52 protein-coding genes, 5 tRNA genes and 1 other RNA gene (2 of these 58 cut by a window edge) are annotated in these 57468 nt (G+C 64.2%); 8 read left to right on the forward strand and 50 right to left on the reverse strand.

From position 1 onward, the window contains the following. Positions 1-425: the 3' portion of a TIGR04283 family arsenosugar biosynthesis glycosyltransferase gene (locus ISX93_RS03625; RefSeq protein WP_195777350.1), read on the forward strand. Its footprint begins 325 nt before the window's first position; the window shows 425 of its 750 coding nt (coding positions 326-750); the start codon falls outside the window, past its left edge; its stop codon occupies positions 423-425. Between the two features lie 65 nt (positions 426-490). On the opposite strand, the gene ISX93_RS03630 is transcribed toward ISX93_RS03625, so the two are convergent. The 20 genes from ISX93_RS03630 to leuC all read right to left on the reverse strand — a co-directional run bounded on the left by ISX93_RS03630 (position 491) and on the right by leuC (position 21691). Beyond that, on the reverse strand, positions 491-1639 hold the full coding sequence (locus ISX93_RS03630) for an acyl-CoA dehydrogenase family protein (protein WP_195777351.1): 1149 nt from the start codon (positions 1637-1639) through the stop codon (positions 491-493). A gap of 85 nt (positions 1640-1724) precedes the next feature. Continuing rightward, entirely contained in the window at positions 1725-2339 is a 615-nt protein-coding gene (locus tag ISX93_RS03635; protein ID WP_195777352.1) for an NUDIX hydrolase, read from the reverse strand. Between the two features lie 8 nt (positions 2340-2347). After that, on the reverse strand, positions 2348-2947 hold the full coding sequence (gene recR, locus ISX93_RS03640; protein ID WP_195777353.1) for a recombination mediator RecR: 600 nt from the start codon (positions 2945-2947) through the stop codon (positions 2348-2350). Between the two features lie 363 nt (positions 2948-3310). Then, on the reverse strand, positions 3311-3637 hold the full coding sequence (locus ISX93_RS03645; RefSeq protein WP_195777354.1) for a YbaB/EbfC family nucleoid-associated protein: 327 nt from the start codon (positions 3635-3637) through the stop codon (positions 3311-3313). 17 nt (positions 3638-3654) lie between these two features. Then, complete coding sequence (dnaX, locus tag ISX93_RS03650) at positions 3655-5550, reverse strand: DNA polymerase III subunit gamma/tau (RefSeq protein WP_195777355.1); 1896 nt, start codon at positions 5548-5550, stop codon at positions 3655-3657. A gap of 173 nt (positions 5551-5723) precedes the next feature. Beyond that, positions 5724-5800: transfer RNA gene (locus ISX93_RS03655), tRNA-Asp, on the reverse strand. 130 nt (positions 5801-5930) lie between these two features. Next, positions 5931-6176, reverse strand: a complete 246-nt coding sequence (locus ISX93_RS03660; protein WP_195777356.1) for a GlsB/YeaQ/YmgE family stress response membrane protein — start codon at positions 6174-6176, stop codon at positions 5931-5933. 43 nt (positions 6177-6219) lie between these two features. Then, positions 6220-7431, reverse strand: a complete 1212-nt coding sequence (locus ISX93_RS03665) for an O-succinylhomoserine sulfhydrylase (protein WP_195777357.1) — start codon at positions 7429-7431, stop codon at positions 6220-6222. A 12-nt stretch (positions 7432-7443) separates the two neighbouring features. Continuing rightward, positions 7444-8949, reverse strand: a complete 1506-nt coding sequence (purF, locus tag ISX93_RS03670) for an amidophosphoribosyltransferase (RefSeq protein ID WP_195777358.1) — start codon at positions 8947-8949, stop codon at positions 7444-7446. A 24-nt stretch (positions 8950-8973) separates the two neighbouring features. Beyond that, entirely contained in the window at positions 8974-9495 is a 522-nt protein-coding gene (locus ISX93_RS03675) for a CvpA family protein (RefSeq protein WP_195777359.1), read from the reverse strand. 66 nt (positions 9496-9561) lie between these two features. Then, the gene (locus tag ISX93_RS03680; RefSeq protein ID WP_195777360.1) at positions 9562-10134 is read right to left on the reverse strand and encodes an SPOR domain-containing protein; all 573 of its coding nucleotides are present in this window, start codon (positions 10132-10134) and stop codon (positions 9562-9564) included. Further along, positions 10118-11416: a bifunctional tetrahydrofolate synthase/dihydrofolate synthase gene (gene folC, locus ISX93_RS03685; RefSeq protein ID WP_195777361.1), complete on the reverse strand. Its 1299-nt coding sequence runs from the start codon at positions 11414-11416 to the stop codon at positions 10118-10120. Before folC ends, ISX93_RS03680 begins: the two co-directional genes overlap by 17 nt. After that, positions 11413-12288: an acetyl-CoA carboxylase, carboxyltransferase subunit beta gene (gene accD, locus ISX93_RS03690; RefSeq protein ID WP_195777362.1), complete on the reverse strand. Its 876-nt coding sequence runs from the start codon at positions 12286-12288 to the stop codon at positions 11413-11415. The genes folC and accD overlap by 4 nt, the downstream gene beginning before the upstream one ends. Positions 12289-12483: 195 nt before the next feature. Next, positions 12484-13110, reverse strand: a complete 627-nt coding sequence (locus tag ISX93_RS03695) for a phosphoribosylanthranilate isomerase (protein ID WP_195777363.1) — start codon at positions 13108-13110, stop codon at positions 12484-12486. A 52-nt stretch (positions 13111-13162) separates the two neighbouring features. After that, positions 13163-14023, reverse strand: a complete 861-nt coding sequence (truA, locus tag ISX93_RS03700) for a tRNA pseudouridine(38-40) synthase TruA (RefSeq protein WP_195777364.1) — start codon at positions 14021-14023, stop codon at positions 13163-13165. A gap of 3 nt (positions 14024-14026) precedes the next feature. Next, positions 14027-16867, reverse strand: a complete 2841-nt coding sequence (locus tag ISX93_RS03705) for a FimV/HubP family polar landmark protein (RefSeq protein ID WP_195777365.1) — start codon at positions 16865-16867, stop codon at positions 14027-14029. A 394-nt stretch (positions 16868-17261) separates the two neighbouring features. Then, complete coding sequence (gene asd, locus ISX93_RS03710) at positions 17262-18374, reverse strand: aspartate-semialdehyde dehydrogenase (RefSeq protein WP_195777366.1); 1113 nt, start codon at positions 18372-18374, stop codon at positions 17262-17264. Between the two features lie 56 nt (positions 18375-18430). Next, the gene (gene leuB / locus ISX93_RS03715) at positions 18431-19513 is read right to left on the reverse strand and encodes a 3-isopropylmalate dehydrogenase (RefSeq protein WP_195777367.1); all 1083 of its coding nucleotides are present in this window, start codon (positions 19511-19513) and stop codon (positions 18431-18433) included. A gap of 94 nt (positions 19514-19607) precedes the next feature. After that, the gene (leuD, locus tag ISX93_RS03720) at positions 19608-20255 is read right to left on the reverse strand and encodes a 3-isopropylmalate dehydratase small subunit (protein ID WP_195777368.1); all 648 of its coding nucleotides are present in this window, start codon (positions 20253-20255) and stop codon (positions 19608-19610) included. Further along, the gene (gene leuC / locus ISX93_RS03725; protein ID WP_195777369.1) at positions 20255-21691 is read right to left on the reverse strand and encodes a 3-isopropylmalate dehydratase large subunit; all 1437 of its coding nucleotides are present in this window, start codon (positions 21689-21691) and stop codon (positions 20255-20257) included. Before leuC ends, leuD begins: the two co-directional genes overlap by 1 nt. A 184-nt stretch (positions 21692-21875) precedes the next feature. On the opposite strand from leuC, the gene ISX93_RS03730 reads away from it, so the two are divergent. Continuing rightward, complete coding sequence (locus ISX93_RS03730; protein ID WP_195777370.1) at positions 21876-22745, forward strand: LysR family transcriptional regulator; 870 nt, start codon at positions 21876-21878, stop codon at positions 22743-22745. 16 nt (positions 22746-22761) lie between these two features. Here the strand turns inward: ISX93_RS03730 and ISX93_RS03735 are convergent, their stop codons facing one another. The 16 genes from ISX93_RS03735 to ISX93_RS03810 form a co-directional block, all read right to left on the reverse strand. Beyond that, on the reverse strand, positions 22762-23724 hold the full coding sequence (locus ISX93_RS03735; protein WP_195777371.1) for a tRNA dihydrouridine synthase: 963 nt from the start codon (positions 23722-23724) through the stop codon (positions 22762-22764). A gap of 287 nt (positions 23725-24011) precedes the next feature. Further along, a complete protein-coding gene (locus ISX93_RS03740; RefSeq protein ID WP_195777372.1) occupies positions 24012-24464 on the reverse strand; it encodes an acyl-CoA thioesterase in 453 nt (150 codons plus the stop codon). Further along, entirely contained in the window at positions 24461-25111 is a 651-nt protein-coding gene (locus ISX93_RS03745) for a bifunctional 4-hydroxy-2-oxoglutarate aldolase/2-dehydro-3-deoxy-phosphogluconate aldolase (RefSeq protein ID WP_195777373.1), read from the reverse strand. Before ISX93_RS03745 ends, ISX93_RS03740 begins: the two co-directional genes overlap by 4 nt. Before the next feature lies 1 nt (position 25112). Beyond that, positions 25113-26924 carry a phosphogluconate dehydratase gene (gene edd, locus ISX93_RS03750; RefSeq protein ID WP_219840990.1) on the reverse strand — a complete coding sequence of 604 codons (1812 nt, stop codon included), beginning with the start codon at positions 26922-26924 and terminating at the stop codon, positions 25113-25115. A gap of 48 nt (positions 26925-26972) precedes the next feature. Continuing rightward, positions 26973-27647 (reverse strand): 6-phosphogluconolactonase, encoded by a 675-nt coding sequence (locus ISX93_RS03755; protein ID WP_195777375.1) that lies wholly within the window; start codon positions 27645-27647, stop codon positions 26973-26975. 400 nt (positions 27648-28047) lie between these two features. Then, the gene (locus ISX93_RS03760) at positions 28048-28389 is read right to left on the reverse strand and encodes a hypothetical protein (RefSeq protein WP_195777376.1); all 342 of its coding nucleotides are present in this window, start codon (positions 28387-28389) and stop codon (positions 28048-28050) included. Positions 28390-28472: 83 nt separating this feature from the next. Beyond that, positions 28473-29999: an arylsulfatase gene (locus ISX93_RS03765; protein WP_195777377.1), complete on the reverse strand. Its 1527-nt coding sequence runs from the start codon at positions 29997-29999 to the stop codon at positions 28473-28475. Between the two features lie 196 nt (positions 30000-30195). Further along, entirely contained in the window at positions 30196-30384 is a 189-nt protein-coding gene (locus ISX93_RS03770) for an AMP-binding enzyme (RefSeq protein WP_195777378.1), read from the reverse strand. 179 nt (positions 30385-30563) lie between these two features. Beyond that, a complete protein-coding gene (locus ISX93_RS03775) occupies positions 30564-31841 on the reverse strand; it encodes an MFS transporter (RefSeq protein WP_219840985.1) in 1278 nt (425 codons plus the stop codon). A 57-nt stretch (positions 31842-31898) separates the two neighbouring features. After that, positions 31899-33476, reverse strand: coding sequence for a class I adenylate-forming enzyme family protein (locus ISX93_RS03780; RefSeq protein WP_195777379.1), 1578 nt, complete (start codon positions 33474-33476; stop codon positions 31899-31901). Between the two features lie 21 nt (positions 33477-33497). Continuing rightward, the gene (locus ISX93_RS03785; RefSeq protein WP_195777380.1) at positions 33498-34676 is read right to left on the reverse strand and encodes an acyl-CoA dehydrogenase family protein; all 1179 of its coding nucleotides are present in this window, start codon (positions 34674-34676) and stop codon (positions 33498-33500) included. 27 nt (positions 34677-34703) lie between these two features. After that, positions 34704-35906, reverse strand: a complete 1203-nt coding sequence (locus tag ISX93_RS03790) for an iron-containing alcohol dehydrogenase (RefSeq protein ID WP_195777381.1) — start codon at positions 35904-35906, stop codon at positions 34704-34706. A gap of 25 nt (positions 35907-35931) precedes the next feature. After that, a complete protein-coding gene (locus ISX93_RS03795; protein WP_195777382.1) occupies positions 35932-37431 on the reverse strand; it encodes an aldehyde dehydrogenase family protein in 1500 nt (499 codons plus the stop codon). 52 nt (positions 37432-37483) lie between these two features. Then, positions 37484-38260, reverse strand: a complete 777-nt coding sequence (locus ISX93_RS03800) for an SDR family NAD(P)-dependent oxidoreductase (RefSeq protein WP_195777383.1) — start codon at positions 38258-38260, stop codon at positions 37484-37486. Between the two features lie 36 nt (positions 38261-38296). After that, positions 38297-39535 (reverse strand): thiolase family protein, encoded by a 1239-nt coding sequence (locus tag ISX93_RS03805; RefSeq protein WP_195777384.1) that lies wholly within the window; start codon positions 39533-39535, stop codon positions 38297-38299. A 24-nt stretch (positions 39536-39559) separates the two neighbouring features. Next, entirely contained in the window at positions 39560-40342 is a 783-nt protein-coding gene (locus ISX93_RS03810; RefSeq protein WP_195777385.1) for an enoyl-CoA hydratase/isomerase family protein, read from the reverse strand. Positions 40343-40495: 153 nt separating this feature from the next. Here ISX93_RS03810 and ISX93_RS03815 point away from each other — a divergent pair, with 153 nt between their 5' ends. Further along, positions 40496-41545, forward strand: a complete 1050-nt coding sequence (locus tag ISX93_RS03815; RefSeq protein WP_195777386.1) for an AraC family transcriptional regulator — start codon at positions 40496-40498, stop codon at positions 41543-41545. Between the two features lie 87 nt (positions 41546-41632). Here the strand turns inward: ISX93_RS03815 and ISX93_RS03820 are convergent. From ISX93_RS03820 to ISX93_RS03845, 6 genes are all read right to left on the reverse strand, one after another. Then, positions 41633-41708: transfer RNA gene (locus ISX93_RS03820), tRNA-Glu, on the reverse strand. Positions 41709-41755: 47 nt separating this feature from the next. Next, a tRNA-Ala gene (locus ISX93_RS03825) sits at positions 41756-41831 on the reverse strand. Between the two features lie 49 nt (positions 41832-41880). Next, a tRNA-Glu gene (locus ISX93_RS03830) sits at positions 41881-41956 on the reverse strand. A gap of 46 nt (positions 41957-42002) precedes the next feature. Continuing rightward, positions 42003-42078, reverse strand: a tRNA-Ala gene (locus tag ISX93_RS03835). A 105-nt stretch (positions 42079-42183) separates the two neighbouring features. Beyond that, the gene (gene gltX / locus ISX93_RS03840) at positions 42184-43665 is read right to left on the reverse strand and encodes a glutamate--tRNA ligase (protein WP_195777387.1); all 1482 of its coding nucleotides are present in this window, start codon (positions 43663-43665) and stop codon (positions 42184-42186) included. A 54-nt stretch (positions 43666-43719) separates the two neighbouring features. Further along, complete coding sequence (locus tag ISX93_RS03845) at positions 43720-44610, reverse strand: LysR family transcriptional regulator (RefSeq protein ID WP_195777388.1); 891 nt, start codon at positions 44608-44610, stop codon at positions 43720-43722. A 118-nt stretch (positions 44611-44728) separates the two neighbouring features. Here ISX93_RS03845 and ISX93_RS03850 point away from each other — a divergent pair, with 118 nt between their 5' ends. Together ISX93_RS03850 and ISX93_RS03855 are read left to right on the forward strand one after the other, a co-directional pair. Further along, complete coding sequence (locus tag ISX93_RS03850; protein ID WP_195777389.1) at positions 44729-45775, forward strand: HlyD family secretion protein; 1047 nt, start codon at positions 44729-44731, stop codon at positions 45773-45775. After that, positions 45765-47315 carry a DHA2 family efflux MFS transporter permease subunit gene (locus ISX93_RS03855; RefSeq protein ID WP_195777390.1) on the forward strand — a complete coding sequence of 517 codons (1551 nt, stop codon included), beginning with the start codon at positions 45765-45767 and terminating at the stop codon, positions 47313-47315. The genes ISX93_RS03850 and ISX93_RS03855 overlap by 11 nt, the downstream gene beginning before the upstream one ends. 125 nt (positions 47316-47440) lie before the next feature. Here the strand turns inward: ISX93_RS03855 and uvrB are convergent, their stop codons facing one another. The 4 genes from uvrB to ISX93_RS03875 all read right to left on the reverse strand — a co-directional run bounded on the left by uvrB (position 47441) and on the right by ISX93_RS03875 (position 51995). Next, positions 47441-49453, reverse strand: a complete 2013-nt coding sequence (gene uvrB, locus ISX93_RS03860) for an excinuclease ABC subunit UvrB (RefSeq protein WP_195777391.1) — start codon at positions 49451-49453, stop codon at positions 47441-47443. A 50-nt stretch (positions 49454-49503) separates the two neighbouring features. Next, a complete protein-coding gene (locus ISX93_RS03865) occupies positions 49504-49737 on the reverse strand; it encodes a TIGR02450 family Trp-rich protein (protein ID WP_195777392.1) in 234 nt (77 codons plus the stop codon). A 203-nt stretch (positions 49738-49940) separates the two neighbouring features. Beyond that, an RNA gene (gene ffs, locus ISX93_RS03870) (signal recognition particle sRNA small type) lies at positions 49941-50037 on the reverse strand. 287 nt (positions 50038-50324) lie between these two features. Next, entirely contained in the window at positions 50325-51995 is a 1671-nt protein-coding gene (locus tag ISX93_RS03875; RefSeq protein WP_195777393.1) for a DEAD/DEAH box helicase, read from the reverse strand. 362 nt (positions 51996-52357) lie between these two features. Between ISX93_RS03875 and ISX93_RS03880 the strand changes: the two genes are divergently transcribed. After that, positions 52358-53149 (forward strand): crotonase/enoyl-CoA hydratase family protein, encoded by a 792-nt coding sequence (locus tag ISX93_RS03880; RefSeq protein ID WP_195777394.1) that lies wholly within the window; start codon positions 52358-52360, stop codon positions 53147-53149. Positions 53150-53191: 42 nt separating this feature from the next. Here ISX93_RS03880 and ISX93_RS03885 read toward each other — a convergent pair whose 3' ends face one another. Beyond that, positions 53192-54607 carry a DUF2252 domain-containing protein gene (locus ISX93_RS03885; RefSeq protein ID WP_195777395.1) on the reverse strand — a complete coding sequence of 472 codons (1416 nt, stop codon included), beginning with the start codon at positions 54605-54607 and terminating at the stop codon, positions 53192-53194. Between ISX93_RS03885 and ISX93_RS03890 the strand changes: the two genes are divergently transcribed. Next, positions 54600-54755 (forward strand): hypothetical protein, encoded by a 156-nt coding sequence (locus ISX93_RS03890; RefSeq protein ID WP_195777396.1) that lies wholly within the window; start codon positions 54600-54602, stop codon positions 54753-54755. The two genes, ISX93_RS03885 and ISX93_RS03890, sit on opposite strands and share 8 nt — an antisense overlap. A 93-nt stretch (positions 54756-54848) precedes the next feature. Here ISX93_RS03890 and ISX93_RS03895 read toward each other — a convergent pair whose 3' ends face one another. Continuing rightward, positions 54849-55607, reverse strand: a complete 759-nt coding sequence (locus ISX93_RS03895) for a spermidine synthase (protein WP_308705294.1) — start codon at positions 55605-55607, stop codon at positions 54849-54851. Between the two features lie 163 nt (positions 55608-55770). On the opposite strand from ISX93_RS03895, the gene ISX93_RS03900 reads away from it, so the two are divergent. Continuing rightward, entirely contained in the window at positions 55771-56550 is a 780-nt protein-coding gene (locus ISX93_RS03900) for a substrate-binding periplasmic protein (protein WP_195777398.1), read from the forward strand. Positions 56551-56560: 10 nt separating this feature from the next. On the opposite strand, the gene ISX93_RS03905 is transcribed toward ISX93_RS03900, so the two are convergent. Both ISX93_RS03905 and ISX93_RS03910 read right to left on the reverse strand, forming a co-directional pair. Beyond that, positions 56561-57322, reverse strand: coding sequence for a YoaK family protein (locus ISX93_RS03905; protein WP_195777399.1), 762 nt, complete (start codon positions 57320-57322; stop codon positions 56561-56563). A 44-nt stretch (positions 57323-57366) separates the two neighbouring features. Then, positions 57367-57468, reverse strand: partial view of a hypothetical protein gene (locus ISX93_RS03910; RefSeq protein WP_195777400.1) — the 3' end only. The gene runs 129 nt beyond the window's last position; only the last 102 of its 231 coding nucleotides appear in the window; its start codon lies beyond the right edge, outside the window; it ends in the stop codon at positions 57367-57369.

A 57468-nucleotide genomic window follows, 5' to 3' on the forward strand; every position in this document is an offset into this window, starting at 1 on the left:
AGCTCCGCGCGGCACTGGCCGGCGGCGCCGTCGCTGGCTATTTCGACTTTCGCTTTGCCGGACCCGGCTGCTGGCAGGGCCGCCTGCTCGAACGGCTGACCAACTGGCGTACCCGCTTCGGCATCCCCTATGGCGATCAGGGGTTGTTTGCCACGCGCACGGCCTACTTCGGCAGCGGGCAGCACAGTCCGTGGCCGCTGTTCGAGGAGGTGGAGCTGGTGCGCCAGCTGCGCCGGCACGGCCGCCTGGTCCGCCTCGCGCAGGGCCTGCAGGTCGATCCGCGGCGCTGGCAACGCGATGGCTGGTGGCGCCGTTCGCTGCGCAATCGCCTGCTGGCCGCGGCCTTCATGCTCGGCGTGCCGGCCAGCCGGCTGGCGCACTGGTACACCCCGCGCAAGCCTGCTGCGCGGCCTGCCGATCGGTAGTACGGGGGCAACCCGCGTACCGATTGCCCGGCAAACGTGCACCCGCCCTACGCGTCAGCTCGTGCCTACAAGCCCATCTGCTTGCTGATGATCTCGTTCATCACTTCGCGGGTGCCGCCACCGATCGAGAGGATGCGGTTGTCGCGGTACAGCCGCTCGACCAGGCTCTCGCGCATGAAGCCCATGCCGCCGAGGATCTGCGTGGCGTCGTAGGTGATGCGGTCGGACACGTCGGTGGCGAAGTTCTTGGCCATCGAGATTTCCTTGATCACGCTCTTGCCGGCCGCCATCTTCGCCGCCTGCCGGTAGGTGAATTCACGGGACACCTCCAGCTGGGTGGCCATCTCGGCCAGGCGGTGCTTGAGCACCTGGAACTTGCCGATCGGCTTGCCGAACGCTTCACGCTCCCTGGCCCACTTCAGCGACTCTTCCAGCGCCAGCTGGGAGGTCATGTTGGCCATGATCGCCAACGACAGCCGCTCGCTCTGGAAATTGGCCATGATCCCGGCAAAGCCCATGTTCTCCACGCCGATCAGGTTGTCGACCGGCACCTTGCAGTCGTCGAAGAACAGTTCAGCAGTATCCGACGCCCACCAGCCCATCTTCTTCAGCGAACGGCCGACGCTGAAGCCAGGCGTGCCCTTCTCGATCAGCAGCAGGCTGACCCCGCCGAAGCCGTCGCCACCGGTGCGCACCGCCACGGTGTAGAAGTCGGCCCGTACACCGCTGGTGATGAAGGTCTTGCTGCCGGTCACCCGGTAGCAATCACCCTCGCGCACCGCGCGGGTCTTCAGGCTGGCCACGTCGGAACCGCCGGAAGGCTCGGTGACCGCCAGCGCCATGATCTTCTCGCCGGCCAGCACCTGCGGCACCACGCGGTCGCGCAGCGCCGGCCTGGCCCACTTGAGCACCGGCGGCATGCCGATATCCAGCGAACCAAGCCCGGCGACCAGACCACCGGAACCACAGCGCATCAGTTCCTCGCTGGCCGCCACCTTGGCAAACAGGTCGCCTTCATAGCTGCCGCCGTACTGCTCGGGATAGCCGATGCCGAGGATGCCGGCCGCACCGGCCTTCTGGTACAACTCGCGGGGAAACGCTTCGGCCTCCTCCCACTCGCAGATGTGCGGCAGGATTTCACGCTCGACAAAGCGGCGGACCGTGTCGCGGACCAGCTGGTGTTCGGCGTTGAAATATTCCTGGCAGGCGCTCATTGGGCATCTCCGATAATGACTGGAGATACATTACCAAGCGCTTGCTTGGTTAGCAAAGCGGCACTCTGGCCATGCAGCAGGCCATTTATGTCCGTTGCTCACCCAGGCGGGCGACCCGCAGCAGCTCGCGGGTCATCATCAAGGACAGCCCCCACAGGCGCGCCCCGCCCAGATCGATGCAGGGCGCCGGTATGCGCAGACCGGCTACTTTCCAGGTGAGTGTCTGCCGCCTGAGCGGATCGGTCAGCCAGGACAAAGGCACCCAGTGCAGTTCGGCGGCCTCGATCCCAGGCTTAAGCGCCAGCGCCCGCGGCGTGTGATAGACATAGGGCGAAACCACCATGGGCAGCGGTCGGGCATGCTCTCTGGTCAACAGGTCCGATAACCGGCCAATCGGTTCGACCCGCCCAGCGGGGTCAAAGCCGGTCTCTTCGTGCAACTCGCGCAAGGCTGCGGCGCGGGTGCTGGCATCATCGCGCGCCACCCTGCCACCAGGGAAAGAAACATGCCCCGACCAGGGATCACCGTGGCGCTCGGCCCGTTTCATCATCAACACCACCGGCTCATCACGGCTGGCATTGGGGTCGCTATCGGCCAACAGCAACACGACGCCGCAGCGCCTGACCCAGCGCCGACCGGGAATCCGCCGGGGCGAGTGGTCCTGCAGGGCAGCGGCAATCCGGTCAATCGTGTTGGGCATGGCCGGATTCAGCTGCCCATCGGCCGGCGACCCGCCAATGCATGGGCCAGGGTGCCACCGTCGACCAGTTCCAGCTCACCGCCCAGCGGCACGCCGTGGGCAATGCGGGTCATGGCCAGTGGTTTGCCGGCCAGCATCTGCGCGATGTAGTGGGCGGTCGCCTCGCCCTCGACGGTCGGGTTGGTGGCCAGGATGATCTCGCTGAAACTGCCGGCCTCGATGCGCGCAAGCAGCTCCGGAATGCCGATGGCTTCCGGACCCAGGCCATCCAGCGGCGACAGGTGCCCCTTGAGCACGAAGTAGCGGCCGCGGTAGCCGGTCTGCTCGACCGCGAACACGTCCAGCGGACCTTCCACCACGCAGAGGATGCTGTCGTCGCGGCGCGGGTCGGCGCACACCGAACACAGGTCGTCCTCGCTGAGGGTCCGGCAGCGCTGGCAATGCCCCACCCCTTCCATGGCCGCGGTCAGCGCCTGGGCCAGGCGCAGCCCGCCGTTGCGGTCACGCTCCAGCAGTTGCAAGGCCATGCGCTGCGCGGTCTTCTGCCCGACACCGGGAAGCGTGCGCAGGGAATCTATCAGTTGGCGGATCAGCGGGCTGAAGCTCATGGGGAGTTACCTGGATGATTCGTGGAAGCTGCGCTACAGCTGGTTATTCCCTCGCCCCACCGGGGAGAGGGTCAGGCAGAGGGGCACACTGCATCAGTCCCAAAGCCCCTCTCCCCAGCCCTCTCCCGCAAGCGGGAGAGGGGGTGATCCAGGCAACCCGTAACAGGTGAATAGCCATACAACGGCATCGCGAGCAAGCTCGCTCCTACCGGTTCACACCGTCTATCCACACGGTGCGAGTGGTGATCAGATGGCGTGCAGGACAAGGCGCGGACTGGCACGGGCAGCGGAGTTTACTGAGTGTAAATGAGCATGCCCGGGCCAGTCCGCAACGCAGTCATGTGCGCCAGCTGGACGCCACGTTCAGAAGGGCATTTTGAAGCCGGGGGGGAGCTGCATCCCCGCGGTCATCCCGGCCATCTGCGACTGGCTGTTGGCCTCGATCTTGCGCACCGCATCGTTCACCGCGGCAGCGATCAGGTCTTCGAGGATTTCCTTGTCTTCCTGCATCAGGCTGTCGTCTAGGCTGACGCGCTTGACGTCATGCCGGCCGGTCATCACCACGCTGACCAGCCCGGCGCCGGACTGGCCGGTGACTTCGGCGTTCGCCAGTTCTTCCTGCATCTTCTGCATTTTTTCCTGCATCTGCTGGGCCTGTTTCATCAGACCGGCCATGCCACCTTTCATCATTTTGCTGTTCCTCGGCGTTACAGGGGTTCAATCGAATCGGGACGAATCACCGCCCCGAACTGTTCAATCATCTGGCGTATCAGCGGATCGTTCCTGATCGCCTCTTCCGCCTGGCGCTGGCGCTCGATGCGCTTGCGGGTATTGGCCTGCGCCGGGGTTTCCTGCGCGGGCTTGCTGATCTGGATCTGCAGGGCGATGGTACGCCCCAGGTGCTGGTCCAGGGCATCGTTCAGGCGCCGCTGCTGGCTGGCATTGAACAGCGCACTGTGCGCCGGGTCCAGATGCAGCGTCCAGTTGTCGCCGTCCCTGGCCACCAGCGTGCAGTTGGCGGCAATGCTGCCGGTCATGCCGGACAGGCCGATGGCCGGACACAACTGCAGCCACTCGGCCGCCAGCCCGGTCGCCGGCGCGACCTCAGGCAAGCTGTCCTCGACGGTCTCCTGCGCCGCGTTCGGCGGCAGGTCATCCAGGTAGTGCTGCGCCTCGCCGGCGGTCTCGTAGTAACTGTCATCCGCGGTTGGCGGCTCGTCATCGCTTGCATCCGGCTCTACCGGCGTGCCGGCTGGCGCGGCGCTCAGCGGCGGAGCAACCGCGGCGGGCTCGTCCCAGGGCAGATCGATCACGGCTGCCGGCTTGACCGGCGGTGGCGCTACCGGGGCTGGCACGCTGGCCGCCGCCGGCTGGGGCACGGGCGGCGCCGCGGGAACGGACACAGGCGCGGCTACCGGCGCCGTCTGTGCAACACCGACCACTGGGTTGGCAGCGGAATCAGCTGTGGCCTGGCTGATTCCCGGGGTCTTTAGTAATCGACCGGGCGCGCCGTCGGCATCCGCCGGGCGGAACGCCAGCATGCGCAGCAGGACCATCTCGAAGCCGTTGCGCGGTTCCGGCGCCAGCGGCAGGTCGCGCCGACCGATCAGGCCCATCTGGTAATAGAACTGCACATCTTCGGCAGGCAAGGCTTCGGCCAGGGCCAGCACGCGGTCGCGGTCGCCCTGGCCGTTGTCGACCGCCTCCGGCAGGGCCTGGGCAATCGCCACGCGGTGCAGCACGTTGAGGATCTCGGCCAGCACGCCGTTCCAGTCCGGGCCCTGCTCGGCCAGGTGGCGCACGGCCTCGAGCAGGGCCCGCGCATCGCCTTCCAGCAGGGCATTGAGCACGCCATACACCTGGCCGTGATCGAGGGTGCCGAGCATGGCACGCACGTCGGCCGCCAGCACCTTGCCGTCACCGAAGGCGATCGCCTGATCGGTCAGGCTCATCGCATCGCGCATCGAGCCATCCGCGGCGCGGCCGAGCAGCCACAGGGCATCCGCTTCGAACGGGATGTTTTCCACCCCGAGCACATGAGTCAGGTGCTCGACCACCCGCTCCGGCGGCATGTTCTTCAGCGAGAACTGCAGGCAGCGCGAGAGGATGGTCACCGGCAGCTTCTGCGGATCGGTGGTGGCCAGCAGGAATTTGACGTGCGGTGGCGGCTCTTCGAGGGTCTTGAGCAGCGCATTGAACGAGTGCCCGGAAAGCATGTGCACTTCGTCGATCAGGTAGACCTTGTAGCGCCCGCGGCTGGGCATGTACTGCACGTTATCCAGCAGTTCGCGAGTGTCCTCGACCTTGGTGCGGCTGGCAGCATCGACTTCGATCAGGTCGATGAAGCGGCCTTCGTCGATCTCCTTGCACACCGAGCAAACGCCGCAAGGCGTGGAGCTGATGCCGGTCTCGCAGTTCAGGCACTTGGCGAGGATCCGCGCGATGGTGGTCTTGCCGACCCCGCGGGTGCCGGTGAACAGGTAGGCATGGTGCAGGCGCTGATTGTCCAGCGCGTTGATCAGGGCCTTGAGCACATGGGTCTGACCGACCATTTCGCGGAACGAGCGCGGACGCCATTTGCGGGCAAGAACCTGATAACTCATTGATATCCATCGCGGCGGGTGCTGAAGAGGGTCAATGCTAACGGAGCATGGGGCAAATTGCACCCGCGCTGGCCAGGCAACTGTCGCAAGGTCGACGGCGCTTGCCGATCGCGCCAGTTCCGGCCCGGAAAAGCAAAAGCCCCTGAGCTGCGAGGCTCAAGGGCTTTCGTGTATGGCGCAGCGGACGGGACTCGAACCCGCGACCCCCGGCGTGACAGGCCGGTATTCTAACCGACTGAACTACCGCTGCTTGTCGGTGGACTTGCGTCCGATTCACAGCCCTGTCCGGGATAACCCGGCAGTACTTGCGAGGCGCGCAATTTACGCAGACACCCCGCGCAAGTCAACACCCAATCCACCCGGCAACTGGCAGGCGCGGGTCAGCCGCGCTTGAGCAGGCCAACCAGAAACAGCAGCACCAGCGCGCCGATCACCGAGGTGATCAGCGAGCCGATGATCCCGGCGCCGACCTGCAGGCCCAGATAGCCGAACAGATGCCCGCCGATCACGGCGCCGACGATGCCCACCACCAGATTGCCGATCAGGCCAAAGCCGCCACCACGGATCAGCTTGCCGGCAATCCAGCCAGCCAGGGCCCCGATAAGCAGAAACAGTAGAAAGTTCATCTGTACTTCTCCTCGTTAACCTTTGCCCAAGACCCTTGCCGGCTCAGAGCGCCGCCAGCCCGCGGGCAAGATCCGCCTGCAGGTCGGCAAGATCTTCCAGCCCGACGGCAACCCGCACCAGGCTGTCGCTGATCCCGGCCGCGGCACGATCCTCCGGCGACAGGCGGCCGTGGGTGGTGGTGCCCGGATGGGTGATGGTGGTCTTGGCATCCCCCAGGTTGGCGGTGATCGAGATCATCCGGGTCGCGTCGATGAAGCGCCAGGCGCCATCCTTGCCGCCCTTGACCTCGAAGCTCAGCACCGCGCCAAACCCGCTCTGCTGGCGCTTGGCCAGTTCGTGCTGGGGATGGCTGGGCAGGCCGGCGTAATAGATGCGCTCGACGCCCGGCTGCTGCTCCAGCCACTCGGCCAGCGCCTGCGCCGATGCACAATGCGCCAGCATGCGCAGGCGCAGGGTTTCCAGGCCCTTGAGGAACACCCAGGCGTTGAACGGGCTCAGCGTGGGGCCGGCGGTACGCAGGAAGCCGACCACTTCCTTCATCTGCTCGGCGCGCCCGGCGACCACCCCGCCCAGGCAGCGGCCCTGGCCATCGATGTACTTGGTCGCCGAGTGAATCACGATGTCGGCCCCCAGGTTCAGGGGCTTCTGCAGGACCGGCGTACAAAAGCAGTTATCCACCGCCAGCAGGGCGCCCCTGGCATGCGCCAGGTCCGCCAGGGCAGCGATGTCCACCAGTTCGGCCAGCGGATTGGACGGCGATTCGACAAACAGCAGCCGGGTATTCGGCCGGAAGGCCTGTGCCCAGGCATCCAGGTCGATCAGCGGCACATAATCCACCTGCACGCCGAAGCGCTTGAAATACTTCTCGAACAGGGTGACGGTCGCACCGAACACGCTGCGCGACACCAGCACATGGTCGCCGGCACTGCACAGGCTCATGACCGTGGCCAGGATCGCCGCCATCCCGGAGGATGTGGCAACCGCTTGCTCAGCGCCCTCGAGCAGCGCGATGCGCTCCTCGAAGGCACGCACGGTGGGGTTGGTGTAGCGCGAGTAGACGTTCCCCGGCACCTCGCCGGAAAACCGGGCAGCCGCATCCGCCGCCGAGCGGAAAACATAGCTGGAGGTGAAAAACAGCGGCTCGCCATGCTCGCCTTCCGGCGAACGGCGCTGCCCGCCACGCACGGCGAGGGTGTCGAAAGCGGCACCCTCGAGGTCGCTGTCCAGCCGACCGGCTTCCCATTCTGCTGTCATGCCGCAGGTTCCTCAGTTGTTGTGCAGGTCGATGATCGCGCTGACAACCTGGCCACCGGCTTTCGTGGCGTCATTGCGCGCCTGCTCGATACGGTTCAGGTAGCTCTCGCTGACATCTCCGGTGATGTACTCGCCGGTAAACACCGAGCTGTCAAAGTCCTTGACGTTGGCATTGCCCTCGCTCACCGCATCTTCCAGGTCCTTGAGGTCCTGGTAGACCAGCCAGTCGGCGCCGATCAGTTCGGCCACCTCTTCGGTGCTGCGGCCATGGGCGATCAGCTCATGGGCGCTGGGCATGTCGATGCCGTAGACATTCGGGTAGCGTACCGCCGGCGCCGCCGAACAGAAGTAGACATTCTTCGCCCCGGCTTCGCGGGCCATCTGGATGATCTGCTTGCAGGTCGTACCGCGGACGATCGAGTCATCCACCAGCATCACGTTCTTGCCGCGAAACTCCAGCTCGATCGCATTGAGCTTCTGCCGCACGGATTTCTTGCGCGCCGCCTGGCCGGGCATGATGAAGGTGCGGCCGATGTAGCGATTCTTGACGAAGCCCTCGCGGAATTTCACGCCGAGCCGGTTCGCCAGCTCCAGTGCCGACGTACGGCTGGTGTCCGGGATCGGGATGACCACGTCGATGCCATGCTCCGGGCGCTCGCGCATGATCTTCTCGGCCAGTTTCTCGCCCATGCGCAGCCGCGCCTTGTACACCGAAACGCCATCGATGATCGAGTCCGGGCGGGCCAGGTAGACATGCTCGAAGATGCAGGGGGCGTAGTGCGGGTGCTCCGCGCACTGGCGGGTGAACAGCCGGCCGTCTTCGGTAATGTAAACCGCCTCGCCGGGTGCCAGGTCACGGATCAGGGTAAAGCCGAGCACATCCAGCGCCACGCTTTCCGAGGCGATCATGTACTCGACGCCCTCGTCGGTATGCCGTTGGCCAAACACGATCGGGCGGATCGCATTCGGGTCACGGAAACCGACGATGCCATAGCCGGTAATCATCGCGACCACCGCGTAACCGCCGCGGCAACGCCCATGCACCCCGGCAACCGCGGCGAACACATCGTCTTCGGTCGGCTGCAGCTTGTTGCGCACCGCCAGTTCATGGGCGAACACGTTGAGCAGCACTTCCGAATCGGAATTGGTGTTCACATGGCGCAGGTCGGACTCGTAGATTTCCTTGGCCAGCTGCTCGACGTTGGTCAGGTTGCCGTTGTGCGCCAGGGTGATGCCATAGGGCGAGTTGACATAGAACGGCTGCGCTTCCGCGGAACTGGAGCTGCCCGCCGTCGGATAACGTACATGGCCAATCCCCATGTGCCCCACCAGGCGCTGCATGTGGCGCTGCTGGAAGACGTCGCGGACCAGTCCGTTGTCCTTGCGCAGGAACAGCCGGCCGGCATTGCTGGTGACGATACCGGCAGCGTCCTGACCACGATGCTGGAGAACGGTGAGCGCGTCATACAGCGACTGGTTGACGTTGGATTTTCCGACAATTCCGACAATGCCACACATGTGACGCAACCCCTACGTTGTGAATCAAGAATTTGCAGGCAAGTGCAGCGCACTCGCAGGAGACCAGCCGTCGGTCAGATCCAGAATGAAGGTCTTCGACCAGTCGGCCACCATCAGAAAGTGCGGGATCAAAACCGACTGTTGCCACCAGGGATCCTGCTGCACCGGTGCCAGGCTGAGCAGGCCGACCAGCACCACCACCAGCAAGGCGCCGCGCGCCGCACCAAAGGTCATGCCCAGAAAGCGATCCGTGCCGGACAGGCCGGTGACCCGCACCAGTTCACTGAGCAGATAGTTGACCAGCGCCCCCAGCACCAGGGTGGCCAGGAACAGAATGGCGCAGCCGGCGATGACCCGCACCGATGGTATTTCGATGAACTCCACCAGGTGCTCTGCCAGGGCGCCGCCAAACATCCAGGCGATGGTCCCGGCGACGACCCAGGTCAGCAAGGACAGCGCTTCCTTGACGAAGCCGCGGCGCAAGCTGATCAGGCAGGAAACGCAGACAATGGCGACGATGCCCCAATCTACCCAAGTGAATGCCACTGTTTCGTCCGCCGCTGAAAAGGGGGTGCATTCTAACAGAGCGACTCTGCCCGGGTAAGGCGCTGATTACTGCGCTTCGGGCTCGAAACGCACGATAAAGCCATCCAGTTTCTGCTGACGCTTGAGCTGATCGCGCAAACGGTCAGCTTCCGCGCGCTCCACCACCGGCCCGACCAGCACCCGGTTCTTGCCTTCGAAACTGCGCACATAGGCGTTGTAACCCTTGCTGCGCAGCTTCTGCTGCAAGTCCTGGGCGCTGGAAAGGCTGGCCAGACTGGCAAGCTGAACCGACCAGGTAACGGGCAGGCTGTTCCGGTCCAGATGGCTGGCCGGCGCGTTGCCCGGGTCAGCCTGGGCTGGAGCGGCTGCAGTGGCCGGTGCGGCAACCGGTGGTGGCGCGACCAGCGCCTGTGCACTGGCTGCCGGATCTTCCGGCAATGGCTCCGGCTCCGGCACCACAACAGGCTCCTGGGTAACCGGGACCATCGCCGGTGCCGGTGGCATTGGTGGCGCGTCGACAACCACCTGGCGCAGGTCATCCGGGCGCGAAAACAGCATCGGCAGGAAAATGACGGCAAGCGCAACCAGCACCAGGGCGCCAACGATGCGTTGCTTGAGGCTCTTATCCAGTACAGCCATTTCCAGCTCCCCTCTGCGCCAGCCAGGCCAGCGCTTCCGCCACACAATAAAAAGATCCGAACACCAGCACTTCATCACCCTCGGCAGCCTGCCGGCACTGTGCCTCCAGCGCCTCGCCGATCGACCCATGCCGGCTGGCCTGCACACCCGCCTTGAGCAACTCGTCGTGCAGCTCGAGCGCCGACCGCGAGCGCGGTGAAGGCAACGCTGTCACCGCCCATTGGCTGATTTCAGCCTGGATTGCCTGCACCACCCCCGCAAGATCCTTGTCCGCGAGCAGGCCGAAAACCGCCAGGCGCCGGCCTGCAAGCGGTGTCTCGCGTAAACGCCGCGCGAGAAACTCGCAGGCATGCGGATTATGCCCAACATCCAGCAACAGCGAGAGTCTCTTGCCCTGAAATTCGAGGCTGTGCCGCTCCAGCCTGCCGCTCAGGCGGGTGCGCTGCAAGGCAAGCGACAACTGCGCTGGCTGCCAGCCCAGATCGAGAAGACTGAAGGCCTGCAGGGCCAGCGCCGCGTTCTCCAGGGGCAGGTCCAGCAGTGGCAGATCGTGCAGTTCACGCACCTGCCCTGCCCGGTCGAGACCCTGCCAATGCCAACCTGCAGGCGTTAGCGCCAGGTCAAAATCCCGTCCGCGAAGGTAAAAAGGCGCTGCCAGCACGGCAGCCTGCTGCAGCAGCACTGCCGGCGGGTCGAGATCGCCGCAGACGACGGGTATGCCCGGGCGAAAAATTCCGGCCTTTTCGACAGCCACGCTCTCGCGGGTATCGCCGAGCCAATCCGCATGATCCAGAGCGATACTGGTTACGATGGCGAGATCCGCATCGATCAGATTGACCGCATCCAGCCTGCCGCCGAGGCCGACCTCAAGCACGGCAAAATCCAGGGCAGCCTGCTGGAACAGCCAGAACGCCGCCAGGGTGCCCATTTCGAAGTAGGTCAGGGATATTTCCTGCCGCGCCGACTCAACCACCGCAAAGGCGGCACACAACTCGGCATCCGTCGCCTGCTGGCGGTCGATGACCACCCGCTCGTTGTAGCGCAGCAGATGGGGCGAGGCATAGACGCCTACGCGCAATCCCTGGCCGAGCAGCAGCTCGGCGAGAAATGCGCAGGTTGAACCCTTGCCGTTGGTGCCAGTGACCGTGACAACCCGCCCGGCGGGTCGGCGCAAGCCCATGCGCTCGGCCACCTGGCGCACCCGATCAAGGCCCATGTCGATGGCGGTCGGATGCAACTGCTCCAGGTAGGCCAGCCAGTCCGGCAGGCTCCGTTCGGTCATGCGGTCTGGGCGGGACTGGGCAGGTGCTGCATCTGGGCCAGCAGGCGGGCCAGACGCTCACGCAACTCCGCGCGCGGAATGATCATGTCAATCGCCCCATGATCGAGCAGGAACTCGCTGCGCTGGAATCCTTCCGGCAGCTTTTCCCGAACCGTCTGCTCGATTACCCGCGGACCGGCAAACCCGATCAGCGCCTTGGGCTCGGCGACGATCACATCGCCCAGCATCGCCAGACTGGCCGATACACCGCCGTACACCGGATCGGTCAGCACGGAAATGAAAGGCACGCCCTCTTCACGCAGACGTGCCAGCACCGCTGAGGTCTTGGCCATCTGCATCAGGGAAATCAGGGCTTCCTGCATGCGCGCGCCCCCCGAGGCGGCGAAGCAGACCAGCGGGCAGCGCTGTTCCAGCGCAACGTTGGCCGCGCGGACGAAGCGTTCGCCGACGATGGCGCCCATCGAGCCGCCCATGAAGCCGAACTCGAAGGCGCAGGCGACAATCGGCATGCCCTGGAGTTTTCCGCTCAAGGCAATCAGCGCATCTGTCTCGCCGGTATCCTTTTGTGCCGCCAGCAAGCGGTCCTTGTAGCGCTTGCCATCGCGGAACTTCAAGCGATCAACCGGCTCCAGGTCTGCCCCGATTTCCTGGCGGCCGTCCGCATCGAGAAACAGGTCCAGACGGGTGCGCGCATCGATGCGCATGTGGTGGTTGCACTTCGGACATACATCCAGGGTCTTTTCCAGCTCGGGCCGGTACAGCACGGCATCACAGGACGGGCACTTGTGCCAAAGCCCCTCGGGCACGGAGCTTTTCTTGACCTCGGAACGCATGATCGAGGGGATCAACTTATCTCTCAACCAGTTGCTCATGCTCTAACTCTCCAAAACCGCAACACTGGAAACTCCGGGATTACCCCTGGCGAGCCGCCTGAAAATTAATGATTGTCTGCCGGTTGCCCGGCGCTGGCAAACCCGGACACTGCCCGACAAGCCGGCAAGCAGCATCAGCGCCAACTGCCCCGCTGCCTCGCAACAGGCTAGCTGACGGCCACTCTGGCCAGACCGTCACATCGATAACTCTTTGCAGGCCCGAATAAAGGCCTGAATCTTGCCGGCATCCTTGATGCCCTTGCTGATTTCTACCCCGCCACTGACATCCACCGCGTAGGGGCGCACCCGGGTGATCGCAGCCCGCACATTCGCCGAATTCAGCCCTCCGGCCAGAATTACCGGGCAAGGCAGCTTGTCTGGCACCAGTGACCAGTCGAATGACTCGCCGGTTCCGCCGGGGACACCGGCAACGAAGGTATCCAGCAATATGCCTGCAGCACCGGGATAACGGGCGACCTGTGCCCGAATATCGTCTCCGGCCTTCACCCGCAGGGCTTTCAGGTAAGGCCGGCGATAACCCTCGCAGTCGGCAGGGGTTTCATCTCCGTGGAACTGCAGCATGTCGAGCGGCAGTGCAGCGAGGATTTCGTTCAGCTCGCCGCGACTGGCATTGACGAACAGGCCAACCGTGGTAACAAACGGCGGCAATGCCGCAATGATCGCGCGCGCCTGCTCAATACTTACGGCCCGGGGGCTCTTCGCATAGAACACCAGGCCGATGGCATCGGCGCCTGCAGCGGCAGCCGCCAGTGCGTCCTCGACTCGGGTAATTCCACAGATCTTGATACGCACAATGGTCAACTTGGATTATCCGGGCAATGAACCTGATGTTAGCAAAGGCCGCCCTGCTGCGTCAGCTTGCCGCCTCAGGCAAGGCTGAAAGGAAGTGCGGACCGGTGTAGCGCTGAGGCAAGTCGAACTCCGCCGGATAATCGACCTGGACCAGATAGAGCCCGTAAGGATGCGCGGTAACCCCGCCGGTTCGACGTACCCGCGTCTCCAGGACCTCCCTGGCCCATTCGACGGGTCGCTCGCCGGCACCGATGGTCATCAGTACGCCGGCTATGTTGCGCACCATGTGGTGGAGAAACGCATTGGCGCGAATATCCAGGACGATGAACTTGCCATGCTCGATCAGCTGCAGGTGATGCACCGTCTTGATCGGTGACTTGGCCTGGCACTGCCTGGCCCGGAAGGCACTGAAGTCGTGCGTACCAACCAGACAGGACGCGGCTGCGCGCATAAGGGTCACGTCGAGCGGACGATGGTTCCAGGTGACCTCTTCGGCCATGTGCGCAGGACGAATCTGGTCGTTGTAGATCACATAGCGATAACGCCTGGCCATGGCACTGAAGCGCGCATCGAAATGGCCGGGCATCGCGCGCGCCCAGGTCACGCTTATATCGGGCGCCAGGTTCATGTTGGCCCCCATCACCCAGGCGTGCATGGAGCGATCCACCTCGGTTTCGAAGTGCACCACCTGCCCGCAGGCATGCACCAGCGCATCGGTCCGGCCGGCGCAACTGAGCCTGACCGGAGCGCCGCCCGCGACCTTGGACAAAGCCTTTTCCAGACTCTCCTGAATCGACGGAACGCCCGCTCTCTGTCGCTGAAAGCCACGGTAGCGGGAGCCCTTGTACTCAACCCCGAGGGCTATCCTGAAAACGCCAGCGGCAGCCATGTCGGCTGCCGCTGGTGACAATACTTCAGACATTTATCAGGCCAGTTTACCGATCAATTCACGCGCTTCCTGCTGCTGGGATTCGCTACCCTCGGCAATCACCTCGTCGAGAATGTCGCGGGCACCCTCGGCATCACCCATATCGATGTAGGCGCGCGCCAGATCGAGCTTGGTCGCCGCTTCATCGGTGCCAGAAAGGAAATCGAAATCCTCATCATCGTCTGCCGCCAAATCGCCCTGCTCCTGCAACAGTTCCGGCTCGTCCTGCAGCGAAAAATCGTCAAACGAAGCACTCAACTGGTCCAGCTCGTCATTCAGCGCTTCCAGCGTCGGCTCCGGCTCTGCCAGCGCCGACTGGAGGGATTGCTGTTCGCCGGTGGCCGGCAAAGCGAAGTCTTCGGCCAGGTCCAGCGCAGAGTCGAGCCCGAAGCTGTCATCGTCAGCACCTGCGCCGCTATCGAGCTCCGGCAACTCCAGACTGATTTCATTCTCATCGGGCAACGCGTAATCGCTACTGCCGGTCGATGCCTGGGCAGGCTCCAGCTCGAAGTCGAAATCTGAAAAATCATCGACTTGCTTGAGTGCCTGACTCGATTCGGATGCCGCCGGCGCTTCAAGCGTCAGGCCAAAATCAATGTCATCTTTAGCGCTGGCTGCCGGCTCGGCAAAATCGATATCCAGCGCAAAGTCATCCAGATCCTGGTCGGATGCGCTTGCCGGCGCCCGAAACTCTTCGTCGATTTCAGCATCCAGGTCTTCCAGGCTCAAATCGAACGCATCATCCGCATCCTGCGGCGCGGCAGGTGGCGCGTCGGAAATCAGATCTTCCATGGCAAAATCATCGGGCTCGGCAACATGGCCAACACCCGCGGCGAACCCCGCCGCCGCCATCGCCGGATACTTGGCCTTGATCTGCTCGATCTGCGCGCTCACCCCACCAACTTCCTGCAGTTCGGCTTCCTGGCGCTGGAAGCCGTCACGATCACCCAGCTCTGCCAGCACTTCCATCAACTTCAGCTGCAGATCGGCGCGTTGCGGCTCATTGTTGATGGCGCCCTGCAGGAATTCGGCGGCCTGATTGAACTTGCCATAAGCGATATAGCTTTCCGCCTCGGCCAAGGCATCGATTGGCTGAGCATTGACCGGCTCTTTCTGCGGCTCTATTGCCGCATCATCCAGCCCGGCAAAGGTGTCATCAGGCAGCTCAGCCTCACTATCGAAATCCTTGTCGGTGTCGATATCCAGAGGTTTGGCTGCTGCAGACTGACTGTCTTTCAAGGCGTTACGCCGTGAAAGCGCCATCAAACCAAGCAGAATAATCAGCAAACCTGCGCCGGCAGAGCCTACCAGCAGTGGATTGCCCAGGAACTCGTCGACCGGACTGACCGGTTCCGGCGCGACCGCGCTGGCTGTTTCGCTGACAACCTGCACAGGCTGGACTTCTTCGACTGGCGCTACCGCCGCTGCCGGCTTGGCTGCTGCAGGGGCTGGCGCGGCTTGAGCTGCTGGCTCCTCCACCTTGGCGGTCGCCGGGGCATCAGCCACCGGCTGCACGGGGGCAGTGGGCTGTGCAGGAGTACTCTCGGCGACGACCGGCGCCTGTGCTGGCTTGTCCGCGATTGGTGCTGGAGCGAGCGGCTGCTCGGACTTGGTTGCAAGCGCCGCCTCGGCGGCCTGCTTTTCCTGCGCGAGCAGATCGGCCTGCAACTTGGCCAACTGGTCATCCTTGAGCTGGACCAGTTTCTGCAGCTTGTCCATCTGGCTTTGCAGGTCCGCCACACGCTCCTTGAGCTCTTCACCCTGGCGGCGCGAGGTATCCAGGCTTTCCTGGGTAACTGCCAGCTTGTCGCTCAGGACCTTGCTGTCCTCCCCAGCGCCCTTGTCACTGCCTGAAGCTGCCTTGCCAGCCTCGGCGGCAACCAGCCGAAGACTGTCCTTGGTTTCGATCTGCGCCGGCGCCTCACCGGCCACATCGCGCTTGGTTGCATCCAGTTGCCGGGCGGTTACCGGCGTCAGGCTGCGCCCTTCACGCCAGGCACTGTTCTGCTCCGCCACCTCAGCCGTGGCAGCCGAGCCGGAGCGTGCATTGACCTGGGACGCATCCGGCAGACGCAGCACCTGGCCACTTTTCAGACTGTTGATATTGCCGCCGATGAAGGCATTCGGATTGAGGTCCTGAATGGCCAACATGGTCTGATTCAGGGAACCACTCGACTGAACCCGCTGGGCAATCTCCCAAAGCGTGTCGTTCTTGCTGGTCCTGTACTGATCGCCAGAGATTGCTTCAGCGGCCACCGCCGCCGGACGGGACTCGGCACGGGCAGGCGCGGCAACTGGCGAACCCGGCAGGGAACCTGCCTTGAAGGGGCCGTCTGCAGGAGCACTCTGGCTGCGCGGCGCAGCAACCGGGACAGGGCTCGGCGCAGGCACTGCAACAGGAAGACGGGGTGCCGCGGCAATCGCGGTCTCCGGCGAATACAGGGGCGGATCCAGCAGCAGGGTGTACTCACGCAGAACCCGACCACTCGGCCAGACCACCTCTACCAGAAAGTTCAAATAAGGTTCGCGCACCGGCTTGCCCGAAGTGACACGGATCGCTCCCTTGCCATTCGCCAGGATGACGGGGGTGAACTTCAGGTCGGTGAGGAAAAACTCGCGCTCGACCCCGGCCTTGCTGAAGTCTTCGGGAGAAGCCAGACGGGGAATGATCTCGGCCTTGTCCAGATCGCGGATTTCGAGCAACTCGATGTTCGCATCAAGCGGCTGATTGAGCGATGACTGTAGAGATATCTCTCCGAGTCCCAGCGCATGCGCCATACCGGAAGTAAGCGACGTTGCAGCCGCGATTGCCAGTACCAGTTTGCGAACCCGAATCATAGTGATATCCCTTGTCTTATCTTTTTTTTCTCGACCAGCGAGAGGGTATTTTGCCACTAATTGCCCACAACTCGAGGCGCTTTCCGACCAGTCAGCGATTCAAGCAGGAGCGACAAGCTAGAAAGATTCTTCAAATTTACGGTAAGTATCTTTCACAGATAGTGTTTTATCAACTTTTGACCCATCTGCAAAGCAGTCCACAGGAATGCCATGCAGCGATAATCAGAAGCAATCCACAAATTGACGCCAGTGAACCGTTGAGCAGGATCACCAATGCGCACCGACCTAGCGAAGCAGGATTGCAGATAAAACCGGGAAATGCGGCGCTTAAGCCCAAGCAGGCTTGCTCCGGGCCAACCACCCTTGCCGATGGCTAACCCGGATGCGTCAAGAATCAGCGTTCCAGCAGAATCCGCAGCATGCGCCGCAGCGGCTCGGCAGCACCCCAGAGCAACTGATCGCCGACGGTGAAGGCGCCCAGGTACTGCGAGCCCATGTTCAGCTTGCGCAAACGCCCAACCGGCACGCTCAGGGTACCGGTCACCGCGGTCGGGCCCAGCTCGCGAATGCTTGCTTCACGCTGGTTGGGCACCAGCTTGACCCACGGGTTGTGCTGGCTGATCAGCTGCTCGATGTCAGCCATCGGCACATCCTTGTTCAGCTTGATGGTCAGTGCCTGGCTGTGGCAACGCATGGCACCGATGCGCACACACAGGCCATCGACCGGAATCGGATTCTTGTTGCGCCCGAGGATCTTGTTGGTCTCGGCCTGGCCTTTCCACTCTTCACGGCTCTGCCCGTTTGGCAGTTCCTTGTCGATGTAGGGGATCAGGCTGCCGGCCAGCGGCACACCAAAATTGTCCACCGGGAAGCCTTCGCCGCGCATCGCCTCGGCGACTTTGCGATCGATATCGAGAATAGCGCTGGCCGGATTGGCCAGATCGTCAGCCACAGCACCATGAATAGCGCCCATCTGCTTGATCAGCTCGCGCATATTCTGCGCACCCGCCCCGGATGCGGCCTGGTAGGTCATGGCGCTCATCCATTCGACCAGGCCGGCCTCGTACAGACCGCCCAGCGCCATCAGCATCAGGCTGACCGTGCAGTTGCCACCGATGTAGTTCTTGATCCCGCTATCCAGCGACTGGTCGATGACCCTGCGATTCACCGGGTCCAGCACGATCACCGCATTATCGGCCATGCGCAGCGCCGAAGCAGCGTCGATCCAGTAGCCGTCCCAGCCGGCTTCCAGCAGCTTGGGGAAAACCTCGTTGGTGTAATCACCACCCTGACAGGTAAGGATCACATCCAGGCCTTTCAGCTCATCGATGCTGTAGGCGTCTTTCAGCGGGGCAATGTCCTTGCCAACATCCGGCCCCTGCCCGCCCACATTCGAGGTGGTGAAGAACACCGGTTCGATCAGGTCGAAATCCCGCTCTTCCAGCATCCGCTGCATGAGCACCGAACCCACCATACCGCGCCAACCGATCAGACCTACGCGCTTCATAGCACTACACCTTCAAAGAGAGAGTCATTCCGCCACCTGCGCGGCGGAGCGAAAGATTACAGACTGCGCAGTGCCTCGACTACCGCATCACCCATGGCTGCCGTACCGACTTTAGTCTTGCCTGCCGACCAGATATCACCGGTGCGCAGCCCCTGATCCAGCACCAGGCTGACGGCACGCTCGATGGCATCTGCCGCTACCACCTGGCTGAAGCTGTAGCGCAGCAGCATCGACACCGAGAGGATGGTCGCCAGCGGGTTGGCAATCCCTTTGCCGGCGATATCCGGCGCCGAGCCGTGGCAGGGCTCGTACATGCCCTTGTTGTTGGCATCCAGCGAAGCCGACGGCAGCATGCCGATGGAGCCGGTAAGCATCGAGGCTTCGTCGGAGAGGATGTCACCGAACAGATTGTCGGTGACCATCACGTCGAACTGCTTGGGTGCCCGCACCAGCTGCATGGCGGCGTTGTCGACGTACATATGGCTCAGCTCGACATCCGGGTAATCCCTGGCCACTTCCTCGACCACGGCGCGCCACAACTGGCTGGACGCCAGCACGTTGGCCTTGTCCACCGAGCACAGCTTCTTGCCGCGCACACGCGCCATATCAAAACCGACACGGGCAATCCGGCGGATTTCGCTTTCACTGTACGGCAGGGTGTCGTAGGCCATGCGCTCGCCGTTCTCCAGCAGCTTGCTCTCGCGCGGCTGGCCGAAGTAGATGCCACCGGTCAACTCACGCACGATCAGGATATCCAGACCGGATACCACTTCCGGCTTCAGCGACGAAGCGTCGGCCAGCTGCGGATAGAGAATCGCCGGGCGCAGGTTGGCGAACAGCCCCAGTTGCGAGCGGATTTTCAGCAGGCCGCGCTCCGGGCGCAGGGCCGGCTCGATGGCATCCCACTTCGGGCCACCCACGGCGCCGAGCAGAATGGCATCGGCGGCGCGCGCGCGCGCCAGGGTTTCATCCGCCAGCGGTACGCCGTACTTGTCGTAGGCGGCGCCGCCCAACTCGTCGAAGCTCAGCTCGAAGCCCAGGCTGTACTTGGCGTTGGCCAGCTGCAGCACCTTGACCGCTTCGGCCATGATTTCCGGGCCGATACCGTCACCAGGGAGAACCAGAATCTGCTTGCTCATCGCATTCCTCTATTCCGTAGGATGGATAACGGCCAACGGCCTTATCCACCGAAATTCATGGTGGAAAACGCTTTTCGGCTTCCCACCCTACACATCACTTGATCGCGCCGAACAACCAGGGGTTGCTCTGCTGGTGCTTGCTTTCGAAGGCCTTGATCGCGTCACTGTCCTGCAGGGTCAGGCCGATGTCGTCCAGACCATTGAGCAGGCAGTGCTTGCGGAAGGCGTCCACCTCGAAGTGGTAGACCTTGCCGTCCGGACGGGTCACGGTCTGCGCCGCCAGATCGACGCTGAGCTGGTAGCCCTCGCAGGCCTCGGCCTGCTGGAACAACTCGTCGACTTCCGCCTCGGTCAGGATGATCGGCAACATGCCGTTCTTGAAGCTGTTGTTGAAGAAGATGTCGGCGTAGCTCGGCGCGATCACCGCACGGAAGCCGTACTCTTCCAGCGCCCAGGGCGCATGTTCACGGCTGGAGCCACAACCGAAGTTCTCCCGCGCCAGCAACACGCTGGCGCCCTGATAACGCGGGAAGTTCAGCACGAAGTCCTTGTTGAGCGGACGCTGCGAGCAATCCTGGCCCGGCTGACCGACATCCAGATAGCGCCACTCGTCAAACAGGTTCTGGCCAAAGCCGGTACGCTTGATCGACTTCAGAAACTGCTTGGGAATGATCTGATCGGTGTCGACGTTGGCACGATCGAGCGGAGCCACCAAGCCTGTATGTTGGGTAAACGCTTTCATCATTCAGCTCCTTGCTTGCTCAACTCGCGCACATCGATAAAGCGCCCGGTCACCGCAGCGGCCGCAGCCATCGCCGGGCTGACCAGGTGGGTACGCCCGCCGGCACCCTGACGCCCTTCGAAGTTGCGGTTGGACGTCGACGCACAATGTTCGCCACTGCCCAGCTTGTCCGGGTTCATCGCCAGGCACATCGAGCAGCCCGGCTCACGCCATTCAAAACCGGCCTCGATAAAGATCTGGTCCAGCCCTTCGGCCTCGGCCTGCGCCTTGACCAGACCGGAACCCGGCACCACCAGCGCCTGCTTGATGGTGCTGGCGACCTTGCGGCCCTTGGCCACGTCGGCAGCGGCACGCAAATCTTCGATGCGCGAGTTGGTGCAGGAGCCGATAAACACCCGGTCCAGCTGGATCGAGGTGATTGCCTGGTTGGCCGAGAGGCCCATGTACTTCAAGGCGCGCACGATCGAGTCGCGCTTGACCGGGTCGGCTTCGGCGGCCGGGTCCGGCACTTGCGCATCCACCGGCAAGACCATCTCCGGCGAGGTGCCCCAGGTCACCTGCGGCTTGATCTGTGCGGCATCCAGCTCGACCACGGTATCGAAGTGCGCATCGGCGTCGGACACCAGATCGGCCCAGACCGCGACCGCCTTGTCCCAGTCCTCGCCCTTCGGCGCAAAGGTGCGACCCTTGACGTAGGCGATGGTCTTGTCGTCAACAGCCACCACACCGACCCGTGCTCCGGCTTCGATGGCCATGTTGCAGATGGTCATGCGGCCTTCCATCGACAGGTCGCGAATCGCGCTGCCGGCAAATTCCAGCGCATGGCCGTTACCACCGGCGGTACCGATCTTGCCGATGATCGCCAGCACGATGTCCTTGGCCGTCACGCCGAACGGCAACCGGCCTTCGACGCGCACCTGCATGTTCTTCATCTTCTTGGCCACCAGGCACTGGGTAGCCAGCACATGCTCGACCTCCGACGTACCGATGCCATGCGCCAGCGCACCAAAGGCGCCGTGGGTCGAGGTGTGCGAGTCGCCACAGACCACGGTCATGCCCGGCAAGGTGGCGCCCTGCTCCGGGCCAACCACGTGGACGATGCCCTGGCGGCTGTCGTTCATCTTGAATTCGAGGATGCCGAAGTCGTCGCAGTTCTCGTCGAGAGTCTGCACCTGCAGGCGCGAGACTTCATCGGCAATCGACTCCAGGCCGCCCTGACGCTCGGCCCTGGTGGTCGGCACGTTGTGGTCCGGGGTGGCGATGTTGGCGTCGACGCGCCATGGCTGGCGACCGGCCAGACGCAGCCCTTCAAAGGCCTGCGGCGAGGTCACTTCGTGGAGGATGTGCCGGTCGATATAGATCAGCGACGAACCATCATCGCGACGCTTTACCTCGTGCGCATCCCAGAGCTTGTCGTACAGCGTTTTGCCGGCCATGGGTCAATCCTCATCTTCGGGCTTGGTCAGTTGGGAGCAATGCGGATTTTTGCCCCTCTTTTCACCAGACAAATCCTAGGGATAACTAACAAATAACTCCAATTCATTCTTTTTATGCTTTGGATAACAATATGGAATGTAAGTTAAACTCCAGCCTCCGTTCCGCCAACCGGGAGCAGCCGCCGTGGACCTCGCCAACCTGAATGCCTTCATCGCCATTGCCGAAACCGGCAGCTTTTCGCATGCCGGCGAACGCCTGCACCTGACCCAGCCGGCCATCAGCAAGCGTATCGCCGGCCTGGAGCAGCAGCTCAAGGTGCGCCTGTTCGACCGCCTGGGCCGCGAGATCGGTCTTACCGAAGCCGGTCGCGCCCTGCTGCCGCGGGCCTACCAGATTCTCGGAGTACTTGATGATACGCGCCGCGCGCTGACCAACCTGAGTGGCGAGATCAGCGGTCGCCTGACCCTGGCCACCAGCCACCACATCGGCCTGCACCGCCTGCCGCCGCTGTTGCGCGCCTTTACCCGCGCCCATCCGCAAGTGGCCCTGGACATCCAGTTTCTCGACTCGGAAGTGGCCTACGAGGAAGTTCTGCATGGCCGCGCGGAGCTGGCGGTGATCACCCTGGCCCCGGACACCCGCGAGCCGGTGCGCGCCGTAGCGGTGTGGGACGATCCGCTGGATTTCGTCGCCGCCCCCGAACACCCGCTGGCGCGCAGTGGCGCCATCAGTCTGGCCGACGTGGCCCGCCACCCGGCCGTGTTTCCCGGCGGCAACACCTTCACCCATCACATCGTGCGCCGGCTGTTCGAGCGCGAAGGCCTGACACCCAACATCGGCATGAGCACCAACTACCTGGAAACCATCAAGATGATGGTGTCCATCGGCATCGCCTGGAGCGTGCTGCCGCGCACCATGCTCGACGACCAGGTGGCTCGCCTGCCGCTGCCGGGAATCCAGCTGGAGCGCCAGCTGGGCTACATCCTGCACAGCGAGCGCACCCTGTCGAACGCCGCCCGGGCCTTCATGACCCTGCTGGACAACCAGCGCTGAGCAACCGGCAGCGTCCTCAGCCCGCGGCAGGGGGACGCGCGCCGGCCAGCAACGCATCCAGCCGAATGCAATCGGTCTCAGGGCGTACCGTGGAGAACAGTTGCAGCGCCTGCGGGTAGCTGCGGCCAAGCATCTTCAACCACTGCTTCAGGCGCCCCGGGGCATAGCGTGGCGCCAGCCGGTTGCGTGACTGCCGCCAGAAGTCCTCGAGCAACAGAAACACTTCGGGCCATTGCAGCGCCGGGACGGCCAGACCGGCACGCTCGGCGGCGATCTGCCGGGCCAGATCCGGCCGGGCCAGCAGGCCGCGGCCGAGCATGATGTCGTTGACGCCACTGACCGTGCGACAACGGCGCCAGTCCTCCAGCGTCCACATCTCGCCATTGGCGATGACCGGCACCCTGACCACCTCGGCGACCCGGGCGATCCAGTCCCAGTGCGCCGGCGGCCGATAGCCATCGAGCTTGGTCCGCGCATGCACGACAATCTGCGCCGCACCGCCGTCCTGCAGCGCCCGCGCGCAGTCCAGCGCCACATCGGCACTCTCGTAGCCCAGGCGCATCTTGGCGGTGACCGGAATCTGCGCCGGCACCGCACGCCGCACCGCAGCGACGATGGCCTGCAGCAACTCGGGTTCACGCAGCAGGATCGCGCCACCACGGGACTTGTTCACCGTGCGCGCCGGGCAGCCAAAGTTCAGGTCGATCACCGGCGCACCGAGTGCGCAGGCCAGCGCCGCGTTCTCGGCCAGGCACTGCGGATCGGAGCCGAGCAGTTGCACGTGCACCGGGGTGCCGGCGCGGGTACGGGCGCCCACGGCCAGTTCGGGAGCCAGCTTGCTGAAACTGGCGGTGGGCAGCAGGCGGTCATTGACCCGAATGAACTCGGTCACGCACCAGTCGATCCCGCCGACGCGCGTCAGCACATCGCGGAGGATCTCGTCGACCACGCCTTCCATCGGTGCCAGGGCGATTTGCACGGGATTGTTCTCGAGAATCAAAGACAGGCAGTTGCCGGGCGCGGGAGTTTACCCGAATGGGGCTGGACTGCGGATTGCTAATCCGCGGCAGACTTGATGACCAGCACCGGGCGGGTGAGCGCGGCGCGCCGAGCCCCCGCTTTCGCCCTTGCCGGGAGACCTGCTTGCCTGACTCGCTGCGCTCGCCCCTCTGACTGCGTCCGGTCGCCAACTGCACCGCTTGTGTAGGGCGGGTGCAACCCGCCGTTGCCGCGCGGGTTGCACCCGCCCTAGCAAATCGAGCGAACCTACAACTCCCGTGGATAATGCTCGATCACCGCCCGGCCATAGCCCTCGACAAACGCGGCCGGCATGCGTCGCGGCTTGCCGCTGGACATCTCGATGCAGGCAAAGGTAGTCAGCGCGCGCAACAGGGTGGCGCCATCCGCCGGTCTGATTACCTGAAAGCGCCGGGTCATCTTGAAGCGCTGATCCGAGTCGATGATCCAGGTGGCCACTTGCAGTTGCTGGCCCAGATAGGCGCTGGCCAGATAATCCACCTCATGCCGCACCACCGCCATGGCCCGGTCCAGGCGCTGATAGTCGGCCACGTCCAGCCCCAGGCTCTGCGAGTGGCTCCAGGCACAGCGCTCCAGCCAGCTGATATACACCGCATTGTTGGCATGCCCGAGGGCATCGATCTCGTCGGCCTGTACCTGCAGGTCGATCACATAGGGGGGGTGAGCAAGATCCCAGTTCATGCGTGATGCTCCAGGCTGGCCGCCAGTTCGCGGGCTTCAAGCGCCAATTGGGTGATCTGATCCCAGGCGCGGGCACGGATCAGATTGGCCGGGGCAATCCAGGTACCACCGACGCAGATGACATTGGGCAGGCGCAGGAAGTTCAGCAGGTTGTCCGTGGTCACCCCGCCGGTGGGGCAAAAGCGGATACCGGTGAACGGCCCCTTGAGGGTTTTCAGCAGCTTGATGCTGGCATTGCCATTGGCCGGGAACAGCTTCAGCGAACGGTAGCCATACTCCAGGCCCAGCAACACTTCCGAAGGGGTCATCACCCCGGGCAGATAGGGCAGGCCCGCACCTTCGGCGGCCGCCGCCAGACGCTCGGTAAGCCCGGGGCTCACGGCAAACTGCGCACCGGCATCGCGCGCCTCGGAAAACTGTTCCGTATGGATCAGCGTGCCGGCGCCGACCAGCAGCTGCGGAAAGGCCTGGCGAATCGCCGCCAGCGCCTCCAGGGCCCGATCGGTGCGCAATGTCACTTCCAGCACCGTGACCCCGCCAGCCTGCAGCGCACCGGCCAGATCGACCGCCAGCGCGACATCCTCCAGCACCAGCACCGGCAGCACCGGGCGCGCACGCTGCAGCACCGCTTCGATTGTCAGACTCATTTCAATCCTCCCATTCCAGGATCGTGGCGCCTTGATCAGCCGGGCCAACCAGTCGCCGTTGTTGCGCAAACAAGTGCAGACCGTAACCTGCGGGTGTATTTTTCGGCACACTGGCAGGCTGACGTTTAGCCCACTCGGACACATCCTGCTCGACGCTCAGGATGCCCTGCACGGCATCCAGCTCAATCCAGTCTCCGTCCTGCAGCCACGCCAGCGGCCCACCCAGCGCGGCTTCGGGGGTCAGGTGCAAGGCTGCCGGCACCTGCCCGGAGGCCCCCGACAGGCGCCCGTCCGTGACCAGCGCCACGCGCTGGCCGGCCTGTTGCAGATTGGCCAGTAGCGGCATCAGTTTGTGCAGCTCGGGCATGCCATTGGCACGCGGCCCCTGGAAGCGCACCACCAGAATCAAATCGCCCTGCAGCTCATTCGCCGCATAGGCTTGCTGCACCGTCGCTTCATCGTCAAACACGCGTGCCTGAGCGCGTACCCGCAAGGCCGATGCCGGCATCGCCGATGTTTTGATAATCGCCCGGCCCAGATTGCCCTGCAGCAAGCGCAAACCACCCTCACTACTGAAGGGCTCGGCCAGGTTGCGCAGGATTTCTGGTGCAGCACTCTGTACCGGCAGCTCGCGCCAACTCAGACGGCCCTGATCGAGCCAGGCCTCTTGTGTGTACGCCGCCAAGCCGCCTGCGGCGGCATTCGGCACATCCGCATGCAGCAGGCCGCCACCGAGCAGCTCGCGCAACAGCCAGGCCGGGCCACCGGCCGCCTGGAACTGGTTAACGTCGGCCGCGCCATTGGGATAGACCCGTGCCAGCAGCGGCACCACCCGGGACAGCTCGGCAAAATCTTCCCACTGCAATTCGTAGCCGGCAGCACGGGCAATCGCCGGCAGGTGCAGCGTGTGGTTGGTCGAGCCGCCACTGGCCAGCAAGGCCACCACGGCGTTCACCAGGGCCCGCGCATCCACCTGCCGGCCCACTGGCAGGTAGCGTTCGCCTTTCAAACTGTTGCGGGCTACCAGCCGCGCCGCCTCGGCAGTCAGCGCGTCACGCAGCGGCGTATGCGGATGCACGAAGGCGCTGCCCGGCACATGCAGGCCCATGGCTTCCATGAGCAGCTGATTGGTGTTGGCGGTCCCGTAGAAGGTGCAGGTACCGGCCTCGTGGTAGGCCGCCTGCTCGGCCGCCAGCAACTCCTGGCGAGTCGCCGCGCCGCTGACGAAGCGCTGGCGCACGGCGGCCTTGTCCTTGTTCGCCAGCCCCGAGCGCATCGGCCCGGCCGGCACGAACACGGCCGGCAGGTGGCCGAAATGCAGGGCACCGATCAGCAGGCCGGGGACGATCTTGTCGCACACGCCCAGGTACAGGCCGCCATCGAAGATGGCATGGGTCAGGCCGATGGCAGTGGCCTGGGCAATCAGGTCGCGCGAGAACAGCGACAGCTGCATGCCCGGCGCGCCCTGGGTGATGCCATCGCACATGGCCGGCACGCCGGCGGCAAACTGCGCGGTGGCACCCACGCGTGCCAGGGCAACTTTCAGTTGTTCAGGATAATCATGCAGGGGCTGATGCGCCGAGAGCAGGTCGTTGTAGCTGGAGATGATGGCAATGTGCGGCGCACCGCCCTGCTTCATGATCAGCCGGGCATCCTCTGGTTGCGCCGCCAGGGCATGGGCCAGATTGGAACAACCCAGGTGCTGCCGCGCGGGGCGCTCCGCAGCTTCCTGCAGCCGGGCCAGATAGGCTTGCCGGCGCTTCTGCGAGCGCTGTTCCAGGCGCGCAGTGACTTCCTCGACAACGATATGCAGCATGCAGCATGCCCCCAGCGTCAGAATCCTCGCCGCCAGTGTACCGGCTCAGGGCGCCCAATAAATGTTTGCGCGCACAGCTGACTGCCGGAGCAGCGCATGCAACGGCCACTCGCGACTGGTCACGGTATCGGCCAGCACCGCCTCGATCAACTCGCGCTTGCGCTCACCAAACGCCAACAGCCCCAGCCAGCGCGTGCTCAGCAGCATGGCCAGATTGAGTGACAGGCGAGTCTGCGGCGCCTGTGGTGCCAGCCCGACCAGCGCTGCCGGTGGCTGCGCCGCATCCAGCGCCTGCGCCAGCCCGGGCATGCGCGGAAACAGCGAGGCAAAATGTCCGTCCTCACCCATGCCCAGCAGCACCGCGCTGAAGGGCAACCAGTCGTGCAGCGCGGCGCCCCACGCAGCCGCAGCCTGCGCCGGTTCGGCATGCAGGCGCGGATCAAGGCAAAGGGCGGTGGGCAGGCCTTGCTGCAACAGGTTCCAGTTGCTCTGCGGATGCCCGGCCGGCACCCAGCGCTCATCGGTCGGCGTGACCCGCACCCGCGACCAATCCAGGGCAGCTCCTCCCAGACCGGGCAGCAGCGCTCGTGGACTGCTGCCGCCCGGCAGCAGCAGGCTGGCTTGACCCAAGGCGGTCAGATCGGCACTCAGCCGGGCAACCAGTATCGACGCAAGAGCATCCAGGGCTTGGGTACGACTCGCAAACTCGAAGAAATTCATGGGTGCGATGCTTTGACTGCTACGGGGACCACATCATGCCCCGGATGGGTGCCGCGCTCTATGCCCTTGGCCGCCCTGTTCAGCGGATTGAGCCGGGGCAGGCCATCTGTTCAGGGGCTTGTGGGCGAAATCGGAACCAGCGCAGGAAATGCCGGCCCACCCAGGGAAACAACGCATGGGGCGCTTGGCGACCCGGCCGCATTCGCCACTTGGTAAAGAGCATCGGCACACAAGCGCGATAGCTGACAGGAGGTATCCATGAACTTACGAAAAACCACACTCTCGATGGTTCTGGCCCTGAGCAGCATGCTCTGCGCGACTGCGCTGCTTGCACAGCAGCTCCCGCAATGGTGCGGAGTACCTGACCCGTACCGGCGGCTCAGGCCGCGTCCAGCATGGCTCAGAGCAAGAACTTGCCAATCATGAAGGCTGCGATGGCCGGCGGAATGGCCAGGCCGGTCCAGGCGATGCAGCGGGTCCAGTGAATCCGCTGCTCATCGCTGGCCGAATCCCTGGCCCGCCTGAACACGAAGCTGTAGCACCAGTAGTTGATCAGGATGGCGCCGCCGCCCAGCGCGATCTTCAGCCACAGCAGCGCGCTGACGTGCTCGACCCTGCTCAGCATCCACAAACCGCTGAGCAGAATCACGCTGACCGCCGGCAGCTCGAACAGCGGGTCACTCCAGGCGTGGATTTTCGCCGCCATCTCGCGCCGCGAGGGGTTGTTGGCGTAGAGCTCCATCACCGTTTCCATCGCCAGCAAGCCGAATCAGAAGGTGGCGGCGAACAGGTGCCAATCCAGGATGCTCATGGGGTGCAACCCCCTTACTGCTTCATGTTGCTGTAGATGATGCTGGTCAACTGCTCGACACCGAAGCGCGCCGGCTTCTGCCGTGGCGGGAACGCCTTGAAGCTTTGCAGCCACTGGGCCACGTAGGCCTGGGTCGGCACCAGCAGGAACAGGTGCTCGGCCTGCCAGCGGTCGTAACCAAAGCTTTCCCGCGCGGCACGCTCGAAAGGGTCGGCGTGCAGGTCGAAGATGTAGGGCAGGCGCAGCACCTTGTAGGGCTCGCGCCAGACGTCCATGCCTTCCGCCGTCTGCTCCATGAAGAGAAACTTGTACTTGCCCTGGCGGATCGCCGACAGGTCGCCGTCGTCGGTCCAGTAGATGAACTCGTTGCGCGGCCACTCGCCTTTGCCGGCCAGCGCCGGCAGCAGGTTGTAGCCGTCCAGATGCACCTTGAAGGTCGAGCCTGCAGCGCTGTGGCCTTGCAGCAACTTCTGCTTGATGTCGGGCTCACCGGCCGCGGCCAGTAGCGTCGGCAGCATGTCCTCGTGGGCTGCAATCTGGTTGTTCACGGTACCCGGCTTGATCATCCCCGGCCAGCGGATCAGGGTGGGCACACGGAAGCCGCCTTCCCAGTTGCCGCCCTTCTCGCCGCGGAACGGGGTGGTGCCGCCATCCGGCCAGCTCATCACCTCGGCGCCGTTGTCGGTGGAAAACATCACGATGGTGTTGTCGGCGATGCCCAGCTCGTCCAGCTTGTCGAGCACCTGGCCAACGTAGTCGTCGGCTTCGGCCATGCCGTCGGCGTAGATGCCCTCGCCGGTGCGCCCCTGGGATTCCTTCTTCAGGCGGGTCCAGATGTGCATGCGGCTGGTGTTCAGCCAGACGAAGAACGGCTGGTCGGCCTGGTGCGCGCGCTCCATGAAATTCAGCGCCGCCGTGGTGAACTCTTCATCCACGGTCTCCATGCGCTTCTTGGTCAGCGCGCCGGTGTCCTCGACGCGACCGTCGGCGTAGCTGTGGATCACCCCGCGCGGACCGAAGCGCTTGCGGAACTCGGGATTCTTCGGGTAGTCCTCGTGCTCCGGCTCGTCCTCGGCGTTGAGGTGGTAGAGGTTGCCGAAGAACTCGTCAAAACCGTGCTGGGTCGGCAGGAACTCGTCGCGGTCGCCCAGGTGATTCTTGCCGAACTGGCCCGAGGTGTATCCCAGTGGCTTGAGCAGTTCGGCGATGGTCGGGTCTTGCTTGCTCAGGCCCAGGGGTGCGCCCGGCAAGCCCACGCGGGTCAGCCCGGTACGGATCGGCGCCTGCCCGGTGATGAACGCGGAACGCCCGGCGGTACAGCTCTGCTGGCCGTACCAGTCGGTGAACAGCGCGCCCTCCTTGGCGAGGCGGTCGATGTTGGGGGTCTGGTAACCCATCATGCCGTGGTTGTAGGCGCTGACATTGGACCAGCCGATGTCGTCGCCCCAGATCACCAGGATGTTGGGGCGCTCGCTCGCGGCCTGGGCCGTCAGTGCGAGCAGCGCCAGTGCGCCGAGCAGTAGCCGCCATGTTTTGACCATTAGATGTACTCCTCTGTGTTGTCGTAGCGGTCGGCCAGCACGGGCCGCCTGGTTCAACGTTGCTCGGTAAAAGGCTACCGGCGCCATGCCAGTACCGCTGGTCTTTTCCGCTGCTTTTCTGGTCCCTTGCGCTGAGTTGGCTGCGTGCAGAACCGATAAAGCCGAGCGCTGACACAAACCGCGAGGGGTGGACAGATCAACTGATGCGCCGCTCGCAGCCTTCCCAGTATTTGTCCTGCACCTTGCGGCGCAGCACCTTGCCCACCGCCGACAGCGGCAGCTCGGCGACGAAGGCGACGCTGTTGGGCGACTTGATCGCGCCGATGGCCGCCTTGACGTGGGCAATCAGCGTCTTCTCGTCGACCGCGGCACCTTCGCGCAGCATCACCTCGGCGTGCACCAGCCCAGGTCGACGATGACCTCCTTGGGCCGACGACCGATGTCTTCGAGCAAAATCGTTGTCTGCTCCAGTTGCGCGTTCAGAACATGTCCGTCTTGGGGTTGCCGGGGAAGGTTCGGGCGCCGATCATCAGGCCACTTTTGCGCGTGACGGCAATACTGGCCTTACTCCCCATGAAACGAGGCACGGTCGGCCGCGTAGTGCTTCAGCGCTAGAAAATAAAAACCGGAGGCGATGACGCTGATGATCGGTACCGTCATCATTGCGTTTTGCAAGCCGATCTGGTCGCCCAGCCAACCGGTCACCACCGGCCCCGGCGCCATGCCCAGGAGGGCATAGCACATCGCCATCACGGCAAAGCTGGTGGCGTGTATGCTCGATGGCGTCAAATCGGCCACCACCGCCGCCGAGGGCCCGCTAAAGCCTGCACTGAGCATCAGGCCACTGCCAATCAGGAAGAATTGCAGACTGCCCGCCGGCAAACTGAACGCCAGGAACAACACCAGTGCCGACCCCAGACAATAGATCGCCGACAGACGCAAGCGGTTCAGTCGATTTTTCCGGCTCAGGCGATCGACCAGAATGCCGCCACCGATCATGCCGATGCTGGTGCACACCACCAATAGACCGGTAGACAGGGCGGCCTTGGATGGCTCCAGACCGTGATAGCGATTGAGGAAGCTCGGCATCCAGGCCAGATAAGCGCCCTGAAGGAACATGCCCAAGCCGACGCCAAGAAAGGTGAAGATCGTGGTGCGCTTGGCGAAAAGCAAGCGAAACACCGCTCGCAAACTCGGACGAGGTGCATCCGCCGGCCCAGTCCGCGGCGGCTCTTTCACCACAAACGGGAAGGAAATGGCCAGCACCAAGCCAAACAAGCCGATGATGATAAAGGACATCTTCCAGCCCAGATATTTGGCGATCAGTCCGCCGAGGACAACACCAAACACCGCCCCGATCATCCCTGCGGCAAGAAACGCCCCCAGCACCGTCGCGTGCAGCCGGGCAGGGAAGACTTTGGCCAACATAGCGGAGCCCGCGCTACCGTACCCTGCCTCGCCCAGCCCAACGAAGGCGCGCGCGATCAGCAGCATGGTGAAATTGACCGAGAAGCCACAGGCAATGGTCGCGAGCGCCCAGATCAAGGCCATCAGCGTAATGCTCTTGACCAGGCCAATCCGGTCGGCGAGGAACGCAATCGGCACGCTCATGATGCCAACCATGAGCGCCACGACACTGACCAACGAGCCCAGTTCAGTATCACTCAAGTGCCAGTCGGCCTTGAGGAACGGGAACAGCACGTTGATCACCTGGCGCGACAGGTAGTCCGACACCATCAGTCCAAAGGCCATGGCGAAGACGGTCCACGCGTACAGGCGCTTGACCGGGTAGGGCTCGTCAAGTGCTGGCGGCACACTGCTCTGGGGGACGGCTATAGCCAAGGGGTTCTCCGCAGCAAGAGGATCGGGGCAAGGCTCACGATGGCAAGCCGAAGCAAATCAACCGATGCGCCGTTCCCTGCCCTGCCAGTACTTGTCCTGAACCTTGCGGCGCAGCACCTTGCCCACGGCCGACAGCGGCAGCTCGGCGACGAAGGCGACGCTCTTGGGCGACTTGATCGCGCCGATGGCCGCCTTGACGTGGGCAATCAGAGCCTTCTCGTCGACCGCGGCACCTTCGCGCAGCATCACCTCGGCGTGCACCGCCTCACCCCACTCCTGGCTGGGAATGCCGATCACAGCGGACATCAGTACCGCCGGATGGGAGTTGAGCGCGGCCTCGACCTCGGAGGCGTACACATTGAAACCGCCGCTGATGATCATGTCCTTCTTGCGGTCGATCAGGTACAGCAGGCCTATCTCGTCGATGCGGCCGATGTCGCCGGACTTCCACCAGCCATTGACGAACTCCTTGGCGGTCTGCTCAGGGTTGCCGTAGTAACCGGAAATCACCCCGCGGTGGCGGATCCAGATCTCGCCCGGCTCGCCCACCGGCATCTCCCGGCCCTCGTCATCGACGATCATCACCTCGACGCCCGGGTTCGGCAGGCCGGTCGAGGCCAGGCGCGCGCGGTCGGCTTCGCTGTCGCTGCGGTGCAGCCGCTTGGGCAGTGCGCACACCACGCCCGGCGCCTCGGTCGCACAGTAGGCCTGGAGGAATACGTCACCGAAGGCCTGGCGCAGTTCCACGATCTTGTCCGGGCTCATGGGCGCGGCACCATAGATCACCGCCTCCAGCGAACCCAGATCGCGCGGGCTCTGCTGTTGCAGGGCGGCCAGGCGGTACAGCAGGGTCGGCACCAGGAAGGAACTGGTAACCCGATGGCGCTCGACCATGCCGCGCCACAGCTCGATGTCCGGGTTGTTCTGGGTCAGGTTGCAACCGCCGGCCATGAAGGTCGGCAACAGCGACAGGAAGCTGCCGTGGGACAGCGGCGCGAAGTGCAGGATGCGCGTGCCGCGGTGGAACACGTGGTCCTCGATGGCATTCATGCTGTCGATGATGAAGGCCAGGTTGTCGTAGCTGTAGGCCGCGCACTTGGGCGTGCCGGTGGTGCCGCCGGTGAAGCGGTACAGTGGATGGTGCACGTGGCAGTCCAGTTCCACGTCCGGCTCGGTATCGGCGGCGGCGTTGACCAGCGCCCAGAAGTCGTAGGTGCCGGGCACCGGCTCGGCCGGCGTATCCAGCACCGCCACCTTGATGCCCTGGGCATGCAGCGCCGGCGCATAGCGCGCGGCCATGCCGGCTTCGATCAGCACCACCTTGGGCTTGATGAACTCGGCCATGCGCAGGTGTTCTTCCAGCGGATCGCGCACGTTGGTGAACACCGCCGAGGCCTCGCCCTTGAGGATGGACCACAGGTGCAGCAGGGCCAGGTTGTCGTTCTCCAGGATCAGCAGGTAGCGGTCGCCCTTGCCCAGCCCGAGATCGTCACGCAGCACGTTGGCGATGCGGTTGGTCAGCAGGTGCAGCTCGCGGAAACTGTAGCTGCGCTCGCGCTCGCAGTTGATCAGCGCCGGCGCGTCGCCATGCTGCTCGGCCAGGCGGCGGAAGATACGTGCGAAATTGACTTTCATGCCCATGCTCAGTGCTCCAGGTTAAAAGGCCGCAATGCCGGTCAGGCCACGACCGATGATCAGCTTGTTGATCTCGGTGGTGCCTTCCGGGATGGGGCACACGCGCGCCTCGCGGAACAGACGCTCCACCGGGAACTCGCAGGTCACGCCGTTGCCGCCGTGGATCTGCAGCGCCAGGCTGGTAACCTCGACGCCCAGCTCGGTGGCGAACCACTTGGCCATGGCCGATTCGGACTCGCAGCGCACACCGCGATCGAGCAGGTCGAGGGCGCGCAGGACGAGCAGCCGCGAGGCATCAATCTTGGTGGCCATCTCGGCCAGGTAGCCGGAGATCAGCTGGTGGCCGGCGATGGCCTTGCCATGCTGCTTGCGCTCTTGTGCGTAGCTCACCGCTGCTTCCAGCGCGGCGCGACCTACCCCTACGGAGAACACCCCGACCAGCGGTCGGCTGACGCCGAACAGACCGGCCACCTGGCGCAGACCCTGGCCGTTCTGGGTCAGGCGATGCTGCTCCGGCACCTTGCAGTCGGCGAAGAACAACTGCGCGGTGGAGGTGGCATTGAGCGCCATCTTGTGGATGTTGTGCGAGTCGAAGGGGCTCTCGCGCCGGTCGACCAGGAACAGGTCCAGCGCTGCCGGGGCTTCGCCGGTGCGCGCCACGCAGATGCAGATGTCGGCGTAGTCGCCGTTGGAGATCCAGGTCTTCTCCCCGGAGAGGGCGTAGCCGCCCTCCACCGGCCTGGCCTTGCACTTGATCTCCACCACGTTGGAGCCTACGTCCGGCTCGCTGATGCCCATGCAGGCGATGGCGTCGCAGGAGAGGATCTGCGGCAGGTACTTGTCGCGCAGTTCGGGCGCCAGCAGCTTCTCCGCCAGGGTGGCAACCATGGTCTGGATGAAGGCGGTGATGCCGATGCTCAGGGACACCGCGCACAACTCTTCAAGGAGCAGGCCGAAGGTCTTCCAGGACAGGCCGAGGCCGCCGTGTTCCTGGGCGATGGGGCCGCCGACGAAGCCGAACTCGGTCAGCCCCTTGAGCAGTTCGCGCATCTTCTCGGTGGGGATGTAGGTCTCCGCGCCGTGCGCCTTGACGAAGGCGGCGATCTCGGTCTGGCAGTAACGGCGCACCGAGTCGATCATCATGCGCTCGTCGTCGGACAGCTCGAAGGAGATGCCGCTGGGGATGGTCAGTTCACTCATGATCTTTCTCCTGCAAAAAGGTGGGTGTCAGTTCCAGGCACAGGCGGCGCGTGCTATGGCGACGACACGCTCGGCGGGAAGCGGGTAAAGGGCAGCGAGCGGGTCGTGCAGCACGGCGGCGACCAGCTCCTCGCAACGGTTCGGATCGAGCTGGTGCCGCGCGTAGTCCAGCGGGTGGTTGCAGTCGCGCAGCAACCGGCGCAGACGCTCGACCACCCGCGCCAGCACGTCCCCGGCTGCACCCTGCCCGTCCACGCCCACGGCCTCGGCCAGGCGCGCGGCAGTCGGCGCGTAGAACTCGGGTAGTTGCTCGATGCAGATCGGCAGCAGCACCGCGTTGGCTTCGCCGTGGTGGATATGGAACAGCGCGCCCACCGCGTGGGAGATGTTGTGCACCGGCGCCGCGCCCAGGTTGTTGGCCAGGCCGCTGCAGGCCATGGCGCTGGCATTGAGCAGCGCCTGGCGCGCGTCGATATCGCGGCCGTTGGCCACCGCCTTGGGCAGGTTGGCGACCACGCTCTGGGCCGCATACAGCACCTGGGCCAGGGAGAAGTCGTTGACATTGGGGAGGGCCAGCACCTCCATCGCGTGGGTCAGGGCATCCAGGCCGGTGGCGGCGGTGAGCATGGGCGGCAGGCCCAGGGTCAGGCCGGCGTCCAGCACGGCGATGTCCGACTCGAGGAAGGGACCGATCAGCAGGTGCTTGGTGGCGCTGTCGGGGTTGTAGACCACGGCGCCGTTGGACACTTCGGAACCGGTGCCGGCGGTGGTCGGCACCGAGATGTGGAAGATCCCCATGTGCCCCTGCTGCGGCCAGGTGAGCACGCACATCGGCGACTTGAGCAGTACCCGGACATCGCTGGCGCCCTTGTGCAGGGCGTATTTCACCGCCTTGGCGCAGTCCATCACGCTGCCGCCGCCGAGCGCCAGGATGGCGTCGGCCGACACCGCGCGGGCGGCCGCCAGGGCGGCGTTGACCGAGCCCATCTCTGTGTCGGGCGCGGTCTCGCAAAATACACCGGCGAGGATCGAGTCACCGCCACGGGCGTCCTCGGCGAACACCTGGAGGACCTTATCGACCACGCCGGCGGCCTTCAGGCCGGCATCGGAGATGAGGAACACGCGCTTGGCGCCCAGGTGGTTGAACAGCGAAGGCAGGCGCAGGATGCTGCCGTGGCCGCTGTGGATCAGGCTGCGCTGCCAGTAGATCGCGGCTCCGGAACTGGACATGTTGGTTCTCCGTCTCGTGATGCGCTTAGCGCAGGATCATGCTGTGCATCGCCTTGAACTCGGGCTTGCGCTCGAAACTGGCGAGGATGGATTTGCTTTGCAGATAGTTCTCGATGGACTCGATGGCGAGTTCCTTGCCGTAACCGCTCTGCTTGTAGCCGCCGAAGGGCGAGTCGACGGTCACCGCGTGCCAGTCGTTGATCCACACCGTGCCGGCCTGCAGACGCGAGCAGAGCGAGTAGGCCGCCACTGGATCGCTGCTCCAGAGGCCGGCGGTGAGGCCGTAGCAGCTGTCGTTGGCGATGGCGATGGCCTCCTCCACGTCGCCGTAGCGGATCACCGAGAGCACCGGGCCGAAGATCTCCTCGCGGGCGATCTGCATGTCGTTGCGCACCTCGGTGAAGATGGTCGGCGCGACGAAGAAGCCCGCGCCGCACTCGGGCGAAGTCAGGCGACCACCGCCGCAGGCCAGGCGCGCGCCCTCGGCCTTGCCGGCCTCGATGTAGCCGAGCACGCGGCGCATGTGCGCCTCGGAGGCCATGGGCGCCAGCGTGGTGTTCGGGTCCAGCGGATTGCCCGGCTGCAACGAGCCGGCCAGCTCGACCATGCGTTCGACCAGCGCATCGTGTAGCGCATCGGGCACCAGCAGGCGGGTGCCGGACAGACATATCTGCCCCGAATGCAGCAGATAGCCGAAGGTCGCCCCGCGCGCGGTCAGTTCCAGGTCGGCATCCGGCAGCACGATGGACGGACCCTTGCCGCCCAGCTCCAGAGTCACCCGCTTGAGGCCATCGGCGGCACGTTTCTGGATGTGCTGGCCGACGCCGGTCGAGCCGGTGAAGGAGATCTTCGCCACGTCCGGGTGCCCGGTGAGCGCGTCGCCCACTTCGGCGCCACCGCCGGTGACTATGTTGACCACCCCGGGCGGAAGAAACTGGTTGAACAGTTCGACCAGGCGGAAGGTGGAGAGGGAAGCGTTCTCGGCCGGCTTGACCACCACCGTGTTGCCAGCAGCCAGAGCAGGGATCAGCTTGAGCATGAACAGCAGCAGCGGCCCGTTCCAGGCGGTGATCAGCGCGCACACCCCCAGCGGCTCCTTGACCACGCGCACGTGGTGGGCCTCGGGCAGCGGACGGATCGGCGGGTACTGGACGAAGGGGTACTCCGGCAGCTGGCTGGCCACGTTCATCGCCATCTGGATCACCGCCGGCAGGTCGAAGCTGCTCATGCGCACCACCGAGGCGCCGGTGCTGGTCGCCTCCAGGGCGATCAGTTCGGCGGCGTTGTCGTGCAGCGTCTTGGCCAGGCCAAGCAGGATGTCGGCGCGCTGGCTGGCCGAGAGGTTGCGCCAGGCGGGATTGTCGAAGGCCTGCTTGGCGCTTCTGACTGCGGCATCCACATCGGCGGCAGCGGCCCGCGCGGTACGCCCGACCACTTGGCCGGTGGCCGGGTCGATGACATCCTGGTAACGGCCGCTGGCGGGCTCTTGGCGCGCGCCGGCGTAAAACAGGGGCTGGCTGATCATGGCCGAGGACTCCTCAAAAGATGCGGGCAAATGCGCAGAGGCGCTATAGAAATCAACGGGCGCGCAGCCGGCTGGCCGCGTCCAGGCGGACGGTTTCGCCGTTGAGGTAGGCGTTCTCGATGATGAAGGCGCAGCAGTGGGCGAACTCGCGCATGTCTCCCAGACGCTTGGGCGCCTCCACGTTGGTCATCAGGGCGGCGAGGATCTTCTCGTCCAGGCTCTGCACCATGGGGGTGAGGAACAGGCCCGGGGCGATGGCATTCACGCGCACGCCGATGGCGCCCAGTTCACGCGCGGCCGGCATGTTGATGCCGATCACCCCGGCCTTGGTGGCGGCATAGCCGACCTGGCCGATCTGACCCTCGTAGGCGGCACCGGAAGAGATGTTGATCACCACGCCGCGCTCTTCGCCGGCTTCCGGCTCGTTCTTGGCCATCTGCTCGACGCACTTGGACATCACGTTGAACACGCCGTTGAGGTTGACCGCGGTGACCTGGGCGAACCTGGCCAGCGGGGTGGCCTTGCCGTCCTTGCCCAGCACCTTGATCGGCGAGGGAATGGCGGCGCAGTTGATGCACACGTGGATGGCGCCGAACTTGGCCATGCTGGCGTCCACCGCGGCCTGCACCGACTCCTCGCTGGAAACGTCGGTCTGCACGAACAGCACCTTGTCCGCGCCCAGCTCCTGGGCCACGGTCTGGCCGACGTCGGCATTCAGATCGAAGATCGCCACACGGGCGCCCATCTGCTCGACCATGTAGCGGGTGGTGGCCAGGCCCAGGCCGGAAGCGCCGCCGGTAATGACGATGACTTTATCTTTTACTTGCATGAACTCGACTCCTCTGAATCAGGGTTTTGACCGGCCTTAGCGGCGGCCGAACAGGTTGACCGCGACCACGGCTTCCTCGATGCCGTACAAGCCGCCGCCGTTCTCGTGGGCGGCGATGCGTGCGCCTTCCACCTGGCGGGCACCGGCCTCGCCGCGCAGCTGGGTGACCAGCTCGAAGATCTGCCCCAGACCGGTGGCGCCGATCGGGTGGCCCTTGGATTCCAGGCCGCCAGAGGGGTTGACCGGGCAGCGCCCGCCGATGGTGAAATCGCCGCGCTCGGCGGCCGGGCCGCCTTCGCCAAAGGGCGCCAGCATCAGCGACTCGGCGTTGAGGATCTCGCCCATGGCGGTGGCGTCGTGCACCTCGGCGACGTTCACCTCGGCGGGGGCGACGCCGGCGATCTCGTAGGCCTGCCGGGCCGCCAGGTGGGCCACGATCTTGTCCGACTCTTCGGGGTTGCGGTCGCTGCCGATGCGGATCACGCTGGCCAGCACCTGCACCGCGCGCCGGGCATCGGCCAAGCGCTTCAGGGCGCTCTCGGCGCAAACGATCACGGCGGCAGCGCCGTCGCTGATCGGCGAGCACATCGGCATGGTCAGCGGATAGGTGATCGGCGGCGCCGCCAGCACCTGCTCGATGGTCATCGGGTCGCGGTACTGGGCCAACGGGTTATGCACCGAATGCTGGTGGTTCTTCGCCGCCACCGCGGCGATCTGCCGCTGGGTGGTGCCATAACGCTTCATGTGCGCGCGGGTGAGCGCAGCGTAGACATCCATGAACACGCTGTAGGGCCTTTCGGAGACAGTGCCCGGCGGCGGCGTGACGCCCGCACCGAGCGCCAGCAGGGTGGCCTTGTTCTGCTCGACGGTGGAGACGTCCCAGCCGCCATCGAACACCGCGAACATCTTGGCCTTGTCTGGCACGTTCATCTTCTCGCAGCCCACTGCGATGGCGATTTCGCAGGTACCGGCCTGGATCGCCTGCACGGCCAGGTTGAAGGCCGAGCTGCCAGAGGCGCAGGCGTTCTCCACGCTGAATACCGGAATGCCCGAGAAACCGGCGCGGCGCAGCGCGATCGGGCCGGGCACGCAGGTCTGGCCCTGCAGCGGACCATTGGTGGCACCGGCGTAGTAGGCGGCGCCGACGTCCGCCGGGCTCAGGCCGGCATCCTGCAGCGCTTCGGCGATGGCTGCGCCGGAAAGGTCATACAGGCTCTTGTCCAGATGCCGTCCGAACGGCGTCATGCCGACGCCAGCAACGAATACCTTGGTCATGGATGCTTACTCCTGGGAAAGTTTTCAGTAGCCCTTGAACTGGGGCGCGCGTTTCTCGGAGAAGGCGCGCAGGCCTTCCTGGATATCGAAGGAGCGCAGGTGCTGGCGCAGTTCGACCTGCTCGTGCAGCAGGGCGTCGTCACGGCTCTTGTCGGCGCTGTGGCGGGCCACCGCTTTCATGCGGCGCAGCACCGCCGGGCTCTTCTCGGCGAGTTGCCGGGCCAGCTGGTCCGCCGCCGCGGCCAGCTGATCATCGGCATGCACTTCGTTGACCAGGCCATACCGCTGCATCTCGGCGGCCGACAGTGTCTTGCCGGTCAACAGCAGGTACATGGCCACGTTCAGCGGCACCAGGCGCGGCAGGATGGCGGCGCCACCGGCACCCGGGTACACGCCGAAGTTGGCATGGGCGTCGCCGATCCGGGCGCTTTCCGCAGCCAGTATGATGTCGGCGCAGATGGCCAGTTCCAGGCCGCCGGCCATGGTCACGCCGTTCAGCGCGGCAATCACCGGCTTGGAAAACTCGCGCAATTGTGCGTAGACGCGCGCGGCCTTGCCCAGAAAGTCTTCCTCGCCGGGCGCGGCCTGCTGGCTGGCCAGCACTTCCTTGAGGTCGGCGCCGGCGCAGAAGGCATTGCCCGTGCCAGTCAGCAGCAACACACGGATCTCGTCGTTGGCCGCCAGTTCGCGCAACTGAACATCCAGGGCCCCGAGCAGGGCCAGGTTGATCGCGTTCATCGCCTTGGGGCGGTTCAGCGTCAGGCGGGCTACCGGCCCGTCGATGCTGACCAGCAATTCGTCACTCATGGGGGTGCTCCTTCGGGAGGGTCATAGTCAGCGCATGCGCCGTTTACTGATGGCCATCCTAAGAAGGACTCGTCGGCAGTGCTTGTCTGCCTAATTAAATCGCCGGTCAATTCGATGCCATAATGCAATTCCCTCCGGCACGAGAGCAGCCCCGTGGAATTCAGCACCCCCACCCACCCCGAAGACAGGCCACGTTACGCTGGCAATCCGGAGGCCAGCACCACGGTGATCGCCGGTTATGGCATTGCCATCGCCAACGCCCTGGAATACAGCGGCGTGGATTCACGCCGTATCTTCCATGCAGTGGGTATCGACGAGAGCCTGTCGAACGATCCCCTGCACCGCCTGCCGGTCGCCACCATCAGTCGCCTCTACCAGGCCTGCGTGGACGTCACCGGCAACCCCTACTTCGGACTCAGCGTGAGTCGTTTCCTGCATCTGTCCAACCTGCACGCCCTGGGCTACGGACTGATGGCCAGCAGCACCCTGCTGGATGCCTGCAACCGCCTGGCGCGCTATATGCGCCTGGTGTCGCAGACGGCGTGCATGCTGGTGAAGGAGAGCGACGGCGAGAGCAAATTGATCGCCGAACCGCTGGCCGATCCCTGCCCACAGACCCAGGATGCCTGGGCGGCCTTCCTCTATCGCCTGATGCGCCTGCTGTACGGCGGCGACATCACACTGCTGCGCGTGGAGCTCGCCCACAGCCAGCCAAGTGGCGGAGACGCGCCCTATGTGGAGCATTTCGGCGCCCCCGTGCTGTTCGAGCAAAAGGCGGTGGCGCTGGTCTTTCCCTCCGAGCTGATGCGCACCCCGCTGTCCGGCGCCTGCCCGGAGCTGGCACAGTTCAACGACAACATCGCCACCGGCTACCTGGCCAAACTCGATCGCAACGACGTGGTCGCCGGCACCCGGGCCAAGATCGTCGAACTGCTGCCCTCCGGCCAGTGCACCAAGAATCGGGTAGCCGAGGCCCTGTACATGAGCCCGGCGACCCTGCAGGCACGCCTGACCCAGCGCGACACCAGCTTCCACGACCTGCTCAACGAGATCCGCCATGACCTCGCCTGCAGCTACCTGCGCCAGCCGGCGCTGTCGGTGACGGAGATCGCCTACATGTTGGGCTTCACTGACCTGAGCAACTTCACCCGCGCCTTCAAGCGCTGGACTGGCAAGTCACCCAGTGAATACCGTCAAGCCTGAGCGGCAACAGGGGAAGCAGCTTGTCGGCGCCAAAAAAAAAGGCCACTCCTTACGGAGTGACCCTTCTAAAACCTGCAACATTGAAACTGGCGTCCCCTAGGGGACTCGAACCCCTGTTACCGCCGTGAAAGGGCGGTGTCCTAGGCCACTAGACGAAGGGGACATGTCCTTCGAAAAACAGCGCTACTACCGACTGCGCTGCTTAGTGATTGGTGGAGATAAACGGGATCGAACCGTTGACCTCTTGCATGCCATGCAAGCGCTCTCCCAGCTGAGCTATACCCCCGGATTTAACGTCTCTCGACCCGCGACATCGAACCACCGCGGTTTGTAACTGGCGTCCCCTAGGGGACTCGAACCCCTGTTACCGCCGTGAAAGGGCGGTGTCCTAGGCCACTAGACGAAGGGGACGAAACCCTCGTGCAATTCACATGCGAAATCGCAAATTGCTGGAAATTGGTGGAGCTAGACGGGATCGAACCGTCGACCTCTTGCATGCCATGCAAGCGCTCTCCCAGCTGAGCTATAGCCCCGTCACTAAGACGGGGCGCATATTAGTAGCGCCCCCAGTGACTGTCAACCAGATTATTGCCAGTTTGCTCTTTCTTTATGCTGGCAGAACAACTACTTACCCGGGCTCAGGGAATCGCCGCCAGCAGCTTTTCCCAGTCCTTGGTTTCCTTCTTCGACACTCCACCGAGCAGCTCGATGGCCTGGCGCAGGCGGAAACGGGTCAGATCGGGGCCAAGGATTTCCATGGCATCCAGCACCGACACCGAGCTGGCCTGGCCGCTGATGGCGGCGAACATCAGCGGCATGGCATCGCGCAGCTTGAGCTCGAGATGCTCGACCACGGCCTGGATGCAGCCGGTAATCCGCTCCTTTTCCCACTGACGCAGCGCTTCGAGCTTCCACAGGATCAACTGCATGACCTGGCGCACCTGCTCGGCCGAGAGCTTCTTGTGCTCGAACAGCCCGGCGTCCGGGGTCACCCCGCCCATAAAGAAGAAACCGGCCAGCGGCGCGATCTGGCTGAAGGTCTCGACCCGGCCCTGCACATGCGGGGCGATCTGCATCAGGTACCCGGGGTTGAGCGCCCACTGCTGCACTTCGGCGGCGAAACGCTCGACCGGCAGTTCACGCAGCCACTGACCATTCAGCCAGGACAGCTTCTCCAGGTCGAAGATCGGCCCGCCGAGGGAGATGCGCGACAGGTCGAAGTGCTCGATCATCTCGGCCAGCGAGAACTTCTCGCGCTCATCCGGCATCGACCAGCCCATGCGCCCCAGATAGTTCAGCATGGCCTCCGGCAGATAGCCCATGCGCTCGTAGAAGGTGATGCTGGTCGGGTTCTTGCGCTTGGACAGCTTGCTCTTGTCCGGATTGCGCAGCAGCGGCATGTAGCACAGTGCCGGCTGCTCCCAGCCGAAGTATTCGTACAGCTTGATCAGCTTGGGCGCCGACGGCAGCCACTCCTCGCCACGCAGCACGTGGGTGATGCCCATCAGGTGATCGTCGACCACGTTGGCGAGGAAATAGGTCGGCAGGCCGTCGGCCTTCATCAGCACCTGCATGTCCATGCGGTCCCACGGAATCTCGACGTTGCCGCGCAACATGTCCGGCACGCTGCAGATGCCCTCGCTCGGCACCTTCATGCGGATCACATGGGACTCGCCGGCCTTGACGCGCCGCTGCGCCTCAGCCGGCTCCAGGTGCATGCAATGGCCGTCGTAGCGCGGCGTTTCCTTGTTGGCCATCTGTGCAGCTCGGACTTCATCCAGGCGTTCGGCCGAGCAGAAGCATGGAAAGGCGTGGCCCTTGCTGACCAACTCGGCCGAATACTGCTGGTAGATCGCCCCGCGTTCGCTCTGCCGGTAAGGGCCGTGCGGGCCACCGACATCCGGACCCTCGTCCCACTCGATGCCCAGCCAGCGCAGGGCGTCGAAGATCTGCTGTTCTGACTCGCGGCTGGAACGCACCTGATCGGTGTCCTCGATGCGCAGAATGAACTGGCCGCCGTGCTGGCGAGCAAAGCACAGATTGAACAGGGCAATATAGGCTGTGCCGACGTGGGGATCACCAGTGGGCGAAGGGGCGATACGGGTACGAACGGTGGTCATGAAGGGTCCCGGAGCAGAAAAGCGGAAAGGCGCGAATGGTAACAGGCGGGCCGCTCAGGGCTCCAGCATCTCGCGGTCGTCGGGGGGCAGGCGCTGTATCACGAAGTCGAGGAACGCCCTGACTTTCATCGCCTGGAAGCGCCGCGACGGATACACCGCATACAACTCGCCCATCGGCAATGCCACCTCGGGCATCAACTCGACCAGCTGCCCGCTTTCCACCACTTCCCGGCACAACATGCGTGGCAGGCCGGCGATCCCGGCCCCGGCAATCGCCGCTTCGCGGGCAAAGGTGATGTTGTTGCAGGACAACGCGCAGTGACACGGGCGCTGCTCGCCTTTCAACGGCCAGTAGCGCGGATGATCCTGCGGCAACAGGATGGCCCGGTGCGCGGACAGATCAGCGGTGCTCATGGGCACGCCGTAGATGGCCAAGTATTCCGGGCTGGCGTAGAAGCGCCGCGAACTTTCGAACAGTTTGCGCGCAATCAGCGTCGAGTCCTGCGGCTGGCCGACCATGATGGCGATATCCACCCCCTCTTCCACCGGATCGACGCTGCGCGAGGTGATTTCGATCTCGGCACTGATCTGCGGGTATTCGCGCATGAAGGCGCCCACTGTCTGGCCGAGGAACATCTGGCCAAACTCGATCGGCGCGGTGATGCGCAACAGACCGGAAGGGGCCCGCTGCAACTGCATGACGGCCTGCTCGGCCTCGGCGAAGTCGAGCATGATCTGTCGACAACGCTCGTAATAAGCCTGGCCAACTTCGGTCAGGCGCAATTTTCGGGTGGTGCGGTTGAGCAGGCGCACCCCCAGGCGCTCTTCCAGCATGACAATGCGCCGGCTGACCGTGGACTTCTGCATGCCCAGGCTGGTGGCTGCCTGGGTAAAACTGTGCAACTCGACGACCCGGGTAAAAACCTGCGCATCATCCAGACTCATGGCTGCTCCTCAAAAGATTGTTCCCCACAAGCAACAAAGCATGCGAAGTCTAGCCTCTATATCCATCAAGGGAACACTGTTAAATTACTGCTCCGCTTAATAAAACCCCGAGCACTCCATGCCCGCAAAACTTCAACGCCGACTGTTCAGTTTTCTGATTGCTGTTGGCCTGCTGGCCGCCGGGCTCTTTGCGCACTGGCTACTGATCGGTCGCTTCCACGAAAGCACCGACAACGCCTATGTGCAGGCGGAAATCACCCGAATCTCCAGCCAACTGGGCGCGCGGGTCAGCGAAGTGCTGGTCGAAGACAACCAGCATGTGGACAAGGGCGCGCTGCTGATTCGCCTGGAAGCCGATGATTTCAAACTGGCCCTGGAGCGCGCCCAGGCCGCCCTGACCACCCGCGAGGCCGAACTGAGCCAGGCGCGCAGCCGGCTGAGCCAGCAATCCAGCCTGATCGCCGCCAGCCGTGCCGATGTCAGTGCCAGCCAGGCCACCCTCGGGCGGACCAAGATAGACCTGAACCGCGCACAGGCCCTGCGCAAGCCGGGGTTCGTCTCCGAAGAGCGCGTCACCACCCTGACGGCCGACAGCCGGGTCGCCAGCTCCCTGGTGAGCAAGGCCGAGGCTGACCTGCAGGCCCAGCGCCAGCAAGTCGAAACCCTGAATGCCGAAGTCCAGCGCCTCGAAGCGCAGATCAGCACCGCCCGTGCCGATATCGCCCAGGCCGAACTGAACCTGGCGCGCACGGAAATCCATGCCCCGGTTAGCGGCATGGTCGGCCAGCGCACGGTGCGCGTCGGCCAGATCGTGCAGCCGGGCACCTTCCTGCTGGCCCTGGTGCCGCAGGACTCGCTGTGGGTCCAGGCGAATTTCAAGGAAACCCAGATCGGCGAGATGCAACCGGGGCAAAAGGCTGAACTGCTGTTCGACAGCTACCCCGACACACCGATCGAAGGCACCGTCGAAAGCCTGTTCGCCGCCTCCGGAGCCCAGTTCAGCCTGCTGCCACCGGACAATGCCACCGGCAACTTCACCAAGGTCGTGCAACGCATCCCGGTCAAGCTGACCTTCGCCGCCGACAATCCCCTGCACGGCAAGATTCGTCCCGGCATGTCCGTCGAAGTGGACGTGGACCTGCGGACCGGCGCCAGTGGCGAATAATCCAGTCGGCCGCGCCACCGACGATCCGACGCGGCGCGACTGGATCGCCATCTACTGCGCCATCCTCGGCGCCTTCCTGGCGATGATGGACATCCAGATCACCAACTCCTCACTGAAGGAGATCCAGGGCGCGCTGTCCGCCACCCTGGAAGAAGGCTCATGGATATCCACTTCCTACCTGGTGGCCGAAATCATCATGATTCCGCTCACCGCCTGGCTCACCCAGCTGCTCTCGGTGCGCCGCCTGGCGATCTGGGTCACTTCCTGTTTTATGCTGTCGTCGATGCTCTGCTCGCTGGCCTGGAACCTCGAAAGCATGATCATCTTCCGCGCCCTGCAAGGTTTCAGCGGTGGCGCCCTGATCCCGCTGGCGTTCACCCTGTCCTACATGAAGGTACCGGACCGCATGCGCCCGCGGACCATGGCGCTGTTTGCCCTGACCACCACTTTTGCCCCGGCCATCGGCCCGACCCTGGGCGGCTGGCTGACGGAAAACCTCGGCTGGCAGTACATCTTCTACATCAACCTGCCGCCGGCACTGCTGATGATCGCCGGCCTGATGTACAGCCTGGACAAGCAGAAGCCGCACTGGGAACTGCTCAAGCAGACTGACTATGCCGGGATACTGTGCATGGCCATCGGCCTGGGTTGCCTGCAGGTGTTTCTCGAAGAGGGCTACCGCAAGGACTGGCTGGAGTCGACCCTCATCGTCAGCCTCGGCTGCATCGCCTTCATCGCCCTCGGCCTGTTCATCATCCTGCAGTTCACTCGAGAAAATCCGCTGATCAACCTGCGCATCCTCGGCGAGCGCAACTTCGCCCTGGGCAGCATCTCGATATTCTTCATCGGCATGGCGATCTACGGCACTGTGTTCATCCTCACGCTCTACCTGGCCCAGATCCACAGCTACAATCCGCAGCAGATCGGCCGGGTGCTGCTCTGGACCGGGCTGCCGCAGTTGCTGGTGATCCCGTTGGTACCACTGCTGCTGCGCAAGGTCGACCCGCGCTGGATGTGCGCCTGCGGCCTGACGCTGATTGCCCTGTCGACCGTTGCCAACACCGGCATGAGCCTGGACTTTGCCGGCGAGCAGCTGACCCATACCCTGCTGATCCGCGCCATGGGCCAGCCGCTGGTGATCGTGACCAGCTCGCTGATCTGCATGGCCTTCCTGATGCCGCAGGACATCGGCTCCGGCTCGAGCCTGTACAACGTGCTGCGCAACCTCGGCGGCGCCGTGGGCATCGCGCTGATCGCCACCCTGCTCGACAACCGCAGCAAGACCTACTTCGACTATCTGCGCGAGTCGATCCTGCCAAGCAACCCGCAGGTCGCCGAACGCCTGGCCCTGCTCACGGAAAAGCTCGGTAGCGAAACCGCGGCCCTCGGCAAGATCAGTGAAATCACCCACCAGCAGGCACAGATCATGGCCTTCAACGATGCCTTCATGGCCATCGCCCTCGGCCTGGCCATCAGCCTGACTGCAATCCTGCTGACCAAGAAGCTGCCGGCCAACGTCAGTGTCGAGCCCGTGCACTAGCGATTCGGCTCGAACCAAGTGTGAATACCGGGCTAACCGTGGGAGCCAGCTTGCTGGCGATGCTCTTGGAGCACCGAATCGCCAGCAAGCTGGCTCCTACACACAGCAGCCCCTGCCCGCCAGCGTCAGACCTGCAACAAGCGCTCGCGCAGCTTATGGATTTCATCTCGTAGCTGCGCCGCCGCCTCGAACTCGAGGTCGCGGGCCAGGGCGTACATCTTCTCCTCGAGCACGCGGATGCGCTTGCTGATCTCGCTCGGCGAGCGCAGTTCTTCCTCGTAGCGGCCGCTCTCCTCCGCCAGCTTGGCGATACTCCGGCGCTTGCCCCTGGAGCCCGGCACCACGGCGCCTTCGAGGATGTCCTGGATGTCCTTCTTCACCCCGCGCGGCACGATGCCATGTTCCAGGTTGAAGGCGATCTGCTTGTTGCGCCGCCGCTCGGTTTCACCCATCGCCCGTTCCATCGAGCCGGTGATGCGGTCGGCATACAGGATCGCCTTGCCATTGAGGTTGCGCGCGGCGCGGCCGATGGTCTGGATCAGCGAGCGCTCGCTGCGCAGGAAGCCCTCCTTGTCCGCATCGAGGATGGCGACCAGCGACACTTCCGGCATGTCCAGGCCCTCGCGCAGCAGGTTGATGCCGACCAGCACATCGAACACCCCGGCGCGCAGGTCGCGGATGATTTCCACCCGCTCGACGGTGTCTATGTCCGAGTGCAGGTAGCGCACCTTGACGCCATGATCGGCCAGGTAATCGGTGAGGTCCTCGGCCATGCGCTTGGTCAGGGTGGTGACCAGCACGCGGTCACCCACTGCCACCCGCAGGCCGATCTCGGACAGCAGGTCGTCGACCTGGGTGCGCGCCGGGCGCACCTCGATCAGCGGATCGACCAGCCCGGTCGGGCGCACGACCTGCTCGATCACCCGTCCGGCATGCTCGGCCTCGTAGTTGCCCGGGGTGGCCGAGACAAAGATCGTCTGCGGACTGATCGCTTCCCATTCCTCGAAGCGCAGCGGCCGGTTATCCAGCGCCGACGGCAGACGGAAGCCGTATTCCACCAGGGTTTCCTTGCGCGACCGGTCGCCCTTGTACATGGCGCCGACCTGCGGCACCGAGACGTGCGACTCGTCGATCACCAGCAGCGCATTGTCCGGCAGGTAATCGTAGAGCGTCGGCGGCGCCTCGCCCTGGTCGCGCCCGGACAGGTAGCGCGAGTAGTTCTCGATGCCGTTGCAGTAGCCCAGCTCGAGGATCATCTCCAGGTCGAAACGGGTGCGCTGCTCCAGGCGCTCGGCCGCCACCAGCTTGTTGACGCTGCGCAGGTAGTCGACCCGCTCCTTGAGCTCGACCTTGATCTTCTCGATTGCCTCCAGCAGCACCTCGCGCGGGGTGACGTAGTGGCTCTTGGGGTAGAAGGTGAAGCGCGGCAGCTTGCGGATCACCTCGCCGGTCAGCGGGTCGAAGGCCGAGAGGCTTTCCACCTCGTCATCGAACAGTTCGATGCGAATGGCTTCCAGGTCGGATTCCGCCGGAAAGATGTCGATCACGTCGCCGCGCACGCGGAAGGTGGCGCGGGCGAAATCCATGTCGTTGCGCGTGTACTGCAGGCTGGTCAGGCGGCGCAGCAGTTCGCGCTGGTCGAGCTTGTCGCCGCGATCGACGTGCAGCACCATCTTCAGGTAGGACGCCGGATCGCCCAGGCCGTAGATAGACGACACAGTGCAGACGATGATCGCATCCGAGCGCTCCAGCAGCGCCTTGGTCGCCGACAGGCGCATCTGCTCGATATGGTCGTTGATCGAGGAATCCTTCTCGATGAAGGTATCCGACGACGGCACATAGGCCTCGGGCTGGTAGTAGTCGTAGTAGGAAACGAAATACTCCACCGCATTGTTCGGGAAAAAGCTCTTGAACTCGCCATACAGCTGCGCCGCCAGGGTCTTGTTCGGCGCCAGCACCAGAGTCGGGCGCTGCACCTGGGCGATCACGTTGGCAATGCTGAAGGTCTTGCCCGAACCGGTCACCCCGAGCAGGGTCTGGTGCGACAGGCCGGCCTCCAGCCCCTCGACCATCTGGCGAATCGCCTCCGGCTGGTCGCCGGCCGGCTGAAAACGGGTAACAAGCTGGAACTGGGACATCGGTATCTCGAGAACTGGGCGGCGAAAGGGGCTGTTTATATCACGCCGGCTTAGTGCCAGCCCGGCTGCCAGAGCGCCGTATCCTCCAGCGCGGACCAGTGCAGGCTGAACTGACGCTTGCTCAACAGCGCCTCCAGGGTTAACCGGGTAACGCGCTGGGGGTCCTCGTCATCCACCTCCAGCGCCACCACCAGGAAGTGCTTTTCGCGCTGCTGCGGCTGCACCGCAGTCCACTTGCTGCCGGCCAGTTTTTTCGGATGCCAGGAGCGTTCGGGATAGGGCATGGGAACTCCATCTGGGAGGGGTACGCCAGCAGGCCGCCGGGCCATTGCATATAGCGCCGGCGGAACAGTCGTTGCCGGCCAGCACCCACAGGCACACGCCAGCGGTCGCCGGGCAACACCTGAGTGTTCAACACGACTGCCAAGTAAACAATTTGGGTTGAAATCCGCGCTTTCAAGGACAAGGGCCGCGGGATTGGAGGTGGACCCACCAGCCACACCCCGGCACACAATGTCACCGCTGCGGCTGCTCCCTTCCAGGCCTGACCGGGTTCACGGCTGATCGTTGCGGGGGGACCGGCAGGCCCACCATAAAGACACCCGCCAGACGGCGAGCGGCGCCATTGTACCGGCTTGCCGGCAACTTACAACCGCCCAGACGAAAGGCTATGTCCCAGTTACGTGTTGTGGAGCTTTTTTGTAGGAGCGAGCTTGCTCGCGATGCGCTGGCATAGCTTCTCGCCAGCAAGCTGGCTCCTACAGAAAGCGAGAAAGTGGCTAGCAACACATAACTGGGTCAGCGCCAAACGAAAAGCCCGCTGCGCAAGGCAGCGGGCCATCGATGTTGCAGCGTCACGCCGGGGCGCGCATCAATCTTCGCGGTAGCGCCGCAGCTTGAGAGCCTTGCCGGCGACACGGGTGTCCTTCAGCTTGGCCAGCAGGCGATCGAGACCTTCCTCGGGCAGCTCGACCAGGCTGAACGCCTCGCGGATCTGGATCCGGCCGATGGCTTCGCGGGTCAGGCCGCCTTCGTTGAGGATGGCACCCAGCAGATTCTTCGCGGCGATGCCGTCACGCGTGCCCAGGGCGGTGCGGCAACGCGCACGGCCTTCGGTCACGGCAACCGGCGCGCGCGGCGGACGACGATCGGTGGAATCGGTCGAGCTGCGCTCGCTGCGTTCACGTGGCGCCGAAGCCGTCGGCACCAGCGGCTGCTCGCGCTCGACCGCAGCCAGGGTCAGCGCCTGGCCGTTGGTCGCCTTGCGCAACAGCGCAGCGGCCAGCGCACGCGGGCTGCAACCGATATCGGCAATCAGGCGATCAAGCAATTCGCCGTGGCTGCCCTCGGCATCGGCGACCAGCGGGGCCAGGCTGTTGGTGAGCTTCTTGATGCGTGCATCGAGCACCTGCTTGGCATCGGGCAGGCGAATCTCCGTGATTTTCTGCCCGGTCACGCGCTCGACCGACTGCAGCATGCGGCGCTCGCGCGGCGTCACCAGCAACAAGGCCCGACCCTCGCGCCCGGCACGCCCGGTACGGCCGATACGGTGCACGTAGGATTCCGGATCGTAGGGCATATCCACGTTGAGCACGTGGGTGATGCGCGGCACATCGAGGCCACGGGCTGCCACGTCGGTGGCCACCACGATATCCAGGCGGCCGTCTTTCAGCGAGTCGATCACCCGCTCGCGCTGGTTCTGCGCGATATCACCATTCAGCGCGGCCACCTTGTAGCCTTTGATTTCCAGGGCAGCCGCCAGGTCCAGGGTGGCCTGCTTGGTGCGCACGAAGGCAATCAGCGCATCGAAATCCTCGACTTCGAGCAGGCGCGCCACGGCAGAGACTTTCTGATCGGCATGCACCATCAGGAACGCCTGCTGGATGGCCTCGACCGTCTGGGTCTTGTTGGCAATCTTGATGTGCTTGGGCGTGCGCAGGTGCTTTTCCGCGATGCCGCGGATCGACGCGGGCAGCGTGGCGGAGAACAGCACGCTCTGGCGCTCGGCCGGCATGGCCTCGAAGATCACTTCCAGATCGTCCATGAAGCCCAGCTTGAGCATCTCGTCGGCTTCGTCGAGGACCAGGAAGCGAATGGTCGACAGCACCTGGCCATTACGGCTGAGGTGATCCACCAGACGCCCCGGGGTGGCCACAATCACCTGCGCACCCTTGCGGATCGCAGCCAGCTGCGGGCCCATCGGCGCGCCACCGTAGACAGCCACGACACTCAGACCGGGCATCTGCTTGGAATAAGTTTCGAAGGCGGTAGCCACCTGCAAGGCCAGCTCGCGGGTGGGCGCCAGAATCAGCGCCTGCGGCTCACGCTTGGAGGGATCGATTTTCGACAAAATCGGCAGCGCAAAGGCGGCGGTCTTGCCGGTGCCGGTCTGTGCCTGGCCAATCATGTCGTGGCCGGCAAGGATTACCGGGATAGCTTGTTCCTGAATCGGGGACGGCTCTTCGTAGCCAACCGCGGTAGTCGCCGCGAGAACATTGGGGTGAAGTCCGAGCGCGGCGAAGCCGCCGGGTATCTGGGTCATGGGTCTGCCTCATGTGCATCCGCAAAGACCCAAGCCCCCCGAGGCTGCACTTGCCGTGAAAGACCTTGTGGGTCGCCCTGGCAGCCTGAATGACGAGTATTTGCGTGAACGCGTGTTGATATGAAAGTAACGTCAAGGAGGTCCGCAAGGCGGACCAGCAATCGAAGCGCAGCTTCGAGATGTTGAACCTGAACGAGGCCAATCGTTTGGCCGGCGCGAATCATACAGGAAAAGCCCGGCCTCCGGGCAGCTTTTCCACTTTACCGGACGAGCGCGCCAGCCGGACATGGACAAGCGTCACGCGGGCAGCTATATCCCTTCGGGCATCCCCGCAGACCACTGACCCGTTCAAGGATCCTCCCATGACCTCCAGCAGCGCCGGCCGCGTCACTCGTGAAACCCGTGGTCACATCAGGCTGATCGGCCTTGACCGGGTCGCCAAGCGCAACGCTTTCGACGAAGCCATGCTGGTTGACCTGGTGCTGGCGATGGGCGAGTACGAGCGCGACGACAACGCCCGCTGCGCCTTGCTGTTTGCCCATGGCGAGCACTTCACCGGAGGCCTCGACCTGGCCAGCGTCAGCGAGCTGTTCCGCCATGGCTGGGAGCTGCCCAAGGGCGCCATCGACCTGTGGGGCACCTTTGGCGGCCCGCGCCTGAGCAAGCCGCTGATTGTCGCCGTGCAAGGCTATTGCTTCACCATCGGCATCGAACTGATGCTCGCCGCCGATATCAGCCTGTGCGCCAGCAATACCCGCTTCGCCCAGATGGAAGTGCAGCGCGGCATCCTGCCGTTTGCCGGGGCTACCCTGCGCCTGCCGCATGTTGCCGGCTGGGGCAATGCCATGCGCTGGCTGCTGACCGGCGACGAGTTCGATGCCGGCGAAGCCTATCGCATCGGCCTGACCCAGGAAGTCATGGCCAGCGAGGAACTGCTGCCGCGCGCCATCTGGCTCACCGAGCGGGTGGCCGCGCAGGCGCCGCTGGGCATCCAGGCCACCCTCGCCACCGCCCGCCAGGCCTTCAGCCATGGCGCCGAGGTGGCCGCGCGCAGCCTCAAGCCGCTGGCCAGGGAACTGCTCGCCAGCGAAGACGCCCGCGAGGGCCTGCTGGCCATGCAGGAACGCCGCCCGGGCAATTTCAAGGGTTGTTGAACCGGCCTGACCAGCTCGCCCGCGGCCCTTGCCAAGGCGGCGCTACTCGTCCTCGACCAGCACCTCCAGCTTGCCGGCGTTCACCGCCTTGACCAGTACCGCGTGGTCTTGCTCGGTCTGGTTGGCATAGGCCAGGGCAAAGTCGCCCAGGGCCTCGTCGAAAGTATCCGACTTGCCGAGATAACCACTGATGGTCGCAGCATCCCCCGACTTGGCATGGGCGCGGGCCAGGGTCAAGCCGCAGACCCCGGCATAATGCCGGAGTTGCTGAGGCGTCACTTTTTCGACGGGCACGGATACCTTCATGTCGCGCAACTGGCGCACAAAAAAGTCGCGCCCTGCGCGGCCACGCGTCCAGCCGAGGAAAATATCGCTGGAGGACTGCATCAACCGCTGGCCCATGACCACCCGTTCACCCTGGTTCTCGTAGCAGCTCTTGCCCGCATAAGGCTCCAGCACCGAGCGGCAGGATTCCTTGAACTGCAGGATCAGCGGATGGTTTTCCTCGGAGAAAAACAGCCCGATCAGGCAGCGGGTGCCGACACTGCCAATGCCCACCACCTTGATCGCAGCATCCACCAGGCGATAGCGGTCGAGGAGCACGCGGCGCTCATCGGACAGCGACGCACGGTAGTCCTCCAGACCTTCGCGTACCTTGTCCATGAACTCCGGATCAGCCACATGAAAAATGAAGGGCGGCTGATCGACGATCCGCGGATGCCCGCCAACTTGCTGGACAATCTTCGGGAACAGGTTTTCGGCCACCCGCTGGCGGGCTTTGTTGGCCATTTCCTGACGGGCTCTTTTCAACTCCTTGTCGGTCGTCCTGGCAATCACGCTGTCGACGTCCAGATTCGCGTACCAGACTTCCAGCGGGCTCATCTTGGAAAATTCACGCAACCGTTCCCGATAGGACCGCACACAGTCGACGGCGGCACCCCGGGAGCGGGCATCGGATGCGCCGCTGTCGCGCGCGGCGATCGCGAAGCTGGCGGCCAGCCGCTTGATATCCCACTCCCAGGGCGCCGGCAGGGTTTCGTCGAAGTCATTCAGGTCGAACACCAGGTGGCGCTCGGGGGTGGCGAACAGGCCGAAATTCAGCAGGTGGCAGTCGCCACAGGCCTGCACCCGGATACCGGTACTCGGCGTCGTGGCAAGGTCATACGCCATCAGCGCCGCCGAGCCGCGGAAAAAGGTAAAGGGGCTGCGCAGCATGCGCCCGTAACGGATGGGTATCAGCTCCGGCAGTCGGTCTTCGTTCGACTGTTCCAGGATGGCGATGGGGTCGCGATGTTTCGCCGGCAATTTCCACGCGGCGTGACTGGCACGCGGCACAGTGTCGCGCAGCAGTCGCCCCGCGTTGACCCGCTCTTCACGGGAGCGGAATACCGGTTCGCTGGCTGCCACCTCGACGACGGAGGCCTTGGTCTTTCTGCTGGAGCGCTTTGCCGTGGTCATGATCTTCTCCGCTACATTGCAGTTGCTGCAGAACCCGCTGTATCCGTCGTCAGCCGTTGGTCAGATGCGCAAGCTGAACATGCAACGGTTTTCTCTAAAGGAAATGAAAGCTGATGTTTGTGTCGCCCGCCTGCCTTTGGAAAAATAAAGGCGTTGCACTGGTTATCGGCTGGTTCACAAGAGTGGGACTTTGCAGGTTGCTCAGGCCAGGGGCAGTAACCCAGCCAACGGCCGCAGGGGGTCAGCTGGCCGGGCGCACAGCCTCCAGCAATGGCAACAATGAATAGCCCAGGCGTGGGGCCAGTTGCTCGGCGCGCGCCGTCACCCCGCCCCGCTCGAGCCCCTGCTCCAGACTGGCCGGGATCAGCAGGATGACGTTGCCCTCCTTCACCGGGATCTCCCAGTAATGCCGGTGGAACAGGCCGCGCAGGAGTGCCGCCCCCAGCGGCTTGCCGCCATCGGTGCCCCACTGGTTGATCACCAGCCAGCCTCCGGGATTGAGTTTGCGCTGGCAATCCTCGAGAAACCGCCAGGCCAGATGCCCGGCAGCCGGACCGGTGTCGGTGTACAGATCAAGAAAAATCAGGTCGGCGGTTTCGGCACTGTCCAGCAATTGCAGGGCGTCGCCGATGCGAATGGTCAGCCGCGGATCATCCGCCAGACCGAGGAATTCCATGGCCAGGCGCGGCACCTGCGGACGCAGCTCGATCACTTCGACATCCTCCAGCGGCAGGAAGCGCAGGCAGCACTGGGTCAGGTTGCCGGCACCGAGGCCGAGAAACAGGGCTGTCTCGGGAGACGCATGCAACAACGCTCCGAGCAGCATGGCGCGGGTGTAGTCATACTCCAGCCAGCCCGGATCGCGGGTGAATACACAGCTCTGCTCGACCTGGTCGCCAAACTCGAGGAAGCGGTATTCGCCGACCTCGACCACGCGGATACGACCGAAGTCGTCGTGCACTTCGGCCAGCAGGACTTCCTCATTGAACGCTTTGCTCACCACAGTCTCCAAGTGCCTGTGCCAGCCAGGCCCGCGCAGCAGACTGCCTGAGCCGGCGGGCATTCACAAATCCACCGTTATACCAAGCCATCCGGGCTACGCCTTGCCAACGCCGGCACAGCCGTGCAGGCTGGATCATCCGAAACCACGAGGAACCCCTGACATGCCTTCTTTGCGCTCGCTTCTCCTTGCCTGCTGCCTGCTGGGCAGCACCAGCGTTTTTGCTGCCGATGCCCTGCTCAACCCGGTGATCCGGGTTGGCACCGCCGCCGATTACCCGCCCCTCACCTCCCAGGTGGGCGGCCAGGTGGTCGGCATCGAAGCGGACCTGGCCGCCGCCATCAGCCAGCGCAGCGGGCACCGGCTGGAGTTCAAGGTCCTGCCCTGGAGCAGCCTGATCATGGCATTGCAGCAGGGCGATATCGACGTGATCATGTCCGGCATGAGCATCACCCCCGAGCGCGCCGCGCAGGTGGCCTTCAGCGCCCCCTACTTCAGCGTGGGACAGATGGCGATCATTCGCGTGGCTGACCTGGGACGCTTCAGCAGCCCGGTGCAGATCCTCCAGCCCAAGGTGCGCGTCGGCTACGTCGCCGACACCACCGGCGCCGCCTACGTGAAGAAATTCGCCGGCATGACCAGCCTGCGCGCCTTCGCCTCGGTCGAGCCGGCGCTCGACGCGCTGCTGCAGGGCGAAATCGACTGCGTGGTGCATGACTCGGTGACCACCTGGATGATCGACAAGGAGCGCCGCTACTCCAGCCTGATCAGCCTGCGCAATCCGCTGACCAGCGAAGCGCTGGCCTGGGCCGTGAGCAAGGAGCAACCGGCCCTGCTGCAGATGCTCGACAGCAACCTCGCCGCGCTGCGCGCCGATGGCAGCCTGGAGCGGATCGAGAGCAAGTGGCTGCCGGTTCGGGCCACGGTCGAGAAAGCCAACTGATCCGGCATCCTCACCTGCGCTGCCGGCGACGGATGAACAGCGACAAATCATCGACGGCCGGCACAATCCCCAGCGTGACCAGAACCAGCGCCAAGGGAACGGTGGCGATATAGCCCACATAGTTGAAGCCCAGCGCGCCGGTCACGCCGCCCCCGAAGAAATACAGCGCCAGCAACACCAGCAGCCGGAGCCGTGCGCGGTTGGCCAGTACCCTGGGGCGCGTCGGCGACTCTTGCGCATTCCAGTAGACCAGCTTGCCCAGCTCGATACCGATATCGGTGATGATGCCGGTAATGTGCGTGGTGCGGATCTCGGCCCGCGAAAGCTTGGTGATTACCGCATTCTGCAGCCCCATGATGAAGCACAGCAGCATCACCGTTACCGGCACAAACAAGCCGGCCACCGTCGACAGGCGAGCCCCCAGCAGGCCGAAGCAGACCAGCAGCAGCGCCTCGAACAGCAAGGGCAAGGCAAACTCGCTGTGCAGTTTTTGGCGCCGCGAATAATTGACCATAAGCGCTGAAGTGGCCGCCCCCAGCAGAAACGACAGCAGCCCGCCGGCACCGGCGGCCACCAGGTCGTAGGCGCCAAGCACCAGGTTGTCGGCCATGGCAGAAACAATCCCGGTCATGTGCGAGGTGTATTGCTGCACCGCCAGGAAGCCACCGGCATTGGTGGCCCCGGCGACGAAAGCCAGGGCAAAGCCGACGTGCTGGTTGGCCCCGCTGGTGCGTTTGCGCCCGGTCAGCCTTCTTGCGTAGTGGATTGGCATCGATCCGCACCCGCGGCATTTTCCTGCTCAGGAGAATGGATTGATCAGCAGTGAATTTCCGCGCTTTTGATGCCGATGCTTTTCAGCACATCAATCAAGGTATCCAGCTGGGCAAAAGACTCGATGGCTTCGTCCGCATCGACCAG

This window comes from Pseudomonas sp. N040, from assembly GCF_015637705.1.
Classification (GTDB): domain Bacteria; phylum Pseudomonadota; class Gammaproteobacteria; order Pseudomonadales; family Pseudomonadaceae; genus Aquipseudomonas.

Coding starts and splice junctions, on each gene's coding strand:
- ISX93_RS03790 (WP_195777381.1), bottom strand. CDS start 35,906: ATGTCCAGTTCCGGAGCCGCGATCTACTGGCAGCGCAGCCTGATCCAC.
- ISX93_RS03850 (WP_195777389.1), top strand. CDS start 44,729: ATGCCCGCAAAACTTCAACGCCGACTGTTCAGTTTTCTGATTGCTGTT.
- ISX93_RS03865 (WP_195777392.1), bottom strand. CDS start 49,737: ATGCCCTATCCCGAACGCTCCTGGCATCCGAAAAAACTGGCCGGCAGC.
- truA (WP_195777364.1), bottom strand. CDS start 14,023: ATGTCTGAAGTATTGTCACCAGCGGCAGCCGACATGGCTGCCGCTGGC.
- ISX93_RS03845 (WP_195777388.1), bottom strand. CDS start 44,610: ATGAGTCTGGATGATGCGCAGGTTTTTACCCGGGTCGTCGAGTTGCAC.
- ISX93_RS03805 (WP_195777384.1), bottom strand. CDS start 39,535: ATGACCAAGGTATTCGTTGCTGGCGTCGGCATGACGCCGTTCGGACGG.
- ISX93_RS03630 (WP_195777351.1), bottom strand. CDS start 1,639: ATGAGCGCCTGCCAGGAATATTTCAACGCCGAACACCAGCTGGTCCGC.
- accD (WP_195777362.1), bottom strand. CDS start 12,288: ATGAGCAACTGGTTGAGAGATAAGTTGATCCCCTCGATCATGCGTTCC.
- asd (WP_195777366.1), bottom strand. CDS start 18,374: ATGAAGCGCGTAGGTCTGATCGGTTGGCGCGGTATGGTGGGTTCGGTG.
- ISX93_RS03740 (WP_195777372.1), bottom strand. CDS start 24,464: ATGAACTGGGATCTTGCTCACCCCCCCTATGTGATCGACCTGCAGGTA.
- uvrB (WP_195777391.1), bottom strand. CDS start 49,453: ATGTCCCAGTTCCAGCTTGTTACCCGTTTTCAGCCGGCCGGCGACCAG.
- ISX93_RS03635 (WP_195777352.1), bottom strand. CDS start 2,339: ATGCCCAACACGATTGACCGGATTGCCGCTGCCCTGCAGGACCACTCG.
- ISX93_RS03660 (WP_195777356.1), bottom strand. CDS start 6,176: ATGAACTTTCTACTGTTTCTGCTTATCGGGGCCCTGGCTGGCTGGATT.
- ISX93_RS03810 (WP_195777385.1), bottom strand. CDS start 40,342: ATGAGTGACGAATTGCTGGTCAGCATCGACGGGCCGGTAGCCCGCCTG.
- ISX93_RS03665 (WP_195777357.1), bottom strand. CDS start 7,431: ATGACAGCAGAATGGGAAGCCGGTCGGCTGGACAGCGACCTCGAGGGT.
- folC (WP_195777361.1), bottom strand. CDS start 11,416: ATGACCGAACGGAGCCTGCCGGACTGGCTGGCCTACCTGGAGCAGTTG.
- ISX93_RS03760 (WP_195777376.1), bottom strand. CDS start 28,389: ATGGAGCTCTACGCCAACAACCCCTCGCGGCGCGAGATGGCGGCGAAA.
- ISX93_RS03680 (WP_195777360.1), bottom strand. CDS start 10,134: ATGGCTGTACTGGATAAGAGCCTCAAGCAACGCATCGTTGGCGCCCTG.
- dnaX (WP_195777355.1), bottom strand. CDS start 5,550: ATGAGTTATCAGGTTCTTGCCCGCAAATGGCGTCCGCGCTCGTTCCGC.
- ISX93_RS03645 (WP_195777354.1), bottom strand. CDS start 3,637: ATGATGAAAGGTGGCATGGCCGGTCTGATGAAACAGGCCCAGCAGATG.
- ISX93_RS03875 (WP_195777393.1), bottom strand. CDS start 51,995: ATGACCCAGATACCCGGCGGCTTCGCCGCGCTCGGACTTCACCCCAAT.
- ISX93_RS03780 (WP_195777379.1), bottom strand. CDS start 33,476: ATGAAAGTCAATTTCGCACGTATCTTCCGCCGCCTGGCCGAGCAGCAT.
- ISX93_RS03880 (WP_195777394.1), top strand. CDS start 52,358: ATGACCTCCAGCAGCGCCGGCCGCGTCACTCGTGAAACCCGTGGTCAC.
- leuD (WP_195777368.1), bottom strand. CDS start 20,255: ATGAAAGCGTTTACCCAACATACAGGCTTGGTGGCTCCGCTCGATCGT.
- ISX93_RS03885 (WP_195777395.1), bottom strand. CDS start 54,607: ATGACCACGGCAAAGCGCTCCAGCAGAAAGACCAAGGCCTCCGTCGTC.
- ISX93_RS03800 (WP_195777383.1), bottom strand. CDS start 38,260: ATGCAAGTAAAAGATAAAGTCATCGTCATTACCGGCGGCGCTTCCGGC.
- ISX93_RS03755 (WP_195777375.1), bottom strand. CDS start 27,647: ATGAATTTCTTCGAGTTTGCGAGTCGTACCCAAGCCCTGGATGCTCTT.
- ISX93_RS03770 (WP_195777378.1), bottom strand. CDS start 30,384: ATGCTGCGCGAAGGTGCCGCGGTCGACGAGAAGACGCTGATTGCCCAC.
- recR (WP_195777353.1), bottom strand. CDS start 2,947: ATGAGCTTCAGCCCGCTGATCCGCCAACTGATAGATTCCCTGCGCACG.
- ISX93_RS03905 (WP_195777399.1), bottom strand. CDS start 57,322: ATGCCAATCCACTACGCAAGAAGGCTGACCGGGCGCAAACGCACCAGC.
- leuC (WP_195777369.1), bottom strand. CDS start 21,691: ATGGCCGGCAAAACGCTGTACGACAAGCTCTGGGATGCGCACGAGGTA.
- purF (WP_195777358.1), bottom strand. CDS start 8,949: ATGTGTGGCATTGTCGGAATTGTCGGAAAATCCAACGTCAACCAGTCG.
- leuB (WP_195777367.1), bottom strand. CDS start 19,513: ATGAGCAAGCAGATTCTGGTTCTCCCTGGTGACGGTATCGGCCCGGAA.
- gltX (WP_195777387.1), bottom strand. CDS start 43,665: ATGACCACCGTTCGTACCCGTATCGCCCCTTCGCCCACTGGTGATCCC.
- ISX93_RS03765 (WP_195777377.1), bottom strand. CDS start 29,999: ATGGTCAAAACATGGCGGCTACTGCTCGGCGCACTGGCGCTGCTCGCA.
- ISX93_RS03795 (WP_195777382.1), bottom strand. CDS start 37,431: ATGATCAGCCAGCCCCTGTTTTACGCCGGCGCGCGCCAAGAGCCCGCC.
- ISX93_RS03705 (WP_195777365.1), bottom strand. CDS start 16,867: ATGATTCGGGTTCGCAAACTGGTACTGGCAATCGCGGCTGCAACGTCG.
- ISX93_RS03785 (WP_195777380.1), bottom strand. CDS start 34,676: ATGAGTGAACTGACCATCCCCAGCGGCATCTCCTTCGAGCTGTCCGAC.
- ISX93_RS03900 (WP_195777398.1), top strand. CDS start 55,771: ATGCCTTCTTTGCGCTCGCTTCTCCTTGCCTGCTGCCTGCTGGGCAGC.
- ISX93_RS03745 (WP_195777373.1), bottom strand. CDS start 25,111: ATGAGTCTGACAATCGAAGCGGTGCTGCAGCGTGCGCGCCCGGTGCTG.